The sequence below is a fragment of the Pseudomonas gozinkensis genome, from assembly GCF_014863585.1.
GTDB lineage: Bacteria > Pseudomonadota > Gammaproteobacteria > Pseudomonadales > Pseudomonadaceae > Aquipseudomonas > Aquipseudomonas gozinkensis.
Window position 1 is genome coordinate 4374464 of the sequence record NZ_CP062253.1, and the last position, 57302, is coordinate 4431765.

Sequence of the window (57302 nt, forward strand, 5' to 3'; positions counted from 1 at the left end):
CGCCAGCGCTGTCGATCTTCGTGCCCTGCTGAACCTGATTGCCGCCGCTGCTCAATTGCACCGGGCCGTTGCCGCTGAGGCTGGCGACGTGGGCCTGGCTGTCGGTGGTCTGGTTGCCTTTGTGATCGAGCTGGAACCCGGCGCCGAGATCGACATTGGTGCCGTCGGTGCCTGGCAAGGTGCCAACGGTCAGCGAACCGTTGCCGCGCAGACTGGAGCTGTCGCTGCTCTGGCGGTCGTTGGCCTGATTGAGAGCCAGATCGCCGCCAGTCTTGATGCTGACACCGCCCTGCCCGCCGTCGATACGGCTGCCTTCGAACTGGGCATCGCCGCCGACATTGATGTTCACACCCTGATTGCCAGCGTAACCGCCAACCACCGCCGTGGCACTGTCCTTGCTCGACTGGCTGCTGCCACCCGCACCGCTGCCGGCCACGTTCACGTCTTCACCGGTCTTGGTGTAGACGCGCACATCGATCTTGGCATCCACCGATTTTTCGGTGCTGCTGCGGGTGTTGTTCGCGGCATCGGCCACCAGTTTGTCGGCGCTGATGTTCACTTTGCCGGCGCTGGCGTTGTACTGGGTGCCCTGGTCGTGCAGCGTGCCGCCGACCTTCACGTCCACGGTCTGGCCGTCGAACCGGCTGACCACGGCGTTGCTGCCCTGCTCGGTTTTATCGGCGCCGGCATGACCGATTGCCACGTCGATACCGACGTTCGGCTGGCCGAGATTGGCCAGTGCGTCCTTGTCCGGCACCTTGCCGTCGAGCACTTCTTTCACCGCGCCGGCAATCGGCCGGGCGATGTCTTTGTACTCGACGTTGGCGCCGATGTCTGCCGACCAGTTGCTCTCGCTGTGGGTGCTGCTTTCGGTGTTGCTCGCAGCACGATTGTCCACTTGGTTGGCGGCGACGTTCAGGCCGTTGCCAGCCTTGAGCTGCGCGCCTTCGGTGGCGAGTTTGTCCGCATTGATGTTCAGGCTGCCGCTGCTCTGCACGCCAGTGGTTTGCGCGGTGGTTTTAGCGGTGGTGTCTTGCGAGGTGCTGTGCGAGAAGTCCACGCCGCTGCCCGCGCGGTCGAGGCCGCCGGTGTAGTAGAAACCGCCGCCGGTGCTGCGGGTTTCGGTCGAGGTGCTGTGGCTGTCCTGCTCGGCCAGCAGCGAGACGTTCTGGCCGCTCAGGGTGGTGTCGCCAGCGGTGGACTTCACCTCGGCGCCCTTGAGCGTCACGTCGCCGCCCGCCTTCACCTGCACGCTGCCGCCGCTGAGGCTGGAACCCTGCTGCGTGACGTCGTTGGCGGTGACGGTTTGCGCCTTGTCTTCGTAATGCACGCCGGCGCGATACTGCTCCGCCGTCTGCTCCTTGGCGTAGGCGTCGAAACCACGGGTCTGCGTACTGTCGCTGCTGTCGTGGGTGTTCTGCGTCGAATGCACATTCACATCACCGGCCGCCTCCGCCGTCAGCGAACCGCCGGCCTTGACCGTGGAACCGGCGACGTCGATGTCCTTGGCGCTCTTGAGCTTGAGGTTGCTGTCGGAAGCCAGCTCGCTGCGCACCGTGGTGCTGTCCTTGCTGTTCTGCCGGGACTCGTCCTTGGTGATGCCGAAGAACTTGCTGTCCTTGTCGTGGTTGTTGCTGTGGGAAGTGTCCTGCACGCCGTCGATGGTCAGCGAACCGTTGTCGCTGATCACGCTGGCGTCCTTGCCGCCACGCACCTGGCTGCCGCTGATGCGCACGTCGTCGGCCTTGACCACCAGTTTGCCGGCCGCGTTGATCTTGCTGCCCTGATGCTGGGTCTGGCCCTTGTCGGCGTCGCCGGTCTTGCCGAAGAAACCGCCGCCGACCAGATCGCCGGAATAACGATTGTCGCTGCTGCGATTGGTGCGGGTCGCGGTGGTGATTTCCACCTGTTTGCCGGCCAGTTGCAGATCACCGGCGCTGTTCAGTTCGGCGCCTTCGGAGCGTAACAGTGCGGCGGTTTGCAGGGCGATGTTGCCGGCCTTCAACTGGCTGATGACGCTACGCTGCTCTTCGCTGCTGCTGTCCCAATCGGCCTTCCACAGATGTTTGCGGTGCTTGCCCTGATCGGTCTGGGTGTGGCTTTCAGTGGCGGCGGTCAGGCGCAGGTCGCCGCCGCTTTGCACGCTGAGGTTGTTCTTCGCGTCGACCTTGGCGGCTTTCAGTTCGGTGTCTTTGCCGGACGACAATTGCGCGTCGCGGCTGGCAACGATCTGGCTGCCGTGCTGGCGCGAATCGCTGTCGGTCTTGGTCCGCTCGTAGGTTTCCCATGTGATGCCGATGGTGCTGTTGTTCCAGTTCTCGCGCTGTTCCTGGAGCTTGCGGCTCTCGACGGTGGTCAGGGTCAGGTTGCGTTTGGCCTCGACCTTCACGTCACGACCGCTGACGTCGGTGGCGGCCAGCGTCAGGTCCTTGCCGCTGTGCAGACCGACGTCGCCCTGGCTGCTGCGAATGCCGGCACGGGTCACGTCGAGGCTGTCCGGGATCGCCTGGCCGCTGACGCTCAAATCGCCCGCCGAACGAATCTGCACGCCGTCACGTCCGGCGACTTGCACGGCACCCACTTTCACGCCTGCGCCTTCGGCGGTGCTGACGATGTTGATGCGCCCGGCCTGCATCGCGCCGAACAGGCTGGCGTCGATCCGCTGATCGGTGGTGTTGCCCGCCGGGTCCACGGCTTTCACCTGGCCGCTGGCGTAGTCGATCTGATTGCGCCCGACGGTGAGGTTCAGTTGATCGCGAGCGCTGATTGCGCCCTGGCTGTCGATGCGTGGGGCGATCAGGTTGATCGAACCTTCGCCGTTGCGCAGCCCGCCGCCCTGGATTTGCAACTGGCCGGTGGCGTCACGGGTGCTCAGGGCTTGCAGCTTGCCGTCGTTCAGCTCGGGACGGCCGACCACCAGATTGGCGTTCGGCGTGTTGATGAAACTGCCGCCGTTTACCGAAATGCCGTTCGGGTTGGCGAGCACGTAGTCGGCGGCGCGACCGAAGATTTCCTGGGCGCCGTTGATGGCCGACGGGTTGCGGCTGATCACTTCGTTGAGGATCACGCTCGCGGCCTGACCCTGCAATTGCGGGTTGGCCGCCAGTTGCCCGGCGAGCTGCGATTGCCCGGCCTGAAGGGCGTTGTTCAGGACCAGGCCCTGACGGTCGACGTTGTAGTCGAGGAACTGGTTATGCGACAGACCAGAGCCATTCGGCGCGACGATGTTGACGATCGGGACGCCGCCCTGGGTTTGCAGTTGCGCGGTGCCGCCGGGGCCGGGCGCGACCACCACACCGCCGGCCATGGCGCCCGGCAGGTGAGCGACCAGGAACAGGCTGGCGATGGCCCAGCGCAGTTTGCCCCGTGGGGAAAGATGAAACGCAAAGGTATTCATTGGCATAAAAAACTCTCCATGTAGTGCGGCATCACGTTGCGCGTTGAGTTAAAGGCCACGGCTGTCGCGCTCAGGTCCGATGGCTGTTGTTCACTGACGCTCATATCTGTAATCCGACCCGCATCAGCCAGCTTTCAGGCTCGCGGTGCAGGCCGGTCGGGGTGTTCAGGCTGCGTTGGTAATCGACATCCACTTGCAGGTTTTTCCAGCCCAGATTGAGGCCGATGCTGGCGCCGCTCAGGCGTTGAACCGGGGCGCCGTGATCGGCCTTGATCCAGCCGTGGTCGAGGCCGACGCGCGGGGTGAGCTGCACCGGCAAATCAGTGCGCAGCGGCAGGCGCAAGGTGTTGCGCCAGATCGCGCCGCTGGCGCCGGACGCGCTGCTGACCCGATAACCGCGCACGGCGGAATCGTCGGTGCCGAGCATTTGTTCGATCGCCGGCAACGGATCCGGGCTGTACTGCAAATTGAGCTGGCTCTGCCATTGCCAGGCTTGCGCGCCGAGCTGGCCGTTGCGCCACTGGCTGAGGCCGGCGCGGTATTTGCGAAACTGGGCCTTGGGCAGGTTTTTGACCTGGCGATCGGCATCGTCGTCGGCGCCGAACCCGCTTAAACCCTGGGCGTAATTGACGTCGAGGTTCCACACGGCGCGGTCGAGCCAGAACAGATTGAGCCCGGCTTCGGCCACGGTCAGGGTCGGGCTCTGGATGCCGAGGCGGACGTTTTCCAGATAGCTGTCGACGTCCTTGTGCGCCAGTTGCAGGTTGGCGCTGAGCTGATGGCTCTGGTCGCGCCACAACACGCGGTCGGCGCGCAGGCTGAGCTGATCGGTGATGCCGGTGCTGTGGAAGGTCAGCGTGCTGAGTTTGAACGGCGCACGGTACTCGGCGTGGCTGGCGAAAGTGCTGAACGTCCAGTAACCGTAGGGAATCGCGTAATAGAGGCTGGCGTTGCGGCTGTAGCGGTCGCCCTGATTGAGGGTGTCGCTGGCGCTGAGGCTCAACAGGTCGTTGAGTTCGAGCGGGCTGTCGAGGGTCAGGCTCAGCGTGTCACGATCACGGCCGGTGCTGGCGCTGCCGAGGTTGTCGAAACCGGCACCCAGGGTCCAGCGTGACTGCCCGGAGGTGCGCGAACGCAAGATGATTTTTGACGCACCGGGCTGACTGCCGGGGGCGATGTCGGCGGTCAGATCGAGCGAACGCAGACGGTTCAACTGATCCAGCCCCTGCTCCAGATCCCGCAGATTCAGCGGCTTGCCGAGCATGCCCGGGAATGCGCCGCCGAGGGCCACGGGCAGGCTCTGGTCGGCCAGTTCGATGGACTCGAGGTAGCCTTCGTCGATCAGGATATCCAGCGATTGCCCCGCCGCCGGCGCACTGCTCAGGTACGGGCGGCTGGCGATGTAGCCCTTCTCCACGTACAGCGCGGTGATGGTCGCCAGCAAATGGTTGATCTGGCCGACGCCCATGCACGGCGCCAGCAACGGTTTGATCCGGGCGTTGAGTTTGTCTTTATCGATCAGCGTTACGCCGCCGATGCGCGTACCGCTCAGAGGCCAGCAACGTTCGTCGGGTTTGATCGATTCAGGAATGGCCGGGGTGGCAGGCGTCGGGCCGAACGCGCCGCGCTCCAGTTGCCGCTTGCGCTGTTCGAGTTGCAGTTGTTGCAGATCACGCTGTTGCAGTTGTTGCTGGCGCAGCACTTCCTGGCCAGGGGCTGGAGTTTCGGCGGCAAGAACGCTGGGCGCACACACACTCAACAACAAGGCCGAAAACAGCGGGCGAGGCAGGAAACGACTACGGGAAACAGCGCAAAGCGAATACGGCACTCAACATCCTTGCAATCAACTGGCGTAATGCCACCCCATCAATTGCGGTGATAGTCAGAGCCTTCCCACACAAATGCAAGACGCTTCCTACAGCGCTTACATTTCTTAAACAAATGATCAGCTTTTTCTTTCAACAACCTTCATCTGACGACCGGCGATAAAAATCAATTGCCACAAAATATTACTCACGTCATATTACGCCCGTAATAACCACTTCGCTTTCCCAGGTATTACGCCATGACCAGCATGCCCACCGTAGAACCCGATCTCGCCGTTCCGGTCAGCACTCCCAAGCCTCCCCTGCTCAAACGCCTTCTGGTGCCCACTGTCGGCTTGGCCGCGCTGGTGATTGCCGGGTTGTACGCGGTGCATTGGTGGGGCGCCGGGCGATTTCTTGAAGAGACCGACGATGCCTACATTGGCGGCGATGTCACGGTGATCGGGCCGAAAGTCGCTGGTTACATCGAGGAAGTGCTGGTCAGCGACAACCAGAAGGTGAAGGCCGGCGACGTGCTGATCCGCCTCGATGCCCGCGACTACCACGCCAATCTGGCCAAGGCCGAAGGCGCGGTTGCCGCCGAGGAAGCGCTGCTGGCCAACCTCGATGCCACCGAGCAACTGCAGCAAGCGGTGATCGGTCAGGCCCGCGCCGGCATTGATGCCGCCAGTGCCGAAACCGCCCGCTCGCGAGATGACAACGCGCGCTACAAACGCCTGGTGACCACCAATGCAGTCTCGGTGGAAAGCGCTCAACGGGCCGACGCCACCTTCAAGACCGCGCAAGCCTTGAGCGCCAAAGCCCAGGCCGAATTGCTGGCCGCGCAACGCCAACTCACCGTGATCGAAACCCAGAAACAACAGGCCCGCGCCGCCCTTCAGCAAGCCCGGGCCGAGCGTGATCTGGCGCAACTCAACCTCGGCTACACCGAACTGCGCGCCCCGGTCGACGGCGTGATCGGCAACCGCCGCGCGCGGGTTGGCGCCTATGCGCAGGCCGGTTCGCAGCAACTGTCGGTGGTGCCGGCCAGCGGTCTGTGGGTCGATGCCAATTTCAAGGAAGACCAACTGGCGCGGATGAAACCCGGCCAGCGCGTGAGCATCCGCGCTGACGTGTTATCCGGCCAGGAATTCCACGGCCGCCTCGACAGCCTCGCCCCGGCCACCGGTTCGCAATTCAGCGTGCTGCCGCCGGAAAACGCCACCGGCAACTTCACCAAAATCGTCCAGCGTGTACCGGTACGGATCCTGCTCGACCCCGCCGACGGCGTGCTCGGCCACCTGCGCCCGGGCCTGTCGGTGACCGCTGAAGTCGACACCCGCGCCCAGCCTGAAACCACCGCCGTGGCCAGCGCGCCATGAGCACCGCCCTCACCGCCTCCACGCAGCCATTCAATGCGGCAGAGATGGCGACGGCGACCAAGGTGTTCGCCTTCGCCACGATGTGCATCGGCATGTTCATCGCGTTGCTGGACATCCAGATCGTCTCGGCCTCGTTGCGCGATATCGGCGGCGGGTTGTCCGCCGGCACCGATGAAACCGCGTGGGTGCAGACCAGTTACCTGATCGCCGAAATCATCGTGATTCCGCTGTCGGGCTGGCTGTCGCGGGTGTTCTCCACGCGCTGGCTGTTCTGCGCTTCAGCGGTCGGCTTCACCCTCGCCAGCCTGCTCTGCGGCATCGCCTGGAACATCCAGAGCATGATCACCTTTCGCGCGCTGCAAGGATTTCTCGGCGGGTCGATGATTCCGCTGGTATTTACCACGGCGTTCTTTTTCTTCACCGGCAAACAACGGGTAATCGCCGCCGCAACCATTGGCGCCGTGGCGTCGCTGGCACCGACATTGGGCCCGGTGATCGGTGGCTGGATCACCGACATTTCGTCCTGGCACTGGCTGTTCTACATCAATCTGGTGCCGGGGATTTTCGTCGCCGTGGCGGTGCCGATGCTGGTCAAAATCGACCAGCCGGAACTGTCGCTGCTCAAGGGCGCGGACTATTTGAGCATGGTGTTTCTGGCCCTGTTTCTCGGCTGCCTGGAATACACCCTCGAAGAAGGCCCGCGCTGGAACTGGTTCAGCGATCAAACGATTCTGACCACCGCGTGGATCAGTGGCCTCGCCGGGCTGGCCTTCATCGGCCGCACGTTGCACGTGGCCAATCCGATCGTAGACCTGCGCGCGCTCAAGGATCGCAACTTCGCCCTCGGCTGCTTCTTTTCCTTCGTCACCGGGATCGGCCTGTTCGCGACGATTTACCTGACGCCGCTGTTTCTCGGCCGGGTTCGCGGTTATGGAGCGCTGGACATTGGTCTGGCGGTTTTCTCCACCGGGGTGTTCCAGATCATGGCGATTCCGCTGTACGCCTTTCTCGCCAACCGCGTCGATCTGCGCTGGATCATGATGGCGGGCCTGGCGTTGTTCGCCGTGTCGATGTGGGAGTTCAGTCCGATCACCCACGACTGGGGCGCCGGAGAATTGATGCTGCCGCAAGCCCTGCGCGGGATTGCCCAGCAACTGGCGGTGCCACCGGCGGTGACATTGACGTTGGGAGGGCTTGCACCGGCGCGGCTGAAACATGCCTCGGGCCTGTTCAACCTGATGCGCAATCTCGGCGGTGCAATCGGGATTGCCGCGTGCGCGACCATTCTCAACGACCGCACCAACCTGCACTTCACCCGGTTGGCGGAGCATCTGAACAGCAGCAACGAAGCGGTGAATCAGTGGCTGGCCCAGGTCGGCGGCAACTTTGCCGCGCTGGGTCAGAGCGGCGATGTCGGCCTCACCGCCAGCCTGCGTCAGCTATGGCTGCTGACCTACCGTGAAGCGCAGACGCAAACCTACGGCGACACGTTCCTGATGATCATGGTGTGCTTCGGCATCGCAACGGCGATGGTGCCCTTGATGCGCAAGGTGCAACCACCGGCCGCGCCGAGTGCCGATGCACATTGATCGATCAGGCCTGTGGGGTTTTACGGAAGCCCACCGCCAGACGGTTCCAGCTGTTGATGGTGCTGATCGCGACGCTCAGGTCGACCATTTCTTTGGGCGAGAACTGGGCGGCGACCGCTTCGTAGTCTTCGTCCGGGGCGTGGGTCAGACTCAACTGGGTCAGGGTTTCAGTCCACAGCAGCGCGGCGCGTTCACGTTCGGTGAAGAACGGCGCTTCACGCCACGCCGTCACGGCGAACAACCGGCGCGGGGTTTCGCCGCCCTTGATTGCGTCGGCGGTGTGCATGTCGATGCAAAACGCGCAGCCATTGATCTGAGAAGCGCGCAGCTTGACCAGTTCGATCAGGGTCTTTTCCAGCGGCAGTTTCGAGACGGCGGTTTCCAGGGCAATCATCGCTTTCAGGGCATCTGGGGACGCGGTGTAGAAATCGATACGAGGTTTCATGGCGACTCTCCGGGGCAGTTGAATGTGTGGCTACGTTAGTCCCGGCACCGGGCCAGGCAAATAGCCAATCTCCCGGAAGACGGGTAGGCCACTCCTCTGGCGTCAGAAAAGAAAGTGTAGAAGGGCAATTGCCAGCGCTCGTTCTGTGCCACTAGAATGCGATCAATTCTTAATTGCACAGTTTTCGCACTCACGACCGCACCCTTGGCAACGGACGCCCGAAACGAGTATCTGCCCTTCATGTCGTCCCTCGATCAGCCGTTGAATCAGCAAGTCCAGACGCTCTACAGCGAACACCACGGGTGGCTGCAGGGCTGGCTGCAGCGCAAGTTGGGCAATCGCTGCGACGCGGCGGACCTGGCGCACGATACCTTTTTGCGCCTGCTCACCCGGCAAGTGATCAAGCCGCTGGGCAGCGAACCCCGGGCACTGCTGACGCACATTGCCAAGGGTCTGGTGATCGACCGCTGGCGGCGTCAGGAGCTGGAGCGCGCGTACCTGGAAACCATCGCGCACCTGCCCGCCGCCGAGGTGCCGTCGCCGGAAACCCGCTACCTGATTCTCGAAACCCTGTGGCGCATCGAAGCGCTGCTGCGCGAGTTGCCTGAACAGACCCGCGAGACCTTCCTGCTGTCGCAGATCGAAGGCCTGACCTACGCGCAGATCGCCACGCGCCTGAATGTTTCGCTGATCACCGTCAAACGGTACATGCGTGCCGCGTTCATTGCCTGCCTGAGTGTCGCCTGATGAATTCGTCGATGATCAACCCGCAGATTCTTGGCGAAGCCGCTGACTGGCTGGTGCAACTGCATTCCGGCACCGCGACCCCGTCCGACCATCAGGCCATCGCCCAATGGCGCACCCGCAGCGCCGAGCACGCCATCGCCTGGCAGCGCGCGGAAGCCCTGCTGGGGGATTTGCGCAGCGTGCCGGCCAACGTCGCAATCCAGACCCTGAAACGCGCCTCCCGTAAAGAGGGCCTGAGCCGTCGTCAGACCCTCACCCGCCTCGGCTTGCTGTTGATGGCCGGGCCGCTGGGCATCGCCTCGCAGCATGTACCGTGGCAGCAATGGACCGCCGACCAGCGCACTGCCGTCGGCGAGCAGAAGAACCTGCAATTGCCGGACGGCACTCAACTGGTGCTAAACACCGACAGCGCCGTGGACGTCGTCTTCAGCCCGGTGGAGCGTCGGGTCATGCTGCTCAACGGCGAAGTGCTGATCAACACCGCCGCCGATGCCAGCGCCCGTCCATTCATTGTCGAAACCCCGCAGGGCGTGGCCCGCGCGTTGGGCACGCGATTCTGCGTACGCACCGAGGGTTCGCGCAGCCTGGTGTCGGTGCTCGAAGGCCAGGTTCAGATCACCCCGCAATTGCTCAAGCAAAATGCGATTCTCAAGGCGGGCGAACGCCAGCGCTTCAAGCTCAACAGCTTCGACAGCAGCGAAACCTTCGACACCGCCTCCCTGGCCTGGGACAAAGGCATGCTGCTGGCCAGCAACATGCGCCTGGACGAGTTGCTCGGCGAACTGAGCCGCTACCGTCGGGGCGTGCTGCGCTGTCATCCGGATGTGGCGGCGATGCGTGTGTCCGGAGCGTTTTCCCTGCGCGACACCGACGCCAGCCTGCGTTTGCTCAGCGACACCCTGCCGCTGAACATCAACAGCCTGACCCGCTATTGGCTGTCGGTGGAACCCCGTGTCTGAGCCCTCGGAAAATATTTTCAATATTCGCTGATACCTTTTCGCGACTCGTCCGGTGAGTGGATAGACCTTTCAATTCCACGCCCCCGACAGGAACACCGAATGACCGCAATGCCATCGCCCCGCCCCGCCACATTTGCGCTCAAAGCCTTGAACCTGAGCCTGGCCCTGGCCTTCAGCGCGCTGCTGCCGACCGCCGCCCACGCCGCCGAGAGCGTCAGTGAAAGCGCCAGCCGCACCGTCAACATCGGCCCCGGCCTGCTCAGTCATGTGCTGGCGCAATTTGCGGTCAGCGTGGGCGTGCCGCTGTCGTTCGATCCGGCGCAACTGGGCAATCGCCAGAGCCCCGGCCTGCAAGGCAGTTACACCGCGCAGAGCGGTTTTGCGCGGTTGCTGGAAGGCAGCGGTTTCGAGCTGATCAGCACTGGCCACAACGGCTACACCGTGGCCCCGAAAGTCGCGGCGGACGGCGCGCTGGAACTCGGCGCCACCAACGTCAGCGCCCTGCACGACGACAGCGGCGACACCTTTGGTGGCGAACAGGTCGCCCGCCGCGCGCAGATCGGCATGCTCGGCAACCAGGAGGTCAACGACCTGCCCTTCAGCGTCACCAGTTACACCGCCAAGACCATGGCCGATCAGCAGGCCCAGACCGTTGGCGATGTGTTGCTCAACGATGCTTCGGTGCGCCAGTCCAACGGCTTTGGCAACTTCTCGCAGATGTTCATGATTCGTGGCCTGCCGCTGGCCTCCGATGACATTTCCTATAACGGCCTCTATGGCGTGCTGCCCCGGCAGATCATCGCCGTCGAAGCGCTGGATCGCGTGGAACTGTTCAAGGGCCCGAACGCCTTCGTCAACGGCGTGACCCCGAGCGGCAGCGGCATCGGTGGCGGGATCAACCTGCAACCCAAACGCGCGATGGACACCCCGACCCGCAGCGTCACCCTCGACTACAGCGCCGATGGCCGGGTCGGCGGGCATCTGGACCTGGGCCAGCGCTTTGGCGAGGACAACCGCTTCGGCGCGCGGGTCAACCTGATGCAGCGCGAAGGCGACACCGCTGTCGATGACGAAGACCAGCGCTCGTCGCTGTTCAGCGTGGGCCTGGACTATCGCGGCGATCGCCTGCGGGTCTCGACCGATTTCGGCTACCAGAAGCAGGTTATCAACCAGGGTCGCTCGGTGATCTATGTCGATTCGAGCCTGACCAAAGCCCCCAAGGTGCCGCACGCCAACGCCAGCTACGCCCAGAGCTGGAGCTATTCGCAACTCGAAGACACCTTCGGCATGGCCCGCGCCGAATACGACCTGAACGACAACTGGACGGCCTACGTGTCCGGCGGCGCCAAGCACACCCGCGAGAACGGCGTGTATTCGTCGCTGACCGTCACCGACCTCAACGGCAACGCCCGTGGCGGCATGCTCTATTCGCCCCACGACGAGGACAACCAGAGCGCCATGGCCGGCCTCAACGGCCGCTTCGACACCGGCCCCGTCACGCACCAGTTGAACCTCGGCTGGGCCGGCATCTGGGGCGAGCAGCGCTCGGCGTTCGAAACCGTCGGCGCGGCCGGGCGCTACAGCACCAACCTGTACAACGTCACCGACAAGCCGCGTCCGGCCCCCACCTCGTTTGCCAGCGACATCAACGACCCGCGCATCACCGGCAAGAACATCCTGCGCAGCGAGGCGATTTCCGACACCCTCGGCTTCGTTGATGACCGCATCCTGCTGACCCTCGGCGTGCGTCGCCAGGCACTGAAAGTCGACGGCTGGAGCACCGCTACCGGCGCCCGCACGTCAAGTTATGAAGAGTCGATCACCACCCCGGTCTACGGTCTGGTGATCAAGCCTTGGGAGCACGTGTCGTTCTACGCCAACCGCATCGAAGGCCTGGCCAAGGGCCCGACGCCGCCGACCACCGCGATCAACCGCGACGAAACCTTCGCCCCGGTGCGCAGCAAACAGATCGAAGCCGGCGTGCGCCTGGACATGGGCAGCTACGGCGCCAACCTCGGCGTCTACCGCATCGAGCAACCGTCGAGCTACACCCAGGACGGAATCTTCCGGGTCGACGGCCAGCAGACCAACAAAGGCGTGGAACTCAACGTCTACGGCGAACCGCTCGACGGCCTGCGCCTGCTCAGCGGCGCAACCGTGATGAAGACCGAACTGGAAGGCAGCAGCAACGGCGTGAATGACGGCAACCGCGCCGTCGGGGTGCCGCGCTTCCAGTTCAACCTCGGCGCCGACTGGGACATTCCGGGTCTCGAAGGCGCGGCCCTCAGCGCGCGGATGTTGCGCACCGGCGGCCAGTATCTGAACGCGGCGAATACTCAAAGCATTCCGGCGTGGAACCGCTTCGATCTGGGCTCGCGCTATGCCTTCAAACTGGATGAAAAGCAGATCACCCTGCGGGCCAGTCTGGAGAACGTCGCCAACGAAGCCTATTGGGCTTCGGCCAACGGCGGTTACCTGACCCAGGGCACACCGCGCACGCTGAAGGTTTCGGCGACCGTGGACTTCTGACCGCTCGTCATCCGGCCGGCACCAAGGGTTCGGCGCGTCAGACCAATATCAGGTAGATCCCCTTTCCGGAGACAGACCATGATGACGCGCAAACTCACCTCGCTGTTGCTGATCGGCCTGCTGGCCAGCGGCTCGGCCGCTACGTTCGCCGCCAACGACGGCGCCGATGCCACGGGTACCAAATCCGGCTCCACCAGCGGCTCACAGATGCCACCGGACAACACACCAGGCTCGCCGTCCGGCGGCAGCGGCGCGGGTGGCGGCACTGGCACCAACGGCGGCGCCAGCGGATCGGGCTCGGGAGCGGGAGGTGGCACCGGTTCGGCCGGCGGCGGTACGGGCGGTGCGGGCGGTGGCACTGGCGGCTGAACGAACAAGAGCAGGTCATGGTGAAGGCCATGGCCTGTGTCTGAACCCGACCGCGCTTTTGGTCAGCGATCCGAGCGCAGCAATTCGCCGAAGCCGACGTCCATCGACAACACGGCCGCGCGATTGCGGCCGGCATTCTTGGCCTGATACAGCGCCGCATCGGCACGCTGGATGAACAATTCCGGGCTGTCGTTGCCCAGCGGGATAAACGAATAGCAGCCCAGGCTCACCGTCAGATAACCGGTGGGTGATCCACTGTGGGTGATGTGTTTGTCCATGACGCTGCGGCGAATCTGCCCGGCAATCGCCAGCGCGCCGTTGATGTCGGTGTCCGGCAGCAACACCGCGAACTCTTCGCCGCCATAACGCACCGCCAGATCGGACTTGCGCTGGCAGCAGTTTTTCACCACCTGCGCGACCTGCGTCAGGCAATGGTCGCCGGCCACATGGCCATAGGCATCGTTGTAGCGTTTGAAGAAATCGATATCGAGCATGATCAGGCTCACCGGGCTCGACTGCCGTGCGCCCCGGGCAAATTCGACGTCCAGCGAACGTTCGAAAAGACGCCGGTTGGCCAGCCCGGTCAGGCTGTCGTGGGTGGCAATCTGCTCCAGCGCCCGCTGGGCCTTGCGCAGGTTTTTCTCGATCCGCTCGCCATCGCGCACCTGATGAATGAACACCCAGCCGAACAGCCCCACGCCGAGCATCACCAGCGCCACGATCACGCTGGACTGGAACGCCCGGTCATGCCAGCCCTGAAGAATCGTGTCCCGCGATGAAGAGGCGGACACCACCAGCGGATAACTTTCCAGCTGCCGGTAACCGTAAAGACGCGTCACACCGTCGACCACCGAATCGATCATCGCGGTACCGGCGGAGGCATTGGGCAACAGCTTCTGATAGATCTCGCCCTTGGCCAGCGAGGTGCCGATCAGGGCCTCGTCGAACGGTCGCCGGGCGAGCAAGGTGCCGTCGGTCAGGCCGAGGAACATGGTGCCGTTGTCGTCCAGGCTGAAGCTTTTGAAGAACTTGTCGAAGTACGACATCTTGATTCCGGCCAGCAGCACGCCCTGGAAATTGCCGGCGCGGTCGTTGACCCGTTTCGAGATCGGGATGATCCACTCGCCGTTCTCGCGGCTGCGGATCGCCGGGCCGATGTGCGCCACACCCGATACGTTCTGCTGGTGAAACTTGAAGTACTCACGATCCGCCACGCCATTGCCGCGCGGCAGATCCGGGAACGAGGTAATCACCCATTGCCCTTCGCGGTCGAACAGGAACATGCCGTGCAACTGCTCCAGTTGCTGCACCCGCCGCGCGAAGGTTCGCTGCAATCGCGGCTTCTGCGCCGCACCGTAGCCATCTTCCTGAACCCAGTCGACCAGGCTGGTCATCACCAGATCCGCCGCCAGAAAGGTATCTTCGGCCTGCTGCGCCATCGCCCGGGTCAGGTTGGCAGAAGACACTTGCGCACTCGCCAGATCCTGGCGCCGCGACTGTTCGATCTGCAAATACAGCAGACCGGACAGGCACAGACACACGGCAACGATGAACAACACCGCCGCCTTGCGCAGGGGCAAACGCTTGAGGGTGCCGCCGGGGGCCTGGTGCGGATCGTGAATGGGGATAGGCAAAAGCGTGTCCTGGGCAGGTACGACAGGGGCAAAGGCCCGAAACCCTTGTTTTTTGTGAGCGTAGCCCACCGGGTTGTGTGGGGCAACCAAGTGCCACCGCGACAATCCCGACCCTGTTGCTATCGGCGCGCAGGGCAATTGGATGACCTGCGACACAAATTATTTTTACCTGCCCGTTTTTGCCTGCATCAAGCCTGACGTGCCAACCGCCGCATCGCACTGTGCAAATGCGCCCGTGCACTTTCCGGATCGCCCTCGCGCATCTGCTCGTACGCCCGTTGTGCAATCGCGTGCGGCACCGGTTTCAACACCCGTTGCGTGGCCATCGCCAGCAGTTGCACCTGCGCGGCACGCTCCAGGTAATACAGATCGTCCCAGGCTTCGGCGATGGTCGGCGCCGCGACAATCACCCCGTGGTTCTTCAGGAACAGAATGTCGGCGTCGCCCATGACCCCGGCGATCCGGTCGCCTTCGCGCTCATCCAGCGCCAGCCCGTTGTAATGCTCGTCCACCGCCGTGCGCCCGTAGAACTTCAGCGCGGTCTGACTCAGCCACAACAGCGGCGGCCCCTCCAGCAGGCACAACGCCGTCGCGTTCGGCATGTGGGTATGGAACGCGACTTTCACCCGGGGCAGCCGCTGGTGCAGCCGCGCATGAATATAAAAAGCAGTGGCCTCCGGCTGACCCTCGCCGTCCACCACGTTCCCATCGAAGTCACACACCAGCAGGTTGTGCGCCGTCACTTCGGAAAACGCATAGCCGTACGGATTGACCAGAAACAGGCCAGCGTGCCCCGGCAACATCGCCGAAAAATGGTTGCAGATGCCCTCCTCCAGCCCGTGCAGCGCCGCCAGTTGAAAGCACGCTGCCAGTTCGTGACGGGCAGTGATGATGGCTTCGCTGTCGAGGTTCAACGAGCCGGAATGCGCGGGTCGGGCGCTGCCGGTCAGGGTGTGGGCCATGGCGAAACTCCTTTATGACCAGCCAAGGGACGCGAACAGCGGCAGCACTTCGTCCAGCGTGTTGAGGATCGCGTCGGGCCGATAGTCCGGCAGCAACTGACGACCGGTGCCGCGATCGATCCATACACAGCGAAAATGCATGTCGCGGGCCGCCGTGTGGTCGAGCATCGGGCTGGCGCAGATGTGCACCACCTGATCGCGGCTGACGCCCAATTGTTCATGAGCGTAGTCGAACAGCCTCGGCGCCGGTTTGTAGGCGCCGGCCTGTTGCGCGGTGATCACCCGGTCGATGTGGCCGCCGAGTTGAGCAACGTTGCCGGCGATGATGTCGTCATCGGTGTTGGAGACGATGCACAACTTGAAGCCCTTGGCCTTGAGCTGCGCGAGGGTCTCGACGACTTCGGGAAACGGCGGCATCTGCGGGATCGCGGTAGCCAGGCGCTGACTGTCTTCGCTGGCACTCGCCAGGCCCAGTTCTTCCAGGGCCAGTTGCAGGCCTAGGGTGCTCAGTTCGCGGAACGATCGGTGCGGCGGCGTCTGTTCCAGGCGATGTTCGTGGCGGTCGTAAACCTCAATCAGGCGCCCGGCGTCGACCCGGTGTTCGCCTTTCTCGCTCAGGATCCGCCCGGCCACGGCGCGCAGGCCTTCGTCCCATTGAATCAAGGTGCCGTAGCAATCGAAGGTCAGCCATTGCGGGCGCGGTGTGTTGATCAAGGTCATCGGGGCATTCCTCTGCAAGTGAGGGCTTCAGCTTATGAACTCGGGGTGATAGTGTGAAATTAAATAAATAGCCGACCGTCAGTTACCAAACAAATATCGAGACCGCCGCCATGCTGGATCTGGAACTGCTGAAAACCTTCGTCTGCGTGGTCGATGAAGGCAGCTTCACCCGCGCCGCCGAACGGGTCCACCGCACCCAATCCACGGTCAGCCAACAGGTGCGCAAACTGGAAGATCTGGTCGGCCACGCCCTGCTGTTGCGCGACCGCACCGGGCTGAACGTCAGCGTCACAGAGCACGGCGAACTGCTGATCCACTATGCCCGTCGACTACTGGCCTTGTCCGCCGAGGCCAGCGAAGCCCTGGCCAGCGATCTGGATCTGGAAATCCTGCGCATCGGCATGCCGGAAGACTTCGACGCCCGACGCATGGCGCTGATCCTCGCCGGCTTCACCCGCAGCCACCCGCAAGCGCGGCTGGAAACCGTCAGCGGCATGAGCCTCGACCTGCGCCAACGCCTCGACAGCGGCGAAATCGACATTGCCCTGATCAAACGCGAACCCGACAGCGGCCCCGCTTGGGCGACTTGGCCGGAACGACTCGTTTGGGTCAAAGGCGCGGAGTTCGACTCATCCGCTGGCGTGTTGCCGCTGGCGCTGTTTCCCCAGGGCTGCCTGTACCGACAACGGGCGATCCGCCTGCTCGACGTGGCGCAACGCCCATGGCGCGTGGCTTTCGGCAGCCACAGCCTGACCGGCATTCAAGCGGCGGTGGCCTCCGGGCTTGGGGTTTCGGTGCTGCCGGCGTCGGCAGTGCTGCCGGAGCATCGGGTGTGCGCGGACTTGCCGCCGTTGCCGCCGACGGAGCTGGCGCTGGTCAGTCGCGAGGGGGTGTTGAGTGGATTGCAGCGAGGGTTGGTGGAGTTTCTGCGGGGGGAATTGGGGGTGGATGCGGGGGGATTTGCTTGATCCCCCCGATTGGCGCGGAGCTCAGGGCTTGTTGACTTCGCGCAGCAGGTCTGCGACCGGGAGGTTCATGGTGTTTGAGTAGTAGGGTTTGTAGCCGTAAGCGGTGACGACGACTTTGCAGGGGATTTGTTGTTTGCCTGAGAGGAGTTGGTTGATTTCTGCCACTGACAAGTATCTTTCCGAGCTTCGGTTGCTAGAGGTCTCGGAAATGAAAGCATGGGTCAGATAAGAGTATCCCGCCGGGGCTCCGTCTCTTTTATCCGGCGATATCAATCCAAACGCTGAAAACCGAATGGCTTTACCAACCGAGAAATCCTGATCTTCAGCCAAAGCACAATGAAGCATGCCTGAAGCCATTCCTACCCTCTCTCCCCGACCAAAAAGATCCAAGACATCAACATTCGACTGATACCTGATTACATATAGAGACCTGTCTCTCTCAACAGACACGTAGCTCAAATTCGCCGGAGGCCATACATGGTCTTTTGCACAACCAGAACAAATCACGAAAAGCAGGCAAACGAACAGTCTATACATCAGGAAAATTCCTCCATGATCGAGTCAAACAGCAGATCACCAGCAGACTTGTTTCCCGCGATACGTGCGGTAAACAGACCCAAAGCGTTTGCGTGATTGGTATCCACATTCACGTTCAGTGACGGGCCACAAGTGATAAGCCATTTTTCACCAAAGTCGGCGACCCCATCTGAAGGGTCTCTTTTGCTAGGCGTAGCCTTGATATTGACCCAGTTGGCAGCAACCGGATCAGGACGGTCAAAATAAATATCTGAGCCCAACCAGACCAAAGCGCCCTCACCCACCGGATCAAGGGTAACCAGCATCTGAACCCGGTATCCCCATTCGGACATGATCTTTGTCAGGTGCGCGCCATTCCAGCCACCGAGACTGTGACCGACGATATATACGGGGCAGCTTTTGTAAGGGATCAGGCTTAGAACATACCGCTGAATATCTTTCTTTCCTTTGACTTCGTTGTACCCCAACCAATCCGATTTATATTTCCCCTCCGTTGCCAAATCCTGAACGCGCTGATCGAAGTACTTACGTGCTTCTTGAATGTTTCCATACGGCCCTGAAAAGTAGTAACTCTCCTTATCCCCAGCGCCTCCCACAAACACAACAACCGCCTTGGTACTCTCCACCGGCACAGCCTTCACACTGACATCCTTCTTGTCAGTCAGCGCATGCTCCTTGTGCAGCTTGTAATTGTTGCCTTTCTCGCAGGTGACCGTTTCCGCACTCATGCTTCATTCCTCCAGAAACAGTTTGATGGTTTCCGGAAGATGCGAACTGATCGTGTGGGTAAAACCGGCGGCATCAGACACGCCGTGTTCCATCCGACCGTCCGCGCGCTGAATCATGTATGGATGATTCGGCATCGGTTCGCCGGTGGCGTCGTTCACCAACTGCAATTTGTCGGTGAAGTGCACCGGCATTGGCAGCAGGCCGCTGAAGGGAGCGTTCACCACGGTATCGCCGATGATGACGGTACCGGAACCGCCCACCACCACATTCCCGTGACCACCGGTGCTGTCCAGGGTTGCGGCGTTCAGGCCATTGATAAAAACCGTCGAGGCAACGCCACCGGTAATCGGACTGCCGCACGCCGACTTGTCCGTCATTCGCGCAGCAGGCAGCCCGTCGAAATTCACATTCGGCGAACCACTGACAATCGGGTTGGTGCCATGCCCCGGCAACGGGCAGGCGGTCGGATCGGTCACTCGGGCAGCGGGTTTTCCGCCCATGAAAAGCTCCTTGCGGTGTCGCGTCATCATCCATTGGCGCGCAAGCATGAACAAAGTCGCGGCGTTGTTCAAACCCGCACGCAAAAAAACAGGCGCCTGAAGAGGCGCCTGTTTTTTGTGGTTGGTAAACGCTCCGGTCAACGCGACGGCGGCACCCGGATATCCCCCGCCCGGCACTGGGTTTTCACGCCCTTGCCGCAGGCGCCGAATTGCAGGTCCTTGCCCATGCACACGCGCACTTCCGAGAGTTCCGGGCCGTTGCAGATCACGGCGATGCCGTCTGCCGGGATGCCCGGATTGCTCCTGCGGAACAGGTCGGCAATTTCCTGCGCTTCGAAGTAATAAGAGCTACTGAACGGTTGCAGCTCTTCCGGGATTTTCACCGCGGCCACGGCTTTGTCCGCTTCGTCCAGATAGCCCATCGCGCCGAGGCCGCTGCAGGTGCCGTGCTTGCTCCATTCGTGATCGAGCAGTTTTTTGGTCGGAAACAGCGTCAGGCCTTTGGCCGTTTCGGCGGCCGACAGGCTGGTCAGCGGCGGGCAGGATTCCGGCCAGCCGCCCTTGGCGTATTGCGGCCACAGGCCATGCAGGACAAAACCGTAGCCCTTGCCGGAGCATTGAGGGTCGTCCTTGTGGGTCAGGCAAAAGGTCGGCGACCAGGACAACGTCAGCAGGTAGTAATCGAAAACCCCCGCCACCGATTCCGCCTTGCTGGCGGACGACTGGCGTGCCGAACTCAGGCCGATGCTACCGACCGTCAGCGCAATCAGCGCCATAATTGTAAGAAGCTTTTTCATGTTCCCGTTCCTTGGGACGCGTGCGTCCGTGGTTTCTGTGGTCTGACCATCACTTGGCCAGACGCTGATTGAGTCATGCCCGTGTTGCAAGCGCATGACGCAGGGCAAAACCTGCATTACTTTGAAAGGACTACGATGAAGTTGAAATCACCACAGGGAACCGACATGAGTAAAGCAGACGAACTCGCCGCGAAACTCAAACAAACCCGGCACACCCATGCTGACGAAATCACCTGCGCCGAACTGGAAATCGATTGCTGGCCGGCTCAGGTCTACGCATTGTTCCACCGAATCGAGGGCTGGTTGCAACCGGTCACCGAGGTAGGACTGAAGATTCGGCGAAATCCTACCCATGTTTGCGAAAGTTCACCGGATGGCGAGACCCACGACTACGCCATCGACCAGCTGATCATCGAAGCCAACCACCACAGCCTGACGTTCGATCCCATCGCCCGTTTCACCGAAGACGGCTCGGGGCGCGTGCAAATCGTCCTGCCGGGGCGCGAAGCATCGCTGCTGCGCACGGTCGATGAACACGGCGAAAGTCACTGGTGGTTGCAGACGCTTGAGACCGGGCAACAGCTGGATGCGATTGCGTTGACGGAAAACAATCTGTTGTTGGTAGTCCAGGAAGGACTCGGTCTGTAGGCCGAACCTGACACAACTGTAATCCGCCCCTCAGCCAGCTGAAAGCTGCCGCTGGTTAGCCTCCCCGTCATTGGTCAAACGGGGACTTCCAGCGCATGCCTTCCACCACCTCAAGACGCACCTTCGTCAAAGGCCTCGCCGCCAGCGGCCTGCTCGGCGGCCTCGGCCTGTGGCGCACGCCGGTCTGGGCCTTGAACAGCCCCGGCCAGGTCAATGAGTTAAGCGGCACCGACTTCGAGCTGTTCATCGGCGAAACCCCGGTCAACTTCACCGGCCAACCTCGCACGGCACTGACCATCAACGGCAGCCTGCCCGGCCCGCTGCTGCGCTGGCGTGAAGGCGATACCGTGACGCTGCGGGTGCGCAACCGGCTCAAGGACAGCACGTCGATCCACTGGCACGGCATTCTGCTGCCGGCCAACATGGACGGCGTGCCGGGCCTGAGTTTCAAGGGAATCGAGCCGGGTGGCGTGTACGTCTACCAGTTCAAGGTTCGCCAACACGGCACCTATTGGTATCACAGCCATTCCGGGTTGCAGGAACAGGCCGGCGTCTACGGGCCGTTGGTGATCGATGCGCGGGAACCGGAGCCGTTCCAGTACGACCGCGAGTACGTGGTGATGCTCAGCGACTGGTCCGACGAAGACCCGGCCAGCCTGATGAAGACCCTGAAAAAGCAGTCCGACTACTACAACTTCCACAAACGCACCGTCGGCGATTTCATCCATGACGTCGGCGAAAAAGGCTGGGACGCCACCGTCGCCGATCGCACGATGTGGGCGCAGATGAAGATGAACCCCACCGACATCGCCGACGTCAGCGGCGCTACTTACACCTTCCTGATGAACGGCCACGCCCCGGATAACAACTGGACCGGCCTGTTCCGCCCCGGCGAAAAACTGCGGCTGCGGCTGATCAACGGTTCGGCCATGACTTACTTTGACGTGCGCATTCCCGGCTTGAAAATGACCGTGGTCGCCGCCGACGGCCTGCACGTCAAACCGGTCAGCGTCGATGAGCTGCGCATCGCCGTGGCGGAAACCTACGACGTGATCGTCGAGCCCGCCGCCGACGCCTACACCCTGTTCGCCCAGGCCATGGACCGCACCGGTTACGCCCGAGGCACCCTCGCCGCCCGCGCCGGATTGTCGGCCCCGGTGCCGGCGCTGGATCCGCGACCGCTGGTGACCATGGACGACATGGGCATGGGCGGCATGGATCATGGTTCGATGGACATGAGCGCCATGGATCACTCGAGCATGAACATGGGCCCGATGCAGTCGCACCCCGACAGCGAAAAGGACAACCCGCTGGTGGACATGCAAGCCATGACCACCGCCGCGAAACTCGACGACCCCGGCCTCGGCCTGCGCAACAACGGGCGTCGCGTGCTGACCTACGCCGACCTGCGCAGCACTTTCGAAGACCCGGACGGCCGCGACCCGAGCCGCACCATCGAACTGCACCTCACCGGCCACATGGAGAAATTCGCCTGGTCGTTCAACGGCATCAAGTTCTCCGACGCCGAGCCGCTGCTGTTGAAGTACGGCGAGCGGATCCGCCTGGTGCTGGTCAACGACACGATGATGACCCACCCCATTCACCTGCACGGCATGTGGAGCGATCTGGAAGACGAAAACGGCAATTTCCAGGTGCGCAAACACACCATCGACATGCCCCCCGGCACCTGCCGCAGCTACCGCGTGACTGCCGACGCGCTCGGCCGTTGGGCCTATCACTGCCATCTCCTGTACCACATGGAAATGGGCATGTTCCGCGAAGTGCGGGTGGAAGAATGAGGACGCCGACCATGACCCGATTTGCCGCGTTTTCGTTGTCACTCCTGTCGATGGCTCCGGCATTCGCCGCCAGCGACATGCAGGGCATGGATCACAGCCAGATGGCCGAAATGCAAAGCATGGACGACGGCATGATGCAGCCCGCCGCGCCGACCGAAAGCCGCACGCCGATCCCGGCACTGACCGACGCCGACCGCGCCGCCGTGTTCACCAGCCACGCCGGGCATCAGGTCCACGACAGCGCCATCAACACGTACTTCCTCGCCGACAAACTCGAATGGCAAGACGCCGACGACGCCAGCACGCTGGCCTGGGATTTGTCCGGCTGGATCGGCGGCGACATCGATCGACTGTGGCTGCGCTCCGAAGGCGAACGCAGCAACGGCAAGACCGAAGACGCGGAAATCCAGGCGCTGTGGGGCCACGCGATTTCGCCGTGGTGGGACGTGGTCAGCGGCGTGCGCCAGGACTTCAAACCCGGCGCCCCGCAAACCTGGGCCGCGTTCGGCCTGCAGGGCATGGCGCTGTACAACTTCGAAGCCGAAGCCACGGCGTTCCTCGGCGAATACGGTCAGAGCGCGGTGCGGCTGGAGGGCGACTACGACATCCTGCTGACCAATCGCCTGATCTTGCAGCCGACCGCCGAACTCAACGTCTACGGCAAAAACGACCCGCAACGCGGGATCGGTTCGGGCCTCGCGAACACCGAAGCCGGGCTGCGTCTGCGCTATGAAATCCGCCGTGAATTCGCGCCCTACATCGGCGTGACCTGGAACCGCACCTATGGCCACACCGCCGATTACGCACGGGAAGAAGGCGAGGATCGTAGCGAAGCGCGACTCGTCCTTGGCGTGCGGCTGTGGTTCTGAATCCCATCAAAAAACAACACCGAGGTCTTGCATGCGCACATTGAAAATCTCCCTCGTTCTCGCCGGCGGTTTGCTCCTGAGCACCCTGGCCCAGGCCCATCCGAAACTGCTGTCGTCGACCCCGGCCGAAGGTGCCGACGGCGCGGCGCCCGGCAAGATCGAACTACGGTTTTCGGAGGATCTGCTGACCCAGTTCTCCGGCGCCAAACTGGTCATGACCGAAATGCCCGGCATGGCTCATTCGCCGATGCCGATGAAGGCCAAAGTCAGCGCCGGAATCGACCCGAAAACCATGCTCGTCACCCCGCTCTCGCCCTTGCCGGCCGGCACTTACAAGGTCGAATGGCGCGCGGTGTCGTCGGACACCCACCCGATCACCGGCAACGTCACGTTCAAAGTGCAATGAACGATGGCTGAACTGATCAACATCCTCCTGCGTCTGGCGTTGTATGTGGATTTGCTGCTGTTGTTCGGGCTGGCGTTGTTTGGCCTATACAGCGTTGACGCGGTGCTGCGGTTTCGGCCGATGCTGCGCGGGATGGCGTTGATCGGGGCACTGCTCTCAGTAGCGAGTCTGGTGCTGATGACCCGCGCCATGAGCGGCGAAACGGAGTTCGCGGCGCTGTGGCCGCATCTGCAAATGATGGTGCTGGAAACCGACGTCGGGCTGGCGTGGACGCTGCGGATGATTGCGCTGATCGTGGTGATGATCTGGCCGGGATTGTGGCTGGCATCGATGGCCGGCGCCGTCGCCCTCGCCTCCCTGGCCTGGAGCGGACACGGGGCGATGGATAACGCGTGGCATCTGCTCAGCGACATCCTGCACCTGCTCGCGGCGGGGGCGTGGTTGGGCGCGATGCTCGCGTTGATCTTGATGTCGCGGCTCGACGCACTGTGCAGCGAGGCGCGCATTCGTTCGCTGGCGGATTCCGTCAAACGCTTCAAAGGCGTCGGCGCGGTGATTGTGCTCATCCTGTCGGTGACCGGCGTGGCGAATTACCTGTTCATCGTCGGCCCGACACTGGGCGAAGCCCTGCTCGGCAACTACGGCATTCTGCTGGCGATCAAGGTTGCGTTGTTCGGGGGAATGTTGGTGCTGGCCGCGTTGAACCGCTTTCACCTCGGGCCGTTGCTCGAACAATCGTTGCGCGCCGGGCAACATCAAGTGGCGGCCAATGCCTTGCGCCGCAGCGTGGCATTTGAGCTGATGATTGCGCTGCTGATCGTGGGACTGGTGGCGTGGCTGGGCACGTTAAGCCCGGAGCCGGGATGACACCCGGCAAACGCATTCACTACACTGGCCCGCACTCCCACTGCACAAGCCCGATCTCCATGACAATTCCAAAAAGCACGATGATCTTCTGCGGTTTGCTGGCGCTGGCCGGCACCGCCCATGCGCAAGAGCCAGCCTCACACCTGGACACCATCCAGCAACAAGGCCAGTTGCGCGTCTGCACCACCGGCGACTACAAGCCCTACACCTTCAAACGCCCGGACGGCGGATTCGAAGGCATCGACATCGCCATGGCGCAATCCCTGGCCGACAGCCTCGGCGTCAAGGTCGAATGGGTGCAGACCAGCTGGAAAACCCTGATGCCGGACATGCAGGCCGGCAAATGCGACATCGGCGTCGGCGGCATTTCGGTAACCCTCGAACGCCAGAAAAAAGCCTTCTTCAGCAACACCCTCGACGTCGACGGCAAGATCCCGCTGGTGCGCTGCGCCGACCAGTCCAAATACCAGACCATCGACCAGATCAACCAGCCCAACGTGCGCCTGGTCGAACCCGCCGGCGGCACCAACGAAGCCTTCGTCCACGCCTTCCTGCCCAAGGCGCAACTGGCGTTGCACGACAACGTGACCATCTTCGAGCAACTGCTCGACAACAAGGCCGACGTGATGATCACCGACGCCTCCGAAGCCCTCTACCAACAAAAACTCAAACCCGGCCTGTGCGCCGTCAACCCGAGCCAGTTCATGCAATACGGCGAAAAAGCCTACCTGCTGCCGCGCGACGACATCAGCTGGAAACTCTACGTCGACCAGTGGCTGCACCTGAGCAAAGTCACCGGCAAATACCAGAAAGTCCTGAGCGAATGGATCGCCGTGCCAGCGGCCCAGTAAACCTCAGTCGTCATGCATCAGGCCGGAGCTGTATTGGTTGAAACTGTTACCGATATTGCTCCCGCCGAACTTCAACGTATTCACATTACGCGCCTCCGGCGACTGACAGTCGCTGGAGAAACAACTGGTGGTGGTCAGGCCACCGGAACCGGAACAGGCGGTTAGAACCGAGATGGTGGCGACGATCAATAGCACTTTGAGTGGATTGTTCATGATGTGTGGCGCTCGGGTGGGGTCGGGATCTTGTGGATGGATCGTAGGCCTGCGCGGGGGGCGGGAAGATGAAACTTGCGGGGTTTTCAGCGTGGGTTCAGGTTGAACCCACGCCTAACGATCACCCCTCCGCGACAGAGGGTTGCCCGAATTTACTTCAGCTCGACGTTATCCAACGCCTGATTCACTGCCAAAGACCCCAACATCACCAACTGCGCAATGCCGATGGCGGTTTTGCGGTGGGCGGGTTCCAGGGTGGCGGCGAAGTTGTTGAGCATTTCGGAGGCTGAACCCAAGGATTCACTGGCGTTGGCGAGCAGGGATTCGGTGTCGTAGGCCGGGTTGGCGAAGTACATCGGGTCATGTTGGGTGTGACTGCCCATGATCCGTTGCTGTGGGGTGAGGTAGTGATCGAGGGCACGCTCGGCGGCTTCGTTCAGGGTTCGTGAATCGGGGAATTTGTAGGGGGAAACTGGATCGGTTTCTGGTGGGTTGGGTGTTGGTTTGAACATGGAGTAACTCCCGACGGATAAGAGGTTAGGAGCCGCCACCTTCGCTACCAAACTAGGGTGGAGGCCATACGCAGGTTGGTAGACCGGCCGTCAGGAACCCCGGCGCATCCGAAGATGCCCTGCGCATGACCACCATAAAACGAAGGCACTAAAAGCCTCCGCAAGACAGTAGTCTTGTGCTTCTGACGGAATACGGGCTACCAAACCCGATCACTGGTTTTCAGTGACCCAGGAACGATAGAACCCCCGTGCTAGACGCACAAGCCGGCGGATTCTGTCTTAGGTGTAGGGGGTGGCGCAAGGTTGTGTAGGGCCGAAGCAGTGTCAGAGAGCTTCGTTTAAACACACTCAGATTTTGCTGTTTAGATGGACGACCAATACCAGGCACGTCGCCGTCAGGCAACCACCAAAGCAACTCTGATACAGTCGGTGCCAGCTAATCCGTTGACAGGGAGTCAAACATGGCAAAGCCCGCTGCACGCATCACCGATCCCACCAGTTGCCCCATCCCCGGACACGGCCCCAAAGCCATTGCCTCCGGATCCCCCGACGTGTTCTTCGACGGACTTGCCGCCGCCCGAAAAGACGACACCTGCACCTGCGGCAGCGCACTGGCCTCCGCCGTGTCCAGCACTGTATTCATCAACGGCAAAAATGCCGCGCTGGTTGGCACAGTCGGTTCACATGGAGACGTTGTGATCGGTGGATCGGGAACGGTGATTATTGGTGACTCACATACGCCTGCGCCGTTTACGCCACCTACCCCGATGATCATTCATCCTGGATGGATCAGCTTCACCATTCCCGGTTCCGAGTCCTACTTGGGCATGAACTGCATTGCTCACTTCGAAGATGGTTCGACCCAATCCGGAAATTTTGATATCACCAACACTGTGAAATTTCTCAACATCCGTGGAAAAGTCTGCCAAAAGCTAGAGTTCGGCTCTCAAGAAGAACCGCCGACCGGCTCAATTTTCGACACGCTATTCAATGCATCATTGAAATAAGGATTGTTTCATGACTGAGCCATTGCTCGTAACGGGAAGCTACGTTGTCCAGAAAGCACACGAGCTTGAAAATTCGCCATTGGACATGGCGATTGCGGGTATGGAGGGGGCCGCGACAAGATTTTCTATAGATGCCATATCAGATGCAAAAGTACGCAGCAACTACATGAGCAACATCAAGCGCATGTCACTGGAAACAAAAGCCGAAGTCGCCGCAGGAAGGCTGAGTGCGCAAGAAGGAGCAGCCTTTTGCCAGGAAATGCGAAATAGAATCCTGGTCGAGCATCGAAAATTCACCTCGGCACAAGGTGTGGCCTTCGCCGAACGGAAGAAACGATTACCTCCGACGTTACAGGACACACTGGACAAGTACGCACTGAAAACGGCAAACGTCGAATACAACAAATTGCCCCCAGAACAAAGAGCAAAGTCTATTACGAGATTCTGGATTCAGCGGGCCGTGACAACGCACCGGTAAGCAAGGGAACTCAAAAATTAAGAATAATGGGAAAGGTCGGCCTATTGGTCACTGCGACTTTCGCCGTATATGAAATCATGAACGCAGACAACAAAGTTAAGGAAACGGCCCGGCAAGGCATTATTATCGGCGGCGGCGCTGCTGGCGGGGGATTGGCAGGCTTGGGCGTCTCTGCATTTTGCGGCCCTGGAGCCCTAGCTTGCGCTGTGACAATCGTTCTGGCGGGAAGTATTGTGGGAGGAATTGCTGGAAGCGCAGTAGCCGACACCTTTGATGAAGAACTGGAGGAATTTTCCAAATGGGAAGTTCTATGACAAAGCAGCAAAGAGCGGATGTGCGCTGGGCATTGTCCGATGCCTTTGTTGATAACGAGGTCGACTATGCTGCGATTGCGCGAAGGACAAGAGAATTCGATCGAGATGAAGTGAAGCGCATACTCTTTGAGGAGGTGGCACCTGTTTGCCACTCAAACCTTGAAAGCACACTTCCAACCATATGGCTTTGTTTCAACAGGCAGGAATTGGAAGATGACATTGAAAAAATGCTGGGAGCAAAAGAGAACAGCTGGTTAAAAAGAAAAGCCAACGCCTTATTGGTGACATGGCTGAAGAGCAGATACAAATATATCTGGACAGAAATAGAAAAGCAGTATCAAAACATAAGCTAATAACAAAGCGTCGCGACTGGAGCGATTGCATCACCCTTTTTTTCTTGAGCTATACTCGTAAGCGAACACACAACCAAGTAAAAACATAATTATCTTAAGGACTGATACATGAAGGGAAAAACCATCGCAACTTTTCTTGCATGTTTGCTACTCGCCGGTTGTTCTGACCCAAAGCAAACCAAACTGCCCGCCGATATCAGTAAATGGTCAGAGGACAAAGGGCTAATGGAAGCTGTCGGCAAACTCGATGAAAACGATAGAAAACTGTTTGGTGGCTATGCTGCCCGGCAAGTGGTGGCCAGCACATTTGGCGGTAGCAAAGTTGTTGCAGACTCAACACTGGGTGATGCTCTGAAAACACAACAGGCCTGGATCGAAGCCAAAGCTGCCGAAGCGGAAAAACAAAAAGCCTTGGCCGAGCAAGTAAAACAGCAACAGCTTGTGGCATTGAAAGAAATGAACGGAACGCTTACAGCGTCTCTTCTCAAACTTAAACTGAATCCCGCCGACTATAAAAACAAGCAATACAGCGAATATTTTTCAATTGAAATTGCTCTACACAACAATACAACTGAGGCCCTATCTGGCGTAAAGGGAACAGTCGTACTCAGCGACATGTTCGGCGACCCTATAAAAAGAATTGGCCTCACCAACGACATCCAAATCGACCCAGGCCAAACTTACATCTATAGCGGGACAATGGATTACAACCAATTTCAGGCCGCCGATAAAAAGCTGGCTGCTTCTGATACCGAAAAAATGAAATTTGAATGGGTGCCTGACACTTATATTTTCACCAATGGCAAAAAGCAAACAATGCCAAACTGAAGCTGAGAAAATGAGAGCGGGGCGAATTGATTACAAAATATCGACAACTAATAAATCCGCCCTCTTTTTAGACAACAATGGAGCATTTATGTCAGATCAATCACAGGAAGAAATGGAGTCAAAACTTACAGAGCTGGAGAATAAACTTCCTCAACTAAGCACAATAAACAACTCACTTTGGAAAACCACAAGCCAGTGTCAAGTTCTACTCAAAGAATCCGTCGCAACTGCTAAACCGGTAAAAATCACAAGTACCGCAAAACGATTCACACCCGACAGCCCATTTTACTTGGACTCTATAGATTTCTATAGCGACACCCCCACCAAGTTACCAGCCTACCTTACAGTAATTGTAAAGCCTCTTGGTAAGCCCTCTTACAATCTTTCGCTGACTACGACCGGCAGCAGCACAAAATTTAGCTATGGTTTTGTTCGAAGCTTCTGCGAATGGTTCGAGATATACAGTGATTCTCTACTCAACAAACCAACCCTCACCAAAATAAATATATTTGGAGTCGATCTTGATCAGATATCTGACCACTCACAAGACATAGCAGCCACAATTAAACTAAAAAGAGATATAGAAAAACTTAAAGAAGACTCAAAAAAAGAATTCCTAGAACTTCAAGAAAAAATCAACGCACTAAATGAAGAAAAAGATTTACTTGAAAGATCCATTAGCGAAACAAAAATCGATCACGAATCCAAGACCAACGAACTAAAAACAATTAACACGATTGTCACCGGAGAAAATGGAAAGCTAAAAAACCTTAAGGAAGCCATAACGCAGAGCGAATTAAAAATAGTCCAGACAAAAAACAATATTGAGCAGCTTAACCAAACCGTCACCGACTACAACAAAAACATTTCGACGCTTAAATCTGAACTATCAAAACTAACCTCAGACAAAAACCTTATATCGGACGAGTACGGCCCATATGTAAAAGAAGGCCGATCACAAGCAGCCATTTATGTTTTTATTGTGATTTTTCCCTTGATCGCTATCATATTTTCCGTGTACGAGCTTTATGCCGGAGCGAGCAAGCTTTTAACAGCCGATTACAAATCCGCCAGTGATATTATTGGTGCGTTTGTCCTTCGCATTCCGTTTGCAGCAGTTTTCGGATTGGCAGTATTTTACAGCTGGCGCCTCACGTCTTCAATAATTCAGAAAATATTCACAATCCATAGCGACCGTCTTACATTAGCCAAACTATTAGTACTTGCCAGAGAGTCAGTCCATTCAGCCGCCAAGAACCTTGACATGAATAGCGAGTCCATATTCCAAGAGCAAGTGCGTCTAAAAGTTGAGGTTTTAAAAAGCCATCTTTCGAGGGATTTGGGCAATAATTTTGAGTATCCACCAATGACATCAAAACCCAAACATACAAGGCACAATGAGGCAGTCAATGACACAGAGATAGAACCTACCGAGGAAGCCGCGAAATAAACAATGGGGACTAAACAATGGGGACAGATTTATTTACTTCTAAAACAAATAAACCTATCCCATTTTGCCGACTAAAAAATAGAGATAGGCGATTTTACCCCCCTCTCAAAAAATCAAATAACTGCAATACTATCAATTTTATACTCAAGAAACCCTTTATATTCGATACCTGCACTCACATCAACATTCACTTCCAAAGTTGACGTCCCAGACGACGTTGAGTTTTTTCCCACGACAGTTCCAGTATAGGTTTCACCCTCGTAGACTAGAGACACCCTATATCCAGCCTCAAGTTTATCGAATAAAAACTTACTAGTAGAATCCATTGGCGGCATAACATTATCTCCCGAACGTTTTATTAATTACCTAAAATCGAAGCAAAAATGGGGACAAGCAAAAATGGGGACAGCAAAAATGGGGACAGATTTATTTACCACCTAGAAATCCAAAACAATACAAAACAAATAAATCCGCCCCCTTTTTACTTTTACTGCAGCTGTGGTTTTAATAGGTAGCATGGCAGGTGGCATTTCCGGAAGCGCAGTTGCAGATACTTTTGACGAAGAATTAGAGGAGCTTTCCCATTGGGAAGTATTTTAACTCCGGAAGATAAAGCCAAGATCCAAATAGCATTGGCTGAGGCCTTTGTTGACAACGAAGTCGACTATGCGTACATCGCGGAGCGAATTAAATCCTACGATCTTAAAATTGTTGAAGACATACTATATTCAGAAGTGGCTCCGGTGTGCTTTGGCAATCTTGAGACACCAGCACCTCCCATTTGGACGGGATTCAAGGATGAGTGGTTGTTGGATGAGATTGAAAAAGAACTGCGATCTCGTCAACGAAGCAAGGTGCGGCGAAATTTTGACAAACTGAAGACTCTTTGGATTCGTTACAGCTATCGTTATATTTGGAAGGAAATCTTAAAAAGCATAAACAAACAACCAATTCAAAGTAAAAAATGAGGACAGATACATTCATCACTTAAGATAAATAAATCCGTCCCCTTTTGTTTCCTCGTGGCAGAACAGCAAGGCTTCGCTGTCGCCAGTGACAACGCTCGGACTGCCCTGGACCGAATTGCTGAGAACACTGGCTTTATTAAGCAGGGGTTAGCGCGACTGAGGGCTAAGGAACAGAACTAGTTATTTGCCCCCTATTCAGAACTCTACTTTCTAAATTGCAGCGGCAGTCTGCCGATTAAGGAATAGGTTAAACATGCAAAGCTCTTATCAAAAAGCTCAAGAAACATTGCTAAAGCTTCTCAACGACCACTCTTATAAAGTTATTGCGCTTTCAGGAAAGTGGGGAACAGGAAAAACCCACTTATGGGATCTGGTCAAGAAACAACTTCAACTCTCTACAACTCAAGCCCCTCAACCAATATTTGTATCGATATTTGGAGCCAAAACCTCTAACGACTTAAAGCTAAGATTACTTCAAAACGGCTCACTCAAAGATGACAATAAATACAAAGATTTTGTTAGTGCAGGAGGAAATCTACTCAAAGGCATAGCTGGGAAATTCATACCTGGTCTTGCAGTAGAAGAAATTATACTCTTGAGCTTACCAAAACTGCTTGGCGGGCGACTAGTGGTGATTGACGATGTTGAGCGAAAGCATAAAAACTTAGACATCGATGAGATCCTAGGCTTTATCAATGAATACTCCGAAACTTACAGCACCCGTTTTCTATTACTTTTAAACACGGACAAACTAGAAGATGAAACAATTTGGAGAAAACTTCACGAAAAAGTTATCGACATTGAGCTCAAACTTCAACCAGCATCTCCTGAAGCATTCGAAGTAGCAAGTACTAATTCGAACCTCAGCTTTTTGGAGCGTGCTCGTGAAGCTACGACCTTGTTAGGCATCACAAACATTAGAGTAATAAAAAGAATTATAAGAGTTCTTTCAGAGCTATTAGAAGGCTATGGCCCACTTGAAGAATACGTACAAGAAAGAATCATCCCTAGTACAGTACTACTAACAGCAATACATTATCGAGGTATAGCCTCAGACATCACCAGCGAGTATTTCCTACAACACAACTCGTTCAGTAAAATATTGTCGCGCGCCCAGCGTACCGCCGACGAACTCAAGTGGGATGATGTTATTGACAAGCTCGGCATCTCATCGTGCGATGATTATGAAATCCTAGTTCAAGATTATTTACAAACAGGAGTCATCAACAAAGAAAAGCTGGACAAAATCATAAATAAATATCAAACAGATCGTGAAAGAAATCAGATACACGAAAAAGTTAGATTTTTCTTTGAGTCGCACTACTGGGATCCTCTCTTTGATAGTGCAAAAGCTGTTGAACTTTCTGAAGATCTTTTCCTCAACACTGAAGCGCTAAGCGGGAATCAAGTAAGCGCAATTGCGGAGATCCTCACTGAGCATGGAGAAACCAACCTGTCGGAGAAGCTGATTGACCGATGGATTGAAATAAATGAGCCTTTGATTGATCCCAATGAATCAGATGAATTTAACATGGGTCGTTCTCTGCACCCCGCCATTGAAGCCCTAAACACCCGAATAAGAGAGAGGCAGTATCCTCCACTTACACTAGAAGAGGCTATTGAAAGAGTCAGAAGCAATTCGGGATGGGGCGATAGAGAAAACACTTGTTTTCAGAAATCGACACCGAAACAGTACGAAGAAACACTAAAGACACTGCGCGGAAGCGAGCTAGCCAAATTCATTTGCGAGAACTTCTCTTTGCTACGAACCATAGGTCTTAGCGATTCGTTTCAACACGGAATTAACAACTTCAAAGAGGCTAGTACGAGCATAATTTCGACCGACCCAAAAAGTCGTTTGGCTCTTATTCTGAAACGTGAGTTCGAAAAGAATAATGTCCCACTAAACACAAACGAATAGACAAATAAACTGACCTCCCGATAGGTCATCCTGTGAAAAGTATCTAGGGGACTGAAAGCCCCTAGTTCCGGGGCTTTCGCCCAATCGTGGTGGTGGTATAGAGAAGGCTAAACATTTGACTCAATTATTTCTGAGCCGTCCTATGAGGTTAATAACACTGGGCAGTTCAATGCCGAGTTTCTCCAGAAGTGCGAATATCAGGAGGTGATGAACGTAAGCTGTGTAAGCGTAAATCTTATTCTCTTCAACATTATATTTATTTGCGTGTGTAATATTATTTCGCAGCGTGCAAATCTCCGTTAATAGATCATTCGTCACCCCCAAACCTTCTTGTATTTCCTCAGGGAGCGAGCTTATAAAATCCGTCACACACTTTTGAGTGTTATATTTTTGCCCATTGAACCGCTTCAGCCCGCCTTCGAAACTTTTCACTTCCTTAGTAGTAAGTCCGTTTGCCTTTGCCCATTTTTTTGAAAGTCTAGAATACCTTGTAAATAGCTCGTCAGGCAGGTAGTTTTTTCTTCTATAACAATGCTTCTCCAAAAGCCTGAAATATCCAAGCAATCTATCCTCGACATTACCCATAGTTCTATATTTAACGTATTTAGAAAATATATCGGGAAGTTCGGAGCCTGGTGCAAAGTAAATCGAGAACGCAGACGCAGGGACTGGAGGCAATCCCCAGTCATCAAACCTCTGGTTTACTCCTAAGGGAAACATTGCATATGTCTCAGAACGGTTAGATTTGAAATCTTTGGTAGGAAAGTAGAGAGATCCGCACATTGCGTAACCATTGTAGTCGTACTCAAGATCGACTCTCTGCACGTCTGGCTGTATGCCAGTGAAAAACGCAAGTAGGTTGAATATTTTAGTGTAAGTTATGTATGGGTTTTTCGCATTTTCCTCAATCCCAAATGTATAAAACAAGGAAGGTAGAAAAGAAAATGCTTGTTCGTATGTCAAAGGTGAGTGGCGATGAGTACCGTTATATTGTATCCCCATCTCTTCCGCATGGTTCGCTTCTGCTACAAACTCTGTCAGATGCGGACTGATATCTTCACCCTTAGCATGAGCGTGCAAGATATTGTCCTGAGTCGTTGTATAGCCTATCCAATCATTGATAGTCGACGAATAGATTTGAATCGATTCAAACTCACCCTTATAGGGTGCATGTTTAGGGCAAAACTCGACGCTTTCAACTGCAAACTCAATTTCGTAGAAGCCGACAGAAGGCGCGGCACTAATTGTTGCACTTCTTGACCCAACGCAATAAAGCCCCTTGAGTAAAAACTTATCAGTTAAGTCGTCGCACTCCGCCTCCAATGCATTCCATGAAAGCTTGCATGAACGCTCTGTCATAACCTTGAAAGTTATAAGCTCTGGAGTCAGTTCCAATGTCGCTGCAAAGCCCTCACACTCCTCTCGGTAAATAACTTTGAAAAAGTATGACTTTGATAATTCCAGCTTCGTAACTTTATCAAACATGATTTTGCGCCATGCCGGTGATTAGACGGCTATCTTGTACTCGCGGTATGAAAAAGGCAAAGTGCCATGTGGATTAAGCGAGGCTACAGGGTTACAAGTAATAGCTTTGCCGATAGCTGAGAGGAAACACTCGCTGCTGATGCAAACGCTGAAGCTCTCCCGGGCACTGGCGTTGGCCCATGAGTATGCACAGCCAGTTGGCTGTTCATCTCCTGCATAAGATCAAGCGTGTCACAAACGACCTTGAATAAATTCACGTCGGCAGACCCAATCCAGTTTTTCGGCGCCTGCATACGCTGGCTGACGCCCGCGACGCTCCGGCGCAAACCTTCAATCCGCTCCTGCATATCACCGCCTACAGTGGTGTTGGGCTTCTGCCCCACAACCAGGTTCAGATCCCGCCCTGTCGCCTAGTGCAGATCGTCCACCGCCGCCAGGCTCGCCGACCCGCCCGACAGCAATTTGAGCGCGCCCAGCGCCTCGATCTTTTTCACGCCACCCACAGTCTCGGTCGAGCAAAAATGGGGACAGCAAAAATGGGGACCGAAGAAATGGGGACTCCCATTAGCCGGTCTCAAGTCAAGGTTAAGAGCCACCACGCCCTGCAGTTTCAGCTGCAGGATTTGCTCTTCCACTCAACCTGATCGGTTGAACCCGTCGAACCCGTTTTCTCTTCACTGGCTACGACCAAGTCGTTCCAGACACCCATTTGGATCAAGCGGTAGCGATACGACCAGCACCGCCCTGGCAGTTAACTGCCCCAGAGAAACGTTGGTGCCGCCAATGCGTCCAAAACGTGTCACAGAACTGTGGCTCGTGCAAAACACACGTCCAGTCCCGGCTGGCTCACCTGGCAGACGACCCGGTTACAACACACTCAGGCGGTGATGGTCGGTCGCCACTCAGATTTAGTGGTTCGAGCCCAGTCCCTTTTTGGTTGACCGACCATCACCTCATTCGCCCCTCAGGCGAAACAGCGTCTGGCATCAAAAGGCTGTCTCTCCTTCAGGATGTGATAACTCGCTCGCGCCAGCTTGTGTGCCAGCGCCTTGGTAGCGACCACGGCGTTGGTCTTGGCTTTCTTCTTCTCGAAAAAGCGTTTGGCATCTTCGCTGAAGCGCCGGGCGAAATTAGCCGCTTCGATATAGGCCCAGATCAGATAAGCGTTGCCGTTCTTGGCGTTGCCTTCACCTTTCTTTTTGCCGTTGGAGTAATGCGCACTTTTTACGCAGCGAGCGTAAGAGGCGAAGTGGCCTGCGTCGGCAAAGCGCTCGATATTTCCGGTTTCCAGCATGATGATCGTGGCCAGTACTTCGCCAATCCCGGGCATCGTTTTCAGCAAGGAAAACTCCGGGCGCAGACGGGCTTCGTGCAGTAATCGCTCTTCAAGAAAATCAATCTGGGTCTGCAAGGCCTGGACAATGGCTACATTCGCTTTCATTGCCAGAGCCACATCCGTCGGCAGGCCCAGCCTGTCGACGGACGTGGCTGACAGCCCTTTGACTTCATTGCAGCTCAGGCGCTGACCAAACTGGCGCGCCATGATGTTCTCCACGGACAGAATGTGCTGAGTCCGACTGCGTACCAGTTGAATACGTTTGCGCGCCAAATCTCGCAGCGCACGTTCTTGCGGCGGGTGGATATATCCGGTCGGTAAAATCCCGAGTCGCAGCAAGTGCGCCAGGAAAGCCGCGTCATCCTTGTCATCGGCATGCTTTAAACCGTCGTAACGCTTCATCGCCACGGGATGGGCCAGCTTCACCTCGAAACCCGCCGCCTTAAGGCCATCGACCAACCAATACCAGTTGTACGTCGACTCAACTACGACGCCGATCAATTCAGCACGATGAGGCTCGAGCAGCGAAAGGATCGGCGTTAGTTCGTTGGGGCAGCGTCGACTGACCAGTACCCGATCCGTTTCGTCGGTAACCACCACAACACTGTTGTTCGAATGCAGGTCTATGCCACAGAATTTCATCACGGCCTCCTACGCAAAAGACTAAGTTCGCACCTTGAATTTTGCGCCACCTCCGTGAGGTGGGGAGGCCGGCCAGATGATTCTCAGATTTATTTACCAGCCTCAAGACCTGCCAGCCTGCTCTTCCGATGCTCCCAAGCCCCACCTCCCCATTCCTGATAAACTCCCCCACCTCCCAGCCACACCGATTCCGTACTCCCAATGCCCCCAATCACCGCCACACCTGCCCCACTCTCCCGCCGTTTCTCCGTCGCGCCGATGATGGATTGGACTGACCGTCACTGCCGGTACTTCCTACGCATCCTGTCGAAAAACGCCCTGCTCTACACCGAGATGGTCACCACCGGCGCTCTGCTCAACGGCGATCACGAACGTTTCCTCCGTCACAACGAGGCCGAGCATCCTCTGGCATTGCAGTTGGGCGGTAGTGTTCCGCTGGACCTGGCCGCTTGCGCGCGTATGGCGCAGGAGCACGGTTACGATGAGGTGAATCTGAACGTTGGCTGCCCGAGTGATCGAGTGCAGAACAATATGATCGGGGCGTGCCTGATGGGGCATCCGCAGTTGGTGGCGGATTGTGTGAAGGCGATGCGGGATGCGGTGTCGATTCCGGTGACGGTGAAGCACCGGATCGGGATCAACGGGCGGGACAGTTATGAAGAGCTGTGCGATTTCGTCGGGACAGTGCGGGATGCCGGCTGCACCAGTTTTACGGTGCATGCGCGGATTGCGATTCTGGAGGGGTTGTCGCCGAAGGAGAACCGGGACATTCCGCCGTTGCGTTATGACGTGGCGGCGCGGTTGAAGGCGGATTTTCCGGAGCTGGAGTTCATTCTGAACGGCGGGATCAAGACGATGGAGGCCTGCCATGAGCATTTGCAGCCCTTTGACGGCGTGATGCTGGGGCGCGAGGCGTATCACAATCCTTATCTGCTGGCCGAGGTGGATCAGCAATTGTTCGGCAGTACCGCGCCGGTGATCAGCCGGGCCGAGGCGCTGGCGCAGTTGCGGCCTTATATAGCCGAGCACTTGCTGGCCGGCGGGGCGATGCATCACATCACCCGGCATGTGCTGGGCCTGGGCACCGGTTTCCCGGGGGCGCGCAAGTTTCGTCAGTTGTTGTCGGTGGATATCCACAAGGCCAAGGATCCGCTGGCGTTGCTGGATCAGGCAGCGGAATTGCTGGCCGGGCGTTGAGGCCCGGCCAGCGCGGCTGAGGGTCAGGCGGCTGCGGCCGCCGTCCAGTTGACCCAACCAAATTGCCAGGTAGCGAGGATCAGCAAGCCGAAGGCGATCCGGTACCAGGCGAAGGTGGCGTAGCTATGGTTCGCAATGAACTTCAGCAGGCCGCGCACGGCGATCATCGCGAAGATGAACGCTACGACGAAGCCCAGGGCGAAGACCGGCAGGTCGCTGCTCTGGAACAGTTCGCGGTACTTGTAGCCGGAATACACCGCAGCGCCGACCATGGTCGGCATCGCCAGGAAGAACGAGAACTCCGTGGCGGCCTTGCGTGACAGGCCGAACAGCAGACCGCCAATGATGGTGGAACCGGAGCGCGACGTGCCCGGAATCATCGCCAGGCACTGTACGCAACCGATCTTCAGGGCGTCAGCCCACTTCATGTCGTCCACATGATCGACACTCACTACATGATCCCGCTGCTCGGCCCACAACATCACGATGCCGCCCACCACCAATGCAACAGCAACGGTGATCGGGTTGAACAGGTATTCATGAATCGTGTCGGCGAATAACACGCCAAGAATGACTGCCGGGAAAAAGGCGATCAGCAGATTACGGGTAAAACGCTGGGCATTACTCTGGGTCGGCAGGCCTTTGACGATCTCGAAGATCTTTGGGCGAAACTCCCAGACCACGGCCAGAATGGCACCCAGTTGAATAATGATGTTGAACGCCATGGCGCGTTCACCACCGAACTCCAGCAAGTCGGCGACAATAATCTGGTGGCCCGTACTGGAAATGGGCAGGAACTCGGTCAGGCCTTCTACCGCCCCAAGAATCAGCACCTTAAACAAGGTCAGTAAATCCATTAATCCTCCGTCAGGACGCTCTTTGCGGGCGCCCTGTTAAATGCATTCAGGCATTGAGTATCTGAAGTAAAACAATTGGCAGATGTACACCCATTGCCCGACTCGGGGACGGAGAATATGTCTTATCAAAAGCCACACTCAAGGCATGTTAATAAACGTCCGTGTGTGAACTTGTCGACGTTATAGCAAAAAGACAGGCCAGCCCATAAAATGTGACCCACCTCACATTGTTCTGATACGTATGCAGCTGAGTGATGGCCAAGGGACATAAAAACAGGTCGCGATAATTACAAAATAGTGGCACCATTCCATATTGCCACCATCTAACGCCCCCTATTTCGTTAGTTCACAGCCCCGAAAAAATCAACTAAAAGCTTGAAAAGCTTAATTATTGTTAGAAAACTCGGGAGCCACGTCTAAAATCCGCGTAAATGTTACCAATTGTCAGTCACAGATGAGAACCGGTGCTTTAACATCCCGATGTCAGCACCTTTTCGAGTCAATGCATGATGCTCACAGGTAACTTAGCGACTAGAAGCCCGCGCCGCACAAGCGACGAACCAGGTGTTCTCACTCTGGGTCGTACCCGTGGCGTGGCTGAACACTTTAGCGCGCTAATCGCGAAGCATGTGCAGACTGATCTGGCCATTGAGGCCGACTCTTACGCTAGTTCATATCAGCAAAATGAATATCACGGCTTGTATCGGGCCATATTCATTGTCATCGACAGCCCTCAGGCTCTTGAAGACAACCTGGCATTGGTGGAAAGCCTGCGCAGCGACAACTTGAAGCCGATCATTTGTGCGGTGATCACCGGGCGCGGCGCGTTCAACAAGATCAAGTATTTCCTGGCAGGTGCCGACTTCTGTATCAAACTCAATACCTTGTCCGATGAAGGCGCGGAGTTGCTCGGCGAATTCTTCGACAGTGAAGAATGGCAACGGGATATCAGCCTGGTGCTGGACCCTACCCGCATCTGCCTCTCGGACACCAGCAAGAAACTGGATATCTCCTTTGCCGAAATGAAGATCCTGCAAGCCTTTGCGCAGACCGGCAATCACATTCTCAGCCATGATGAAATCGCCAGCATCATGGGGCTCAATACCCATTTCTACGACCCTCGGGCGCTGGAAAAATCCATCAGCCGCTTGCGTGGGAAAATCAAGGACGTGTACGGTACGAACGCCATACAGAGCATTCGCGGGTATGGCTATCGTCTGATGAGGGGGTTGATCTCGACCGCCTGACTCAGGGAATCACTCTTTTGCAGCTTACGAGGGAACGTCTGATGCAACGCACTAAAAATCCGATGTCTCACTGTTTTAACTGCGTCACATATCTAATAAAAAGCTGTCAATTGCATGAGCGCTGCAACACTTAAACATAACAATAAACCATTACTCTAAAAGCAGACCGAGTGGAACTTATCGTGGGCCATCATTGGGCTCAGACCCTGCCCGTCGATTATTTCCGAGGAAAACATTGCTCGCCTGCCCATTATTTTTTCGCCAAATTTGGTGTGTACTTTAGGAGAGAGACATGGAAACCAGCACAACCCTCCCAAGAAAATACTTTGTTGTCGTGACTAACAGCTCGGCGTCGCAACGTGAACTTGAGAACATCCTCTCCAGCGAGCGTTTCAATTCGTTTGGCACGTCCCAGGCACAAATGTTTATTGAAGGTGTTGCTTCGCCCTCTTCCACTCCGATGCTGATGGAGTTCACTTACCCACGCGGCACAAGGAAGCATGTCGCACGCAGCATCGAACACGATACCCAGCGCATATTGGCCACACTTGAATCGGAATGGCTGGCAGCACAATCGGCGCATTCGTTCCACAGCTCCACGGCCATGTCCGAAGAACCCACTGACACTTCCCGAACGATCGAGTCCGACGCGCCCTGCACTGAAGCCTGGCATCTGGACAATGATCAGGGTGCATTGACGAAAGAGGGTGTCGAAATCAGTCTCACCGGGCTCGAAACCGCACTGGTCCGCAAAATGCTCCACCATGAAGAGCGTGTTGTCAGTCGGGACGATCTGATCCTCAGCATCGGCCGCGAGCCGGAGCAATACCGGGGACTGGAAATGTGCCTGAGCCGTCTTCAAGACAAATTCAAGAACGCCAGCAACGGTGAACGATTGTTTCGTGCCGTGCGCAATCGCGGTTATTGCCTGATCCAGGATGTTGTTGCCTAAACAACATCCCCACTACAAGACAAACAGATACAAGTGCGATTACAAAAATAAAAAAGCACTCTGTTTGGTTTCATCCCTCCCTGGTTATACCCGCCTCCTGACCCCACCTACGATAGCAAACACAATATTGATTATTCACCCCCTGCCTTTCGACCTTTTCTAACGTTCGATTATTGAGAATTTAAATAAGTTGGCACTGTGCCATCTTGTTAGAACTCGTCAGACAGCATCCCCGGCAATAACTTAGTCTATTGACTGACGACAGTTCCGCATTCCGGCGTTGTTACCTCAGGACACTGGCTCAAACAACAATAACAAGTCTGCTTAACAACTCGGTTTTCTACTGTCGAAACCTGAATGGACGTCTTTTGGGGATATCGTATGGATCTTTCTCTTCGTATCAATCGAAACACCGGCCTCAAGGGACTGACCTTTTGGGGCCAATGGGCGCTGGCACAGAGTTTCATTGTTTCACTGTTGTTCATACTGGCCGAACAGCACACGGGCACCGTCGAGTTCTACTATCGGATGTGCACGATCCTGGCGGTACTGGCCTCGGTGCCGGCTTATACCTTCAGCGGCGCGTATCGCAAGCGAGACAATTACCTGACCGGGCTGGGTCGACTGTTCGTGGGCTGGTTCATGACCATGGCCGGTCTGGCGTTCATCGCCTTCATCTGCAAGGCCGATGCGCTGTTCTCCCGCCAGGTCATCCTTGAGTGGGCGGTGTACGGTTTCCTCGGTCAGGCGCTGCTGTACGCACCGCTGCATGCGTTCTCGAAGTTCTACCAGCGTTCGCGCAAAAGCGAGCACAAGACTCTGATCGTCGGCACCGGCGAACTGGCGCTGGGCCTGGCGAAGAAGTTGAGCCAGCACGAAAACCTGCCGCTGGTCGGCCTCGTTAGCAACGGCGATACCCCTAGTCTCGAAGCGGACGCCCCGCGCGTCGTCGGCGCCCAGGACGAACTGCTCGAGCTGATCCAGACCCACGACATCCGCCGCTTGTACATCACCCTGCCGCTGTCGGAAGCCGCCAACATCGAGGCCATGTACGTCGATCTGCTGGATGCCAACGTTGACGTGGTCTGGGTGCCGGACCTGAACAGCCTGACGCTGCTCAACCACTCGGTGAAAGTCGTGGACGGCCTGCCGGCGATCTACCTCAACGAAAGCCCGCTGACCAGCCGCCCGACCGCTGCGCTGAGCAAAAGCCTGGTGGAAAAAGCCGTTGCCCTGCTGGCGATCATTCTGTTGAGCCCGGTGCTGCTGGCCGTGGCGCTGGCGGTGAAGCTCACCTCGCCGGGCCCGGTGTTTTTCAAACAGGATCGCCACGGCTGGAACGGCAAGGTGATCAAGGTCTGGAAATTCCGCTCGATGCGCGTGCACGATGACCGTGACGTCAAGCAGGCCAGCCGCAACGATTCGCGTATCACGCCAGTCGGTCGCTTTATCCGTCGCACTTCGCTGGACGAACTACCGCAACTGTTCAACGTGCTGCAAGGTCACATGGCGCTGGTCGGCCCACGTCCGCACGCCGTGGCGCACAACAACTACTACTCGGGCAAGATCCTCGCCTACATGGCGCGTCACCGAATCAAACCGGGCATCACTGGCCTGGCGCAGATCAGCGGTTGCCGGGGCGAGACAGACACCCTCGACAAGATGGAAAAGCGCGTCGAGATCGACCTGAAGTACATCAACAACTGGTCGCTGTGGCTGGATGTGAAGATCCTGGTGAAGACGCCGTTCACCCTGCTGTCGAAGGATATCTACTGAGACGCAGGGCTTGATAAGGCAACACCGCAAGGGGACGAAAGTCCCCTTTTTTGTGGGCGGGATTTGGGGGTTGGCGGAGGGCTCTGCGGCCAAGGAGAGTCTGGTGTTTTGATGTCGGCTAAACAGACGCCATCGCGGGCAAGCCCGCTCCCACAGGTTTTTGGGTGGTGCCGTAATCTTCAGCATTCCCCGATCCTTGTGGGAGCGGGCTTGCCCGCGAAAGCGTCGGATCATTCAACACCAGGTTTGAGCCTGCCAACTTCACCAGCTGCATCAAGATCCCCCTTCACCACAAACAAAAACGGGAGCCATCAGGCTCCCGTTTTAACTCCCCGCTCTCCCAAACCTACTCGGTAATCTTCCCGAAGTTCCGGTAGAACATGTCCCCTTCCCGACTGTCCGTCATCGAATGCAGCTGGAAGCTGCGATTGAGCCGCGCGCCACCGTCACGGGTCAGCGGCGCCCACACCAGGTTGGCGCGGCGCATGGTCGACATGCTCATCATTTCGTCGAACGGGATCGACAGGTACAGCCCCTTGTCGAAACTACCCTCGCCATACTCGGCGCTGCCGGCGGTGGTGATGGTCGCCCAGGCGCCAAAACGTACGCCATTGGAAAACTCGCGGGAGATATCCACCGTGCCGCCAAAGTCGCCCGCCAGGTAACGCCCGACGCTGACCGCTGCCAGCGTTTCGTAAGGCAGGTCGGTGTAGCCAGTGATGTGGCCGGTCCAGACCGAGTAATCCTGCAGGCCGAAACCCTGGTCGAATTCACGCTGACGCACGTAGTTCAGGTCCGCGCCGATCGACCAGCGCTTGCCGGTCGGACGAAACAGCACCTCGCCCCCGACCCCGGCGAACATCGATTCCAGATAACCGCCGTAGACCATGCCGTACAAATCCTTGTCCAGTTGCTCGGCGTGGCTGACCAGGAACAGCGGCATGGTGGTGTCCGACGTGGTCAGGTACTGACGCAAGTCGGTGCGCACACGCGGCAGGCCGCTCGGTGCGTCGTAGGTGAATTTGTCGAAGTTGTTGATCAGGTTCTGACTAAGCAAACCGTTCCACCAGGTGTTGCGGTTGAAGCGGTACTCGGCGTCCAGATCGGCAGTGAACTGATAGAGCAAACCATCGGGGCCGCCGACGTTCTGTTTGAAGCCCAGGCCGACGCCGTAATTGAAGTGCTGCGGCGCTTCGGTGTAGAGGGTTTTCTCGTTGCGCGGCATCGCCGGATTGATCTCGGTGGTGCGGTGCAGCGATTCCAGCGGTTCCTCGTTGTTGAGCACTTCGCGGAAGGTCTGCCGGGGCACGCTGGTTTCTTCCAGCGGCAGGTCGTAGCGCTTGTTGACCACGGTGAACCAGTCGATGTCGTCGTTGACGCTGTTGTCGAGAATCCGGCTCGCGCGGCCGACGGCCTTGGGCGAATGGAAATAGCGCTGCTGCTCGCCGTACACGATCAGTTCGGAATCGCGCTGGGTGATGCGCTCGACCTTGTAGCCGGCATTCTGCTGCAAGCGGCGCGATACGTCGGCCCAGTTGACCTCCTCCATCGTCGTGGCTGGCGCCTTCGCCGGCAGCGGTTCGGCCGGTGGGTCGAAGGTCTTGGCCGGAGCCTTGCGACTGACGAAATTGGTGTGGAACGTCACGCCGAACATCGCCGTGTTGCCCCGCTCCCACGCGGCACTCAGGTCGAGGGAATCGGTCACCTTGAACACCGCGCCGAGGTTGATCGGTGAGTCCTGCTTGATGATGTTGTCCTTCGGCTCGTGCTTGTAGTCGTTGCCTTCATATTCGAGTTTCAGGCTGAGGCGATCCCAGGGTGTCTGGTAACTCACGCCGCCGAAAAACGCAGGCTTGCCGCGAAAGTACGACCCGGCGTTGACGTCACCGGTGCCTTCCAGGTCCGGGCGGGTCTTGAAGCGATCACTGGCCCAGCCCAACGGGTTGTCGAAGTCGCCGCGGTTACCGATGTAACCCCAGGCGATGCCGGCGCTGAAATCGAAATTGTCGTAGCGCTTGTTGGCGACGAAGAATTCACTGGCAAACAAACCCGTACCACCAATGTCTCGAAAGCCCAGCGCCACTTCCGGCGCCCAGTGGCTTTCCTGCCACAGCCGGACCTTGGCGTCGACCGCCTTGTCCTTATAGCTCTGGCTGCCGCTCAGCGCTTCGGAACCGTACGGACGGTTGGTGATGGCGGTGTAGCGAAACGAACCTTCCAGCCAGTCGAGCGGCTGCAACGAAACGCTGTATCGGCTGTACGGTTCGGTGCGGTTGGCGTTGACGCTCAACTCACCGGCGGGCGACATGCGCGCGGTCGGGGTCTGCAACAGACCGACGCCGCCGAAGTCATTCTGGGTTATGCGTGGCTCGGCATGCACCAGGCCACAGGGCAATAACAACACAGCTGCAAAACGCAAATTCAACGAACCACCTCAGCCAACTGCGTGGCAATCAATTCGGCCAACTGCTGATTCAGTTCAGGGACAGGCGGATCCAGATCATCGTTTTTCACCGGCACCAGAATCTTGCTGCCGGCCACGGGCATCTGCCCGCTTTCGCGGTTCCAGTGGGCGATGCCGACCCGCCGCGATACGCCGTTGGGCTGGATCAGCCACAGGTAATCGGCATCGGCGTCGGCCTCCAGCAGCGTGCAGCCCTGCAGGTATTCGCGGGCCTCCTGCAACGGCTGATAAGGCAGGCGACACGGTTCGGCGACCGCGCCCAGCACTTCGACTTCATCGACCCGTTTCGGGTAGATCAGTTGATCGCCATCGTCGAGACGGATGTTGCGGGCGAAGCCGACTTCCACCGCCACCGGATCGAGATCGGCGATCTGCCGCCCGGTCACCGGCATCTGCCGGACCTGCTCGGCCAGTCGCTGTGCCAGCGCCGCTCGACTCGGTTTGTCGAACAGCATGGCCATGCGCTGCAGCACATCCAGATCGAACAGCACGCCGACCTTGAGGCGCGTCTGTTCTTCCAGCAATGACTGACGCAACAGGACACCCGCCAACCAGTAGCCTTCGGCATTCGGTACGGCCTCGCCGATCACATCGCGCAAACGCCCGCCCGCCGGCAATTCGATCGGGCCCGGGTTGGCGACATCACCGCTGACGATGACCGCTGCCTCGCTGCCCCCGGTGAGCAACATCAAGCACGCCGAGAGCGCTCTGAGCCGCTTCACGGCAGATGCCTGCGGTCAGGGGTCAGTTGCACGATCCTGACGCGCAACTGCGAGGTCAGTTGCTGTTCACTCTGCACAATGAAACCGTCCACCGGATCGACCCAGTAACGATTGGTCGCGCGCAGGCCGATGGCCGGCGCGTCAATCTGCTCATCGACACGCAGCACGGTGTATTCCTTGTCGAGAATCTCGAGGGTTTCGAGGGCGCGGCGGGAAAAGCGGCTGTTGAGGATGATCCCGACTTCCTGGCCCTTGTAGAGGTCGATCCAGCGGCGGCTGGTGTAGCCGTCGGTGATGCGATGCAGGCCCTGTTTGAACGGCGAGTCATCGGACAGACGCGTGCCGTCCAGATCGCCCTCCACGCCGAGGCCAACAGTGCGCATGGCCAGGCCGTCGCGCATCAGCAACACCTGCTTGCCGGAGGCGACCCAGAACTGCAGGTCCTCGCGCTCGCGCACCAGCGCCAGCACCCCGGAACCGGACGGCGTGGTCAGTTTGAGCTGGGGATACTTGACCCCGGCCACCTGCTCCGCCGACACATCGAGTTCATCCGGTCCGATGACCGACGCCTTGAGGTTGTTCAACGAAGCGCTCATCAGCGGATTGCAGCCACTCAACAACACGGCCGCCATCAGGCACACGCCCACTTTCAACGTTTTCACAGTCGGCGGCCTTATTTGCTGTTGTTACTGTATTCGCTCCAGTTCTTCGCAGCGGAAGCCCCCGTCCCGACAATCGATGCCGACGGCACCAACTGGCTGATCAGGCGATTCCAGCGAGTCACGTTGGCAGGCCCGACATAAACCACGTCCTGGGGCCGCACTTCGAAGTGCGAGGCGAGCGCCATGGCGGTCGGCGATTCGGCTTCCAGCTGGTAGATTTTCGCCGGCTCGACGTCGAGGTTTTCCACCCCGCGAATCACGTACACGGCGTTGCCGTTGGAGGTGGTCTGGCTCAAGCCGCCGACCGACCCGAGCACGTCGGACAGGTTCATGGTGGCGGTCTTGAAGCTCAGCGCACGAGGCTGGTTGACCTCGCCCATCACGTAGATGCGCTTGTTGTCGTTGTACGGCAGATACAGCTGATCGCCACCCTTGAGGTAGACGTTCTGCAATTCGGAATCCTGCTGATTGAGGGCGTCGAGATTGAGCGGATAGACCCGCCCGTTGCGCGTCAGCATCAGCCCGGACAGGTCGGCATTGTTGGTATCGACACCGGCCGAACCGAGGGCCTCGACCACGCTCAGCGGGTTGGTCGAAATCGCCTGGGGGCCGGCCTTGGCCACAGCGCCCGAGACCACGACTTTCTGGCTGGCGAAACGCAGCACCGCGACATCCACTTGCGGCTCGGCAATGAACGCCGAGAGGCGTTGCTCGATGTCCGAGCGCAGTTGCTGGATGGTCTTGCCGGCGGCCTGGACTTCCTTGATGTACGGGTAATACAACGTGCCGTCGGAGCGCACCAGCCGGCCGTTGGCGTCGATCTGCTGTTGCGCACCCGAAGGGGCGGTCAGCTCGGGATGATCCCAGACGGTGATGTACAGCACATCGTTGCTGCCGATGCGGTATTCGGCCGGGGTCGCCAACAATTCCGCCGGCACCGACTCACGCTTGTACGTGGCGCGGTTCATGGCGATAAGCTTGGGGGTGATCTGAATGAGCTCGACCCGACTGCTTTCGCTGGCGCCCTGGCGCGTGATGCTACTGGTGCTCAGGTACTGGCCGGGGGAGAACATGCAACCTTGCAAAGCGAAACTTGCCAACATTAAAAGAGTAAAACGACGATTCATAATGGCACTACGCTATTCAAGGGCGAATCCAAAAACAAAGTCACCCGACTTTCGTCGGGCGACCCTGTACTGCACCAACAGATACTTCAGTTAGTTGTGCGTGCCGGTTGTACCCGTGGTACCGGTGGTACCCGTTGTACCGCCGTTGGCACTTCCACCACTGTTGGACGCCGCGACAGCACTGGCGACCATGGCAGTACTGGCAGCAGGCGCTGTAGAAGCCGCGACACTGCCAGATACATTGGTCACTGCTGTAAGCGGCGCTTCAGCTGCGGAGGCCCAGTTGCTCAACATCGTCAACAGGGCGATCGCCATCACTTTCTTCATATCAACTCCTTTCTAACATCGCACCTGAACATCGGGTGTTCGTTAGAGGTGGTAGAGTTCAAGTCGCAAAAAGCGCGAACAAGATCCGTTGTTCTTTCACAGTCTTACCCAACTGATAAAAGTCGAACGGCAGGTTTATATCTACGGACTTGCAAAAGGCATTGCCAGTCTAATTTCCCGACGATATCTAACAACCTGACTGAAACTAACATTGCACTAAAACGCCATCATCCCTGATAACCCCGGGGATGATTCGATTGCCAGCGCCAGGTGTCGGTGACCATGTCCTGCAAGTTGCGCGTGGCTTTCCAGCCAAGTTCCTTCGCCGCCTTGGAGGCGTCGGCCCAGCTCTCGGCAATGTCCCCGGAGCGCCGTGGCATCACCCGGAACGGCACTGGCTGCCCGCAGGCCTGCTCAAAGGCCCGCAGCACCTGCAACACGCTGTAGCCATCGCCGGTGCCGAGGTTCCAGGTATGAATGCCGGTGCGGTCGGCGATCGATTGCAGGGCTTTCAGGTGCCCGTCCGCCAGATCGACCACGTGGATGTAGTCGCGCACGCCAGTACCGTCGACCGTCGGGTAATCGTCGCCGAAGATCGACAATTCCTTCAGGCTGCCGACCGCCACCTGACTGATGTAAGGCACCAGATTGTTCGGGATGCCGTTAGGGTCTTCGCCCATCTGGCCGCTGTGGTGGGCGCCGATCGGGTTGAAGTAGCGCAGCAGCGCAATGCTCCAGCGCGGTTCGGACTGGCACAGGTCGCGCAGTACGTTTTCGACGATCAGCTTGGACTGGCCGTAAGGATTGGTCGGATGGCCGGTCGGGAAATCCTCGCGGATCGGCATCTGCTCAGGCTCGCCATAGACCGTGGCGGACGAGCTGAACACCAGCCGGAACACCCCCGCCGCCGCCATCGCCTGGCACAGCGTGATGCTGCCGCTGACGTTGGTTTCGTAGTATTCGAGCGGCTTGCGCACGCTCTCGCCCACGGCCTTCAGCCCGGCGAAGTGCAGCACGGCATCGATGGCGTGCTGCTGGAAAATCCGGTCCAGCAAGGCCCGGTCACAGACATCCCCGCGAATCATCAGCGCACTTTTGCCGCAAATGGCTTCCACCGCGTGCAAGGCGGCGTCGCTGCTGTTGCAAAGATTATCCAGAACTACAACTTCATAACCTGCTTCAAGTAGTGCAAGTGTGGTGTGCGAGCCGATATAGCCGGCGCCACCCGTTACCAGAATCTTCATAGCGCGGTCCATAAGTGGGAAAAGTGCCAACTCGCGTGTCAAGCGCTGTTTGTTTAATGTGTGTCTTGATTCACACAAACAGCGCGACAACAACCAAAAACAAAAACAGTTCAATCACTGGCTATAAATATTTTTACAAGCCAAACTGTATTGCCTGGTACTTATTAGCACTCCCGCGCATTCATCACTATCAACGGATGCCGACTAAAAATAACCAATAACTGTCAAACCGACATCTCATAACATTGTCGTGTTTTACACTCATTGCTATTTGCCACTCATCTCCCGAGTCAGGTATTAAAGTACAGCTTCAATAACTTGCAACCTTTCGTTATTGCAATAAACGATGGCAGTGCGCCATGAATGACCAGGAAACTTTTATGATCCGTAAATGTTTGTTCCCCGCTGCCGGTTATGGCACGCGTTTCTTGCCGGCCACCAAAGCCATGCCCAAGGAAATGCTGCCGATCGTCAACAAGCCGTTGATCGAATACGCCGTTGAAGAAGCACGGGATGCCGGCCTGCAACACATGGCCATCGTCACCGGACGGGGCAAGCGCGCACTGGAAGACCACTTCGACATCAGCTACGAACTCGAACACCAGATTCGCGGCACCGAGAAAGAAAAATTCCTGGCCGGCACCCGCGAGCTGATCGACACCTGCACCTTCTCCTACACCCGTCAGGTGGAAATGAAAGGCCTGGGCCACGCGATTCTCAGCGGCCGCCCGTTGATCGGTGACGAGCCTTTCGCCGTGGTGCTGGCGGACGACCTGTGCCTGAACCTCGAAGGCGACGGCGTGCTCACGCAGATGATCGAGCTCTACAAGAAATTCCGCTGCTCGATCGTGGCCATCCAGGAAGTCCCGCGCGACCAGACCCACAAGTACGGCGTGATCGCCGGCGAAGCGATATCCGACGGCATCTACCGGGTCAACAACATGGTGGAAAAACCGGCCCCGCAAGACGCACCGTCGAACCTGGCGATCATCGGCCGCTACATCCTCACGCCGGACATCTTCGACCTGATCGCCGACACCGAGCCGGGCAAGGGCGGCGAAATCCAGATCACCGACGCCCTGATGAAACAGGCGCAGAACGGTTGTGTGCTGGCCTACAAATTCAAGGGCCTGCGCTTCGACTGCGGCGACGCCGAGGGTTACCTGCAGGCGACCAACTTCTGCTACGAAAACGTTTACCTGAAGGGCCGCTGAGCGGCCCCCACTGATTCATCGCAGCACGCACATCCAACGAGGCAACCATGAACATTGCACAACATTCCGCAGAGATTGAACGTGAGGTGGACAACCTCGGGGTGATGAGCTGGTTATCCCGCCATCAGCCATTGCCCAGCGCCAATGGCCCGTGGCTGGGCACCCTGCTGCTGGTCGATCGCATCGGCGTGTTTCCCTCCTCCGGGGACATACGCCGACCGATGCGCGATCCCTGGCCCCTGCTCGCCCATCTGAAACGGATCTACGGCGAACAGGCGCTGGAGGTCGAGGACCGCGACGGCCTGAAGATGATTTTCAGCGACTGGCGTTTTCGCGTGCGGATCTGCTGCAACGACCCGGCGATCATCGTCAACGTGGAAACCCGTTGCGTGACGCAGTTGATGCCGCAGAAAACCGCAGAACTGCTGAGCCATCTGGATCTGTTCGACAACTGATGGCTACTTCGAAGTCTCGCCACAGCGGTCCTGTGGCGAGACTTTTTGCTGTCCGCCCACGACCCAACGATAAAAGTAATCGGCAATCACCCGCCCGCCCGTGGCCGGCACCGGATGAATCTTGTCAGGCCCGATCATGGCCGCCGCGTAGCGTTTGACGTCGGTGCCGAACGCGCATTGCAGATTGGCATAACCCAGCTGCTGATCACGGGCCCAGGGCTCGATGACCTGCGCGTAAGCCGACATCGGATAGGCGCTGGAGCGGGTGGTGTCCTGACGCAGGATCAGGTTGATGCTCGCCGCCGGTTGAATCTCGCGGAGCATGCCGACCAGACCCTGAACGTTATGCAGATACTGCTCGGGCTTCACGCCGAAACCCTGATCGTTGCCACCGAGCATGATCAGGTAAATGTCTGCGGGGATCTTCGACACCACGGCTTTCCACTGCGTCTGCCAGCGCGCATCGTCGTGGTAGAAATCAGCGGACGCCGCGCCGGACGCCGCCAGTTTCGACACCCGAACCCCGTCCTGATCGTTGCTCAGCCACAGGCCGAACAGGGTCGGCGCGCCCTTCACCACTTCCAGTCTGAAAGCCCAATCGGTCGCGGCCGACGTGCCGGACAGCGGGACTTCCTGAACCCCGTCGCCTGCAAGTTTCAACGGCTGCCAATCGGCGGAGGGTGACCAGCGATAACGCAGTTCACTGGACTCACCGTTGCCGAGATAGAGCAGTTTCGCCTGAGTGACGGCAGTGTTGATGGCGGGCGTCGGGCTGGCGTCGACTTGCAGCCAGGCGCCGGGCCGGCCGGTCACCGTGCGGCTGTCGGGGCTGGCCTGACCGAGGCCGGAGACCTGCCAGTCGCCGCCGAAGTATTTCTCGCTGCTGCGGGTGTATTTGAAATGCGTACCTCCCAGCGCTGCGCCGTGGTTGAAACCGACATAACCCGGCCCGGCAAACCCGACCTCCCCGGCCACCCGTTGCACCAGTTTGTTCAGGTAGAAATCCTGCCCGGCGCTGTAGCTGTCGCCGATCACCGAGATCGACAACACCTTGCCGGCCTTGCCTTCGCGCCACTGGCCAAACCGCTCGCGAGCGTCGCCGACCTGCACCACCGACGCCGCCACCGGCGGCCCATCATCAACAGCCAACATGCATTGAATCCTTTACTGAGTGATGGCCCCTTCGCGAGCAAGCTCACTCCCACAAAGGCTGTGTGACCTTTGCATACCCTCTGTGGGAGCGAGCTTGCTCGCGAAGCTTTTAGCTATTTTGCAAACACCGCGCATTCTCCAGTGGCTCGCAAAACCTAAGCCTGCGCTACCGGAGCGATGGTCGCCGCCGGCTTCTTTTTCGTCGCGGCACGTTCGCCGAGAAACAGCACGGAGGTGAAGTTGAACCGACTGAAAATCATCGACAACACCACCGGCCCGAGCAAGCCACACGTCACACCGCAGAACACCAGCACGCTTTCGTCTTTCACGCCGAGGCGGCCGAGGATCGAGCGCGACGTGGCGGCGAACAACACGTGAAACAGGAAAATCGCATAGGAATAACCGCCGAGCCAGGTCAGCGCCTTCGAGCGCATGTCACTCGACAACAACGCGATGCAGGACACGCAGCCCACCGTCAGGCCGATCAGGCTACGGCGGTCGACGATCAGTTCGCGGTCCACGGACGCCACGTACAACAGCGTCAGCGAGATCAGCACAAACACCAGCGGGCCGATCACCTTGAACGTCTGCTTCAGTTCGCTGACTTTCTCCTGGCCGATCATGCCCGCCACGAAGAACGGCAGCAGATAAATCGCCCCGTTGATGCCGAATGCGTCCAGCGGAAACGACGGCAACAGGAACACCGCCGCGGCGAATGCGAACAACAGATACAGGCGCGTCGGTGTACGCAGCAGCCCGCGCCATTCCAGCAGACCGACAAACATGAAAATGATGAACACCGCCTGCAGGAACCAGAAGTGGTTGATTGGCACATAAAACGACAACAGCGCGTCCATCACGCTGACGTCCTTGTTCACGCCCGGCCCCACCGCCTGCAACACGGAGAACGGCACCCCGACGCAAAACAGCGGCACGATCAGACGCCGCACCTTGCCGCTGAAGAACGCGGAAAAGTCATTGCCGCGAATCTTGTAGATGGAATAGATATAGCCGGAAATGAAGGTGAACAGCGGCATGCGCACGTACACCATCGAATCGGCGATCACCCGGAACGGCGAGCCGATGTCGATTTTCAAACCACCGCCCAACGGCCCGATCACGTGATAGAGCACCAGCAACAGGCACGCCAGGCCACGCAGGGTTTCGATCTCCAGGGACTTTTTCTTGCTCGACATAAAGCACCCGCCTCAATTCAGAATTCTTGATTCGACCTTCACCGGTTTGTTCGCCCGCAGCATCAACCCCAGGCCCACGAACAGCACCGGCACCACCATCGAAAAGTGCCGGGCGAAGGAACCGAAGTCCGGTTCGAACAAGCCTTGAACCAGCAGGAACGCCAGCGGAATCGCGATCAGTTCCTTGGGTTTGGTCTGGATCGGTGCACCCTTGTAATCAGTCGAGGTGATGACTTTGAACAGCAGCAATGCGGTCATGATCATCAACGCCACGAAGATCACCTGACCCGGGCCGGACAGCAGGATCAGTTCAACGGGGAACGACAACCGGAAGAAAATGATCATCGAGTCCAGGGCCTGCGAGACGAAGTCGCTGCCGCTGAGCCACGAGACGATCAATGATTTGGAACCCTCCTCGCCCGCCGTACGCAGTTCGTTGTTGCTCGCGCGAATCGACGACACCGGAAAGCCCAGCGCCAGCTGGATCGCCATCGCAACCGCGAGATAGAACAGGAACAGCATCAGGAAGAAGGTCGTACGCGAGACGTACTTTTTCATCACGCAGACGCCGACCCAGGACAGCGAAAACAGGATCCAGTAAGGCCGGATCAGCACGCCGTAGATCACCGCCGAGAGGAAAAATCCGCCGCGATATTTGCGTGTCAGCGAGCTGAACAGAATGCTCAGCACCGCCACCGACACAATGATTTCCTTGGTCAGGTTTTCCAGAAAAAACGAACGCACGATGCCCCACAGGCACAGGGTTCCGAAGATGGTCAGCGGCATGCGCCGGAACACCACCACGGGAATCGCCGTGAGGAAAAAGTTGCAGAACATCCCGTAGGCCCAGGCGTTGGTCAGGTTGATCCCGGTGGGCCGCAGCAGGAACGCCGAACACTCGTAGGACGAGCGATCCGGCGAAAACGGGTTCCAGAAATTGCAGTTGTCGGCCCGGGCGTAGGACGACCACAGGGTCATCGCATCCGGGCCGGGATCGCGGGGAATCAGCAGCGGCATGGCCACCGACAGAAACAGGCCGGTGAACAGAATCAGGAACGACAGCGAGGAATCGAGTCGGCGGCCGCGAAACTCGATGCACGGCAGTTTCAGGCCCATGACACGACAGCCTTTTTCGCGCGCGTGGCGCGAGTCAGCAGCGCAATCACCCCGAGTTGAACGATGATCGCGAAGACGTTGCCCCAGGCCGCGCCGTAGATCGAATAATGCTTGATCAGCAGGTAACTCACCGGCACTGAAACCAACAGACAAATGGCCGCGCTGGCGAGGGACACCCGACTGTTTTTCGAAGCGATCAACCCGCCCCAGACAATGTCACCAATGGCACGCAGGGCGAAGGAGAAAATCAGTACACCAAGAATGCCGTTGTCCGGACGCGGAACGCTGGTGGCGACGTAGTCGAGCACCACGTTGAAGAACAGATAAATCCCCACCGCGACCGCCGCCGACACCACCAGCGACCGCGCGACCCATTTGTTCACGAACAACTGCCTGACCGTGAACGGTTGCTGATCGGCCTGATAACGCTTGGCGAGCAGCGGAATGCCGACCACCGCCACCACCGCGTAGGACAGCGCCTGCAAGGTGTTGGCCGCCGACCACGCGTACACGTATTTACCGAGGCTGGCGTAAGGTTCAAGGTCGATGATCAGAAAGCGCTCGGCATACTGACTCAGGGCGATCAGGCCAGTGCCGAGGTAAAACGGCAACCCGGCTTTCCAAACCGCCGCCGTCGCCAACGTTCCCTCTTCCCGCCCGCGATGGACGTTCACCACAATCAGGTAACCGGCGACGATCACCAGCACGTTGGCGATAACCCACAGCCACAGCACGCTGGCGATTGCGGACACCCAGCCGAGCGCCATCCCGCCCACGGCCAGCAGCGCCCAGAGCCCGGTCTTGATGAAGAACAGCAACGCGCCCGCCGTGGCTTTCTGCGCGGAAAACACGAACGAGTTGATCTCGAACGACAGGTGCTCGGTGAGCAGTACCAGCGTCACGCAAGCGATCAGCGCGGTGGTCGCTTCCACCGACTGGAACAGCGAATAAATCACCACCGTCAGCACCGACAACGCCAGCCCCACGGCCAGGTACAGCAGCAGCACCTTGTCCACGACCCGGCGCGAACTGCCGCCCACGCTGATCAGCCGGTTGATCTCGGAACTGAAACCGACGCTGTAGAACTTCGACGCGATCAACGACGCCGCGACCACCACGCCGTAAAAACCCAGCGCCTCGTAACCGAGGTAATGGGTGATGGCGAGCACCAGCAAGAACTTCGCGCCCAGTGCCCCGCCCCGCAGCAACAGCCGGAATATCATCGAATGACGCCCTTGATGATGTCGTCCATGGCCACGGTTTTCGCCTCGATCTCGCGGCAGGTATCGGTCAGGCGCTTGCCGAAATTCGACAGCGCGTCAGGGGCGTAAACCGTGTCGATGATGGTGTCGACATTGATGTCGCCGCCGTTGATGACCCAGTCCTCGACGCCCATGTCCTGATAGGCACCGAAGCCTTTGCGTTCGTAGCTGATGTGATACGCCGGCACACCCGAGAGCAGCGATTCGATCGCGCCGTGCAGGCGCACGGAAATCACCAGGTCCGGTTGGTATTTGGCCAGCGTCGCCTTCAGCGGCAGCAGGTCTTCGGTGATGCCCAGTTCGCGATAAAACGCGCCGTCATCGTTACCACGCACGGCGCTCTGTACGGCGCAGACCACTTTGCTTTTGTTCTTCAGGCGCTGCAGCAGCACCTTCAGGTTGGCCACGTAGGCCAGCTTCTTTTCCTTGCTCCACGCCGGCGGTTTGCGCAGCACCACACACACCGTGGCAGGGGTCGAGGCGCAGCGAGTGAACTTGGGTTGCTGAAGGATCTTGCCGGCCAAGGCCTGTACCGCGAGGTCCGGCGCGCGGTAGACATTTTCGCAAGCATCGAACAGCGCCGAGGAGCGGTTATCGCGCACGAACACCGCATCGGCGCTGGCGTAGTGGCCGACGATCTTGTCGCTGTCGCCGTGGAACGGCCCGATGCTTTGCGGCAGGTACACCGACGGCACTTTGCTGAGGATCGCGGTCTCCAGCTGCTTGGCGTGGCCGAGTTTCAGCTTGATGTGCTCGAAGGCACTTTTCGAGCGCATGTAGCCGCCGCCGACGCCGACGATCAGATCGGTTTTCTTCAACAGATCCGCCAGCCCAGCGTAGGACTGATTGAGGAACACCGCTTCTTTGACCCGGCCCAGGCCCTTGGCGGCCATGACCGGCGCGTCAAAGCGTGGGTGCGGCAGGTATTTGAAAGAGTCCGGATCGGAAGCCACGACGCTGATCGAGGTGTCTTCGCCAAAGTTGCGCTGCACCAGCGCAATGGCCAGATCGACCAGCAGACCATCGCCGGAATTGGAGGCACTGTAGCCATGCAAAATCGTTACGTTCATGAGCGGACTTCTACTTAATAAGAGGGAGCGGAATACACGTCGTAGGTCTGGCGGATCATCAACGCGGCGCTGAAACGCTCGCGGACGATGCGCCGACCTTCGATGCCGAGGGCCGACAACGCAGGCTTCTGGATTTTCTTCAGGCGCTCGGCCAGCGCCTGGTGGTCACCGGCGGGGAACACGTAACCGGACACACCATGGGTGACCAGTTCGGGCAACGACGTACAGTCGCTGGCGATCACCGGC

At 58.1% G+C, this 57302-nt stretch carries 52 protein-coding genes and 2 pseudogenes (2 of these 54 running past the window's edge); 26 read left to right on the plus strand and 28 right to left on the minus strand.

Annotation, left to right across the window (positions count from 1 at the left end; all coding sequences use genetic code 11):
• Together IHQ43_RS19375 and IHQ43_RS19380 are read right to left on the minus strand one after the other, a co-directional pair.
• Positions 1 to 3403 carry the 5' portion of a hemagglutinin repeat-containing protein gene (locus IHQ43_RS19375; RefSeq protein WP_192561751.1) on the minus strand. Its footprint begins 1067 nt before the window's first position, so the window shows 3403 of its 4470 coding nt (coding positions 1-3403); the start codon lies at positions 3401 to 3403; its stop codon lies off the left edge, out of view.
• A gap of 94 nt (positions 3404 to 3497) precedes the next feature.
• Positions 3498 to 5225, minus strand: a complete 1728-nt coding sequence (locus tag IHQ43_RS19380; RefSeq protein WP_192561752.1) for a ShlB/FhaC/HecB family hemolysin secretion/activation protein — start codon at positions 5223 to 5225, stop codon at positions 3498 to 3500.
• A 237-nt stretch (positions 5226 to 5462) separates the two neighbouring features.
• Here IHQ43_RS19380 and IHQ43_RS19385 point away from each other — a divergent pair, with 237 nt between their 5' ends.
• Both IHQ43_RS19385 and IHQ43_RS19390 read left to right on the plus strand, forming a co-directional pair.
• Positions 5463 to 6584 carry an HlyD family secretion protein gene (locus IHQ43_RS19385; protein ID WP_192561753.1) on the plus strand — a complete coding sequence of 374 codons (1122 nt, stop codon included), beginning with the start codon at positions 5463 to 5465 and terminating at the stop codon, positions 6582 to 6584.
• Positions 6581 to 8173, plus strand: coding sequence for a DHA2 family efflux MFS transporter permease subunit (locus tag IHQ43_RS19390; protein WP_192561754.1), 1593 nt, complete (start codon positions 6581 to 6583; stop codon positions 8171 to 8173). Before IHQ43_RS19385 ends, IHQ43_RS19390 begins: the two co-directional genes overlap by 4 nt.
• A 4-nt stretch (positions 8174 to 8177) precedes the next feature.
• Here IHQ43_RS19390 and IHQ43_RS19395 read toward each other — a convergent pair whose 3' ends face one another.
• Complete coding sequence (locus IHQ43_RS19395) at positions 8178 to 8618, minus strand: carboxymuconolactone decarboxylase family protein (protein WP_074689185.1); 441 nt, start codon at positions 8616 to 8618, stop codon at positions 8178 to 8180.
• Between the two features lie 240 nt (positions 8619 to 8858).
• On the opposite strand from IHQ43_RS19395, the gene IHQ43_RS19400 reads away from it, so the two are divergent.
• From IHQ43_RS19400 to IHQ43_RS19415, 4 genes are all read left to right on the plus strand, one after another.
• Positions 8859 to 9365 carry a sigma-70 family RNA polymerase sigma factor gene (locus IHQ43_RS19400; protein WP_192561755.1) on the plus strand — a complete coding sequence of 169 codons (507 nt, stop codon included), beginning with the start codon at positions 8859 to 8861 and terminating at the stop codon, positions 9363 to 9365.
• Entirely contained in the window at positions 9365 to 10324 is a 960-nt protein-coding gene (locus tag IHQ43_RS19405; protein WP_192561756.1) for a FecR domain-containing protein, read from the plus strand. The genes IHQ43_RS19400 and IHQ43_RS19405 overlap by 1 nt, the downstream gene beginning before the upstream one ends.
• A 99-nt stretch (positions 10325 to 10423) precedes the next feature.
• Positions 10424 to 12853 carry a TonB-dependent receptor gene (locus tag IHQ43_RS19410; RefSeq protein WP_192561757.1) on the plus strand — a complete coding sequence of 810 codons (2430 nt, stop codon included), beginning with the start codon at positions 10424 to 10426 and terminating at the stop codon, positions 12851 to 12853.
• Between the two features lie 78 nt (positions 12854 to 12931).
• Positions 12932 to 13222: a hypothetical protein gene (locus tag IHQ43_RS19415; protein ID WP_085686714.1), complete on the plus strand. Its 291-nt coding sequence runs from the start codon at positions 12932 to 12934 to the stop codon at positions 13220 to 13222.
• A 62-nt stretch (positions 13223 to 13284) separates the two neighbouring features.
• On the opposite strand, the gene IHQ43_RS19420 is transcribed toward IHQ43_RS19415, so the two are convergent.
• The 3 genes from IHQ43_RS19420 to IHQ43_RS19430 all read right to left on the minus strand — a co-directional run bounded on the left by IHQ43_RS19420 (position 13285) and on the right by IHQ43_RS19430 (position 16538).
• On the minus strand, positions 13285 to 14856 hold the full coding sequence (locus IHQ43_RS19420; RefSeq protein ID WP_192561758.1) for a sensor domain-containing diguanylate cyclase: 1572 nt from the start codon (positions 14854 to 14856) through the stop codon (positions 13285 to 13287).
• A 188-nt stretch (positions 14857 to 15044) separates the two neighbouring features.
• On the minus strand, positions 15045 to 15818 hold the full coding sequence (locus IHQ43_RS19425) for an aldolase (RefSeq protein ID WP_192561759.1): 774 nt from the start codon (positions 15816 to 15818) through the stop codon (positions 15045 to 15047).
• A 12-nt stretch (positions 15819 to 15830) separates the two neighbouring features.
• Positions 15831 to 16538 carry a haloacid dehalogenase type II gene (locus IHQ43_RS19430; RefSeq protein ID WP_192561760.1) on the minus strand — a complete coding sequence of 236 codons (708 nt, stop codon included), beginning with the start codon at positions 16536 to 16538 and terminating at the stop codon, positions 15831 to 15833.
• 110 nt (positions 16539 to 16648) lie between these two features.
• Here IHQ43_RS19430 and IHQ43_RS19435 point away from each other — a divergent pair, with 110 nt between their 5' ends.
• Entirely contained in the window at positions 16649 to 17506 is an 858-nt protein-coding gene (locus tag IHQ43_RS19435) for a LysR substrate-binding domain-containing protein (RefSeq protein ID WP_192561761.1), read from the plus strand.
• A gap of 21 nt (positions 17507 to 17527) precedes the next feature.
• On the opposite strand, the gene IHQ43_RS19440 is transcribed toward IHQ43_RS19435, so the two are convergent.
• The 4 genes from IHQ43_RS19440 to IHQ43_RS19455 all read right to left on the minus strand — a co-directional run bounded on the left by IHQ43_RS19440 (position 17528) and on the right by IHQ43_RS19455 (position 20069).
• Positions 17528 to 17863 (minus strand): hypothetical protein, encoded by a 336-nt coding sequence (locus IHQ43_RS19440; protein WP_007955877.1) that lies wholly within the window; start codon positions 17861 to 17863, stop codon positions 17528 to 17530.
• A 179-nt stretch (positions 17864 to 18042) separates the two neighbouring features.
• Positions 18043 to 18771, minus strand: coding sequence for an alpha/beta fold hydrolase (locus IHQ43_RS19445; RefSeq protein WP_192561762.1), 729 nt, complete (start codon positions 18769 to 18771; stop codon positions 18043 to 18045).
• Positions 18772 to 18774: 3 nt separating this feature from the next.
• Positions 18775 to 19272, minus strand: coding sequence for a PAAR domain-containing protein (locus IHQ43_RS19450; protein WP_192561763.1), 498 nt, complete (start codon positions 19270 to 19272; stop codon positions 18775 to 18777).
• A 137-nt stretch (positions 19273 to 19409) separates the two neighbouring features.
• On the minus strand, positions 19410 to 20069 hold the full coding sequence (locus IHQ43_RS19455; protein WP_192561764.1) for a ribonuclease T2: 660 nt from the start codon (positions 20067 to 20069) through the stop codon (positions 19410 to 19412).
• Between the two features lie 165 nt (positions 20070 to 20234).
• Here IHQ43_RS19455 and IHQ43_RS19460 point away from each other — a divergent pair, with 165 nt between their 5' ends.
• The 6 genes from IHQ43_RS19460 (at position 20235) to IHQ43_RS19485 (ending at position 25509) form a co-directional block, all read left to right on the plus strand.
• Positions 20235 to 20717: a hypothetical protein gene (locus IHQ43_RS19460; protein ID WP_192561765.1), complete on the plus strand. Its 483-nt coding sequence runs from the start codon at positions 20235 to 20237 to the stop codon at positions 20715 to 20717.
• A gap of 95 nt (positions 20718 to 20812) precedes the next feature.
• Positions 20813 to 22516 carry a copper resistance system multicopper oxidase gene (locus IHQ43_RS19465; RefSeq protein WP_192561766.1) on the plus strand — a complete coding sequence of 568 codons (1704 nt, stop codon included), beginning with the start codon at positions 20813 to 20815 and terminating at the stop codon, positions 22514 to 22516.
• 11 nt (positions 22517 to 22527) lie between these two features.
• Positions 22528 to 23385 carry a copper resistance protein B gene (locus IHQ43_RS19470; protein WP_192561767.1) on the plus strand — a complete coding sequence of 286 codons (858 nt, stop codon included), beginning with the start codon at positions 22528 to 22530 and terminating at the stop codon, positions 23383 to 23385.
• A 31-nt stretch (positions 23386 to 23416) separates the two neighbouring features.
• Positions 23417 to 23791 (plus strand): copper homeostasis periplasmic binding protein CopC, encoded by a 375-nt coding sequence (copC, locus tag IHQ43_RS19475; protein ID WP_192561768.1) that lies wholly within the window; start codon positions 23417 to 23419, stop codon positions 23789 to 23791.
• A gap of 3 nt (positions 23792 to 23794) precedes the next feature.
• Positions 23795 to 24658 (plus strand): copper homeostasis membrane protein CopD, encoded by an 864-nt coding sequence (gene copD / locus IHQ43_RS19480; protein WP_192561769.1) that lies wholly within the window; start codon positions 23795 to 23797, stop codon positions 24656 to 24658.
• Positions 24659 to 24717: 59 nt separating this feature from the next.
• Positions 24718 to 25509, plus strand: coding sequence for a transporter substrate-binding domain-containing protein (locus IHQ43_RS19485; protein ID WP_192561770.1), 792 nt, complete (start codon positions 24718 to 24720; stop codon positions 25507 to 25509).
• 3 nt (positions 25510 to 25512) lie between these two features.
• Here IHQ43_RS19485 and IHQ43_RS19490 read toward each other — a convergent pair whose 3' ends face one another.
• The gene (locus IHQ43_RS19490) at positions 25513 to 25722 is read right to left on the minus strand and encodes a hypothetical protein (protein WP_425220283.1); all 210 of its coding nucleotides are present in this window, start codon (positions 25720 to 25722) and stop codon (positions 25513 to 25515) included.
• Positions 25723 to 25874: 152 nt separating this feature from the next.
• Complete coding sequence (locus IHQ43_RS19495) at positions 25875 to 26234, minus strand: DUF6124 family protein (RefSeq protein WP_192561771.1); 360 nt, start codon at positions 26232 to 26234, stop codon at positions 25875 to 25877.
• Between the two features lie 461 nt (positions 26235 to 26695).
• On the opposite strand from IHQ43_RS19495, the gene IHQ43_RS19500 reads away from it, so the two are divergent.
• The 7 genes and pseudogenes from IHQ43_RS19500 (at position 26696) to IHQ43_RS19530 (ending at position 33553) form a co-directional block, all read left to right on the plus strand.
• Complete coding sequence (locus IHQ43_RS19500; RefSeq protein ID WP_108562832.1) at positions 26696 to 27241, plus strand: PAAR domain-containing protein; 546 nt, start codon at positions 26696 to 26698, stop codon at positions 27239 to 27241.
• Positions 27242 to 27251: 10 nt separating this feature from the next.
• A pseudogene (locus tag IHQ43_RS19505) lies at positions 27252 to 28033 on the plus strand (hypothetical protein).
• Positions 28030 to 28386 (plus strand): DUF7079 family protein, encoded by a 357-nt coding sequence (locus IHQ43_RS19510; RefSeq protein ID WP_192561772.1) that lies wholly within the window; start codon positions 28030 to 28032, stop codon positions 28384 to 28386. Before IHQ43_RS19505 ends, IHQ43_RS19510 begins: the two are co-directional and overlap by 4 nt.
• Positions 28387 to 28494: 108 nt before the next feature.
• Positions 28495 to 29214, plus strand: a complete 720-nt coding sequence (locus IHQ43_RS19515) for a putative periplasmic lipoprotein (RefSeq protein WP_011335150.1) — start codon at positions 28495 to 28497, stop codon at positions 29212 to 29214.
• 88 nt (positions 29215 to 29302) lie between these two features.
• Entirely contained in the window at positions 29303 to 30664 is a 1362-nt protein-coding gene (locus tag IHQ43_RS19520) for a hypothetical protein (protein ID WP_208492422.1), read from the plus strand.
• Positions 30665 to 31248: 584 nt separating this feature from the next.
• The gene (locus tag IHQ43_RS19525; RefSeq protein ID WP_192561774.1) at positions 31249 to 31632 is read left to right on the plus strand and encodes a DUF7079 family protein; all 384 of its coding nucleotides are present in this window, start codon (positions 31249 to 31251) and stop codon (positions 31630 to 31632) included.
• 253 nt (positions 31633 to 31885) lie between these two features.
• Complete coding sequence (locus IHQ43_RS19530) at positions 31886 to 33553, plus strand: P-loop NTPase fold protein (protein WP_192561775.1); 1668 nt, start codon at positions 31886 to 31888, stop codon at positions 33551 to 33553.
• Between the two features lie 120 nt (positions 33554 to 33673).
• Here the strand turns inward: IHQ43_RS19530 and IHQ43_RS19535 are convergent, their stop codons facing one another.
• From IHQ43_RS19535 to IHQ43_RS19545, 3 genes and pseudogenes are all read right to left on the minus strand, one after another.
• A complete protein-coding gene (locus IHQ43_RS19535; RefSeq protein WP_192561776.1) occupies positions 33674 to 35038 on the minus strand; it encodes a HEPN domain-containing protein in 1365 nt (454 codons plus the stop codon).
• An 83-nt stretch (positions 35039 to 35121) separates the two neighbouring features.
• Positions 35122 to 35553 (minus strand): annotated as a pseudogene (locus tag IHQ43_RS19540) (hypothetical protein); the annotation flags it as partial.
• Between the two features lie 449 nt (positions 35554 to 36002).
• Positions 36003 to 37016 carry an IS110 family RNA-guided transposase gene (locus tag IHQ43_RS19545; RefSeq protein ID WP_192561777.1) on the minus strand — a complete coding sequence of 338 codons (1014 nt, stop codon included), beginning with the start codon at positions 37014 to 37016 and terminating at the stop codon, positions 36003 to 36005.
• 201 nt (positions 37017 to 37217) lie between these two features.
• Here IHQ43_RS19545 and dusA point away from each other — a divergent pair, with 201 nt between their 5' ends.
• Positions 37218 to 38213 (plus strand): tRNA dihydrouridine(20/20a) synthase DusA, encoded by a 996-nt coding sequence (dusA, locus tag IHQ43_RS19550; protein WP_192561778.1) that lies wholly within the window; start codon positions 37218 to 37220, stop codon positions 38211 to 38213.
• A gap of 23 nt (positions 38214 to 38236) precedes the next feature.
• On the opposite strand, the gene IHQ43_RS19555 is transcribed toward dusA, so the two are convergent.
• Positions 38237 to 39070: an undecaprenyl-diphosphate phosphatase gene (locus IHQ43_RS19555; RefSeq protein ID WP_007951638.1), complete on the minus strand. Its 834-nt coding sequence runs from the start codon at positions 39068 to 39070 to the stop codon at positions 38237 to 38239.
• Between the two features lie 506 nt (positions 39071 to 39576).
• Here IHQ43_RS19555 and IHQ43_RS19560 point away from each other — a divergent pair.
• The 3 genes from IHQ43_RS19560 to IHQ43_RS19570 all read left to right on the plus strand — a co-directional run bounded on the left by IHQ43_RS19560 (position 39577) and on the right by IHQ43_RS19570 (position 43045).
• On the plus strand, positions 39577 to 40317 hold the full coding sequence (locus tag IHQ43_RS19560) for a winged helix-turn-helix domain-containing protein (protein ID WP_192561779.1): 741 nt from the start codon (positions 39577 to 39579) through the stop codon (positions 40315 to 40317).
• Positions 40318 to 40609: 292 nt separating this feature from the next.
• On the plus strand, positions 40610 to 41269 hold the full coding sequence (locus IHQ43_RS19565) for a winged helix-turn-helix domain-containing protein (protein WP_192561780.1): 660 nt from the start codon (positions 40610 to 40612) through the stop codon (positions 41267 to 41269).
• 381 nt (positions 41270 to 41650) lie between these two features.
• The gene (locus IHQ43_RS19570) at positions 41651 to 43045 is read left to right on the plus strand and encodes an undecaprenyl-phosphate glucose phosphotransferase (protein ID WP_192561781.1); all 1395 of its coding nucleotides are present in this window, start codon (positions 41651 to 41653) and stop codon (positions 43043 to 43045) included.
• Positions 43046 to 43391: 346 nt separating this feature from the next.
• Here the strand turns inward: IHQ43_RS19570 and IHQ43_RS19575 are convergent, their stop codons facing one another.
• The 6 genes from IHQ43_RS19575 to galE form a co-directional block, all read right to left on the minus strand.
• Positions 43392 to 45470 (minus strand): YjbH domain-containing protein, encoded by a 2079-nt coding sequence (locus IHQ43_RS19575; protein WP_192561782.1) that lies wholly within the window; start codon positions 45468 to 45470, stop codon positions 43392 to 43394.
• A complete protein-coding gene (locus IHQ43_RS19580; RefSeq protein ID WP_192561783.1) occupies positions 45467 to 46198 on the minus strand; it encodes a capsule biosynthesis GfcC family protein in 732 nt (243 codons plus the stop codon). Before IHQ43_RS19580 ends, IHQ43_RS19575 begins: the two co-directional genes overlap by 4 nt.
• Positions 46199 to 46227: 29 nt before the next feature.
• Positions 46228 to 46893, minus strand: a complete 666-nt coding sequence (locus tag IHQ43_RS19585) for a YjbF family lipoprotein (protein ID WP_192561784.1) — start codon at positions 46891 to 46893, stop codon at positions 46228 to 46230.
• Between the two features lie 11 nt (positions 46894 to 46904).
• A complete protein-coding gene (locus IHQ43_RS19590) occupies positions 46905 to 48020 on the minus strand; it encodes a polysaccharide biosynthesis/export family protein (protein ID WP_192561785.1) in 1116 nt (371 codons plus the stop codon).
• A 90-nt stretch (positions 48021 to 48110) separates the two neighbouring features.
• Entirely contained in the window at positions 48111 to 48347 is a 237-nt protein-coding gene (locus IHQ43_RS19595) for a hypothetical protein (protein ID WP_003226528.1), read from the minus strand.
• Positions 48348 to 48574: 227 nt separating this feature from the next.
• A complete protein-coding gene (gene galE / locus IHQ43_RS19600) occupies positions 48575 to 49591 on the minus strand; it encodes a UDP-glucose 4-epimerase GalE (RefSeq protein WP_192561786.1) in 1017 nt (338 codons plus the stop codon).
• Positions 49592 to 49971: 380 nt separating this feature from the next.
• Here galE and galU point away from each other — a divergent pair, with 380 nt between their 5' ends.
• Positions 49972 to 50805, plus strand: a complete 834-nt coding sequence (galU, locus tag IHQ43_RS19605; RefSeq protein WP_192561787.1) for a UTP--glucose-1-phosphate uridylyltransferase GalU — start codon at positions 49972 to 49974, stop codon at positions 50803 to 50805.
• Positions 50806 to 50852: 47 nt separating this feature from the next.
• On the plus strand, positions 50853 to 51260 hold the full coding sequence (locus IHQ43_RS19610) for a phosphohexomutase domain-containing protein (RefSeq protein WP_192561788.1): 408 nt from the start codon (positions 50853 to 50855) through the stop codon (positions 51258 to 51260).
• 3 nt (positions 51261 to 51263) lie between these two features.
• Here IHQ43_RS19610 and IHQ43_RS19615 read toward each other — a convergent pair whose 3' ends face one another.
• The 6 genes from IHQ43_RS19615 to IHQ43_RS19640 all read right to left on the minus strand — a co-directional run.
• Entirely contained in the window at positions 51264 to 52412 is a 1149-nt protein-coding gene (locus IHQ43_RS19615) for an SGNH/GDSL hydrolase family protein (RefSeq protein WP_192561789.1), read from the minus strand.
• A 155-nt stretch (positions 52413 to 52567) separates the two neighbouring features.
• Positions 52568 to 53608 (minus strand): acyltransferase family protein, encoded by a 1041-nt coding sequence (locus IHQ43_RS19620; protein WP_192561790.1) that lies wholly within the window; start codon positions 53606 to 53608, stop codon positions 52568 to 52570.
• A 12-nt stretch (positions 53609 to 53620) separates the two neighbouring features.
• Complete coding sequence (locus IHQ43_RS19625; protein ID WP_007951624.1) at positions 53621 to 54724, minus strand: hypothetical protein; 1104 nt, start codon at positions 54722 to 54724, stop codon at positions 53621 to 53623.
• Positions 54715 to 55947, minus strand: coding sequence for an MATE family efflux transporter (locus tag IHQ43_RS19630; protein ID WP_085608227.1), 1233 nt, complete (start codon positions 55945 to 55947; stop codon positions 54715 to 54717). The genes IHQ43_RS19625 and IHQ43_RS19630 overlap by 10 nt, the downstream gene beginning before the upstream one ends.
• Entirely contained in the window at positions 55944 to 57056 is a 1113-nt protein-coding gene (locus tag IHQ43_RS19635) for a polysaccharide pyruvyl transferase family protein (RefSeq protein ID WP_192561791.1), read from the minus strand. Before IHQ43_RS19635 ends, IHQ43_RS19630 begins: the two co-directional genes overlap by 4 nt.
• A gap of 14 nt (positions 57057 to 57070) precedes the next feature.
• Positions 57071 to 57302: the 3' end of a glycosyltransferase gene (locus tag IHQ43_RS19640; RefSeq protein WP_192561792.1), read on the minus strand. It continues 845 nt past the right edge of the window; 232 of the gene's 1077 nt are visible here — the last part of the coding sequence; the start codon falls outside the window, past its right edge; it ends in the stop codon at positions 57071 to 57073.

What these genes read in the sequence shown, in the direction of transcription:
- IHQ43_RS19385 (WP_192561753.1), top strand. Translation starts at nt 5,463, where the DNA reads ATGACCAGCATGCCCACCGTAGAACCCGATCTCGCCGTTCCGGTCAGC.
- IHQ43_RS19390 (WP_192561754.1), top strand. Translation starts at nt 6,581, where the DNA reads ATGAGCACCGCCCTCACCGCCTCCACGCAGCCATTCAATGCGGCAGAG.
- IHQ43_RS19395 (WP_074689185.1), bottom strand. Translation starts at nt 8,618, where the DNA reads ATGAAACCTCGTATCGATTTCTACACCGCGTCCCCAGATGCCCTGAAA.
- IHQ43_RS19400 (WP_192561755.1), top strand. Translation starts at nt 8,859, where the DNA reads ATGTCGTCCCTCGATCAGCCGTTGAATCAGCAAGTCCAGACGCTCTAC.
- IHQ43_RS19405 (WP_192561756.1), top strand. Translation starts at nt 9,365, where the DNA reads ATGAATTCGTCGATGATCAACCCGCAGATTCTTGGCGAAGCCGCTGAC.
- IHQ43_RS19410 (WP_192561757.1), top strand. Translation starts at nt 10,424, where the DNA reads ATGACCGCAATGCCATCGCCCCGCCCCGCCACATTTGCGCTCAAAGCC.
- IHQ43_RS19415 (WP_085686714.1), top strand. Translation starts at nt 12,932, where the DNA reads ATGATGACGCGCAAACTCACCTCGCTGTTGCTGATCGGCCTGCTGGCC.
- IHQ43_RS19425 (WP_192561759.1), bottom strand. Translation starts at nt 15,818, where the DNA reads ATGGCCCACACCCTGACCGGCAGCGCCCGACCCGCGCATTCCGGCTCG.
- IHQ43_RS19430 (WP_192561760.1), bottom strand. Translation starts at nt 16,538, where the DNA reads ATGACCTTGATCAACACACCGCGCCCGCAATGGCTGACCTTCGATTGC.
- IHQ43_RS19435 (WP_192561761.1), top strand. Translation starts at nt 16,649, where the DNA reads ATGCTGGATCTGGAACTGCTGAAAACCTTCGTCTGCGTGGTCGATGAA.
- IHQ43_RS19440 (WP_007955877.1), bottom strand. Translation starts at nt 17,863, where the DNA reads ATGGCTTCAGGCATGCTTCATTGTGCTTTGGCTGAAGATCAGGATTTC.
- IHQ43_RS19445 (WP_192561762.1), bottom strand. Translation starts at nt 18,771, where the DNA reads ATGAGTGCGGAAACGGTCACCTGCGAGAAAGGCAACAATTACAAGCTG.
- IHQ43_RS19450 (WP_192561763.1), bottom strand. Translation starts at nt 19,272, where the DNA reads ATGGGCGGAAAACCCGCTGCCCGAGTGACCGATCCGACCGCCTGCCCG.
- IHQ43_RS19455 (WP_192561764.1), bottom strand. Translation starts at nt 20,069, where the DNA reads ATGAAAAAGCTTCTTACAATTATGGCGCTGATTGCGCTGACGGTCGGT.
- IHQ43_RS19460 (WP_192561765.1), top strand. Translation starts at nt 20,235, where the DNA reads ATGAGTAAAGCAGACGAACTCGCCGCGAAACTCAAACAAACCCGGCAC.
- IHQ43_RS19465 (WP_192561766.1), top strand. Translation starts at nt 20,813, where the DNA reads ATGCCTTCCACCACCTCAAGACGCACCTTCGTCAAAGGCCTCGCCGCC.
- IHQ43_RS19470 (WP_192561767.1), top strand. Translation starts at nt 22,528, where the DNA reads ATGACCCGATTTGCCGCGTTTTCGTTGTCACTCCTGTCGATGGCTCCG.
- copC (WP_192561768.1), top strand. Translation starts at nt 23,417, where the DNA reads ATGCGCACATTGAAAATCTCCCTCGTTCTCGCCGGCGGTTTGCTCCTG.
- copD (WP_192561769.1), top strand. Translation starts at nt 23,795, where the DNA reads ATGGCTGAACTGATCAACATCCTCCTGCGTCTGGCGTTGTATGTGGAT.
- IHQ43_RS19485 (WP_192561770.1), top strand. Translation starts at nt 24,718, where the DNA reads ATGACAATTCCAAAAAGCACGATGATCTTCTGCGGTTTGCTGGCGCTG.
- IHQ43_RS19490 (WP_425220283.1), bottom strand. Translation starts at nt 25,722, where the DNA reads ATGAACAATCCACTCAAAGTGCTATTGATCGTCGCCACCATCTCGGTT.
- IHQ43_RS19495 (WP_192561771.1), bottom strand. Translation starts at nt 26,234, where the DNA reads ATGTTCAAACCAACACCCAACCCACCAGAAACCGATCCAGTTTCCCCC.
- IHQ43_RS19500 (WP_108562832.1), top strand. Translation starts at nt 26,696, where the DNA reads ATGGCAAAGCCCGCTGCACGCATCACCGATCCCACCAGTTGCCCCATC.
- IHQ43_RS19510 (WP_192561772.1), top strand. Translation starts at nt 28,030, where the DNA reads ATGACAAAGCAGCAAAGAGCGGATGTGCGCTGGGCATTGTCCGATGCC.
- IHQ43_RS19515 (WP_011335150.1), top strand. Translation starts at nt 28,495, where the DNA reads ATGAAGGGAAAAACCATCGCAACTTTTCTTGCATGTTTGCTACTCGCC.
- IHQ43_RS19520 (WP_208492422.1), top strand. Translation starts at nt 29,303, where the DNA reads ATGTCAGATCAATCACAGGAAGAAATGGAGTCAAAACTTACAGAGCTG.
- IHQ43_RS19530 (WP_192561775.1), top strand. Translation starts at nt 31,886, where the DNA reads ATGCAAAGCTCTTATCAAAAAGCTCAAGAAACATTGCTAAAGCTTCTC.
- IHQ43_RS19535 (WP_192561776.1), bottom strand. Translation starts at nt 35,038, where the DNA reads ATGTTTGATAAAGTTACGAAGCTGGAATTATCAAAGTCATACTTTTTC.
- IHQ43_RS19545 (WP_192561777.1), bottom strand. Translation starts at nt 37,016, where the DNA reads ATGAAATTCTGTGGCATAGACCTGCATTCGAACAACAGTGTTGTGGTG.
- dusA (WP_192561778.1), top strand. Translation starts at nt 37,218, where the DNA reads ATGCCCCCAATCACCGCCACACCTGCCCCACTCTCCCGCCGTTTCTCC.
- IHQ43_RS19555 (WP_007951638.1), bottom strand. Translation starts at nt 39,070, where the DNA reads ATGGATTTACTGACCTTGTTTAAGGTGCTGATTCTTGGGGCGGTAGAA.
- IHQ43_RS19560 (WP_192561779.1), top strand. Translation starts at nt 39,577, where the DNA reads ATGATGCTCACAGGTAACTTAGCGACTAGAAGCCCGCGCCGCACAAGC.
- IHQ43_RS19565 (WP_192561780.1), top strand. Translation starts at nt 40,610, where the DNA reads ATGGAAACCAGCACAACCCTCCCAAGAAAATACTTTGTTGTCGTGACT.
- IHQ43_RS19570 (WP_192561781.1), top strand. Translation starts at nt 41,651, where the DNA reads ATGGATCTTTCTCTTCGTATCAATCGAAACACCGGCCTCAAGGGACTG.
- IHQ43_RS19580 (WP_192561783.1), bottom strand. Translation starts at nt 46,198, where the DNA reads ATGTTGCTCACCGGGGGCAGCGAGGCAGCGGTCATCGTCAGCGGTGAT.
- IHQ43_RS19590 (WP_192561785.1), bottom strand. Translation starts at nt 48,020, where the DNA reads ATGAATCGTCGTTTTACTCTTTTAATGTTGGCAAGTTTCGCTTTGCAA.
- IHQ43_RS19595 (WP_003226528.1), bottom strand. Translation starts at nt 48,347, where the DNA reads ATGAAGAAAGTGATGGCGATCGCCCTGTTGACGATGTTGAGCAACTGG.
- galE (WP_192561786.1), bottom strand. Translation starts at nt 49,591, where the DNA reads ATGAAGATTCTGGTAACGGGTGGCGCCGGCTATATCGGCTCGCACACC.
- galU (WP_192561787.1), top strand. Translation starts at nt 49,972, where the DNA reads ATGATCCGTAAATGTTTGTTCCCCGCTGCCGGTTATGGCACGCGTTTC.
- IHQ43_RS19610 (WP_192561788.1), top strand. Translation starts at nt 50,853, where the DNA reads ATGAACATTGCACAACATTCCGCAGAGATTGAACGTGAGGTGGACAAC.
- IHQ43_RS19615 (WP_192561789.1), bottom strand. Translation starts at nt 52,412, where the DNA reads ATGTTGGCTGTTGATGATGGGCCGCCGGTGGCGGCGTCGGTGGTGCAG.
- IHQ43_RS19620 (WP_192561790.1), bottom strand. Translation starts at nt 53,608, where the DNA reads ATGTCGAGCAAGAAAAAGTCCCTGGAGATCGAAACCCTGCGTGGCCTG.
- IHQ43_RS19625 (WP_007951624.1), bottom strand. Translation starts at nt 54,724, where the DNA reads ATGGGCCTGAAACTGCCGTGCATCGAGTTTCGCGGCCGCCGACTCGAT.
- IHQ43_RS19630 (WP_085608227.1), bottom strand. Translation starts at nt 55,947, where the DNA reads ATGATATTCCGGCTGTTGCTGCGGGGCGGGGCACTGGGCGCGAAGTTC.
- IHQ43_RS19635 (WP_192561791.1), bottom strand. Translation starts at nt 57,056, where the DNA reads ATGAACGTAACGATTTTGCATGGCTACAGTGCCTCCAATTCCGGCGAT.